The organism is Marinicella meishanensis, from assembly GCF_019931145.1.
GTDB classification, from domain to species: Bacteria; Pseudomonadota; Gammaproteobacteria; order Xanthomonadales; family Marinicellaceae; genus Marinicella; species Marinicella meishanensis.
The window spans coordinates 173,015-230,008 of the sequence record NZ_JAIOUV010000008.1 but is presented as its reverse complement, the minus strand read 5'-3'; the positions used below and the strand labels follow the sequence as shown (position 1 = coordinate 230,008).

At 50.4% G+C, this 56,994-nt stretch carries 62 protein-coding genes and 4 tRNA genes (2 of these 66 only partly in view); 57 read left to right on the top strand and 9 right to left on the bottom strand.

The window, feature by feature from the left end; translation table 11 throughout:
• Positions 1-720, bottom strand: the 5' end (the start) of a protein-coding gene (locus K7G70_RS14555; RefSeq protein ID WP_223789383.1) for an AmpG family muropeptide MFS transporter. It extends 822 nt beyond the left edge of the window; 720 of the gene's 1,542 nt are visible here — the first part of the coding sequence; its start codon is at positions 718-720; its stop codon lies beyond the left edge, outside the window.
• A 194-nt stretch (positions 721-914) separates the two neighbouring features.
• On the opposite strand from K7G70_RS14555, the gene K7G70_RS14550 reads away from it, so the two are divergent.
• From K7G70_RS14550 to K7G70_RS14530, 5 genes are all read left to right on the top strand, one after another.
• Positions 915-1,958 (top strand): cyclic nucleotide-binding domain-containing protein, encoded by a 1,044-nt coding sequence (locus tag K7G70_RS14550; RefSeq protein ID WP_223789382.1) that lies wholly within the window; start codon positions 915-917, stop codon positions 1,956-1,958.
• A 285-nt stretch (positions 1,959-2,243) separates the two neighbouring features.
• Complete coding sequence (gene prpB, locus K7G70_RS14545) at positions 2,244-3,143, top strand: methylisocitrate lyase (protein ID WP_223789381.1); 900 nt, start codon at positions 2,244-2,246, stop codon at positions 3,141-3,143.
• Between the two features lie 4 nt (positions 3,144-3,147).
• Positions 3,148-4,278 (top strand): bifunctional 2-methylcitrate synthase/citrate synthase, encoded by a 1,131-nt coding sequence (gene prpC, locus K7G70_RS14540; protein ID WP_223789380.1) that lies wholly within the window; start codon positions 3,148-3,150, stop codon positions 4,276-4,278.
• Positions 4,279-4,460: 182 nt separating this feature from the next.
• Entirely contained in the window at positions 4,461-5,450 is a 990-nt protein-coding gene (locus K7G70_RS14535) for a DUF2157 domain-containing protein (RefSeq protein ID WP_223789379.1), read from the top strand.
• Positions 5,447-7,069 carry a GDYXXLXY domain-containing protein gene (locus K7G70_RS14530; protein ID WP_223789378.1) on the top strand — a complete coding sequence of 541 codons (1,623 nt, stop codon included), beginning with the start codon at positions 5,447-5,449 and terminating at the stop codon, positions 7,067-7,069. Before K7G70_RS14535 ends, K7G70_RS14530 begins: the two co-directional genes overlap by 4 nt.
• Here the strand turns inward: K7G70_RS14530 and K7G70_RS14525 are convergent.
• Entirely contained in the window at positions 7,066-7,896 is an 831-nt protein-coding gene (locus K7G70_RS14525; protein ID WP_223789377.1) for a helical backbone metal receptor, read from the bottom strand. The genes K7G70_RS14530 and K7G70_RS14525 overlap by 4 nt on opposite strands.
• 256 nt (positions 7,897-8,152) lie before the next feature.
• Between K7G70_RS14525 and K7G70_RS14520 the strand changes: the two genes are divergently transcribed.
• From K7G70_RS14520 to purU, 49 genes are all read left to right on the top strand, one after another.
• Positions 8,153-8,237 (top strand) — tRNA-Tyr (locus K7G70_RS14520).
• Positions 8,238-8,278: 41 nt separating this feature from the next.
• Positions 8,279-8,352, top strand: a tRNA-Gly gene (locus K7G70_RS14515).
• Positions 8,353-8,360: 8 nt separating this feature from the next.
• Positions 8,361-8,436 (top strand) — tRNA-Thr (locus K7G70_RS14510).
• 44 nt (positions 8,437-8,480) lie between these two features.
• Complete coding sequence (gene tuf / locus K7G70_RS14505; protein ID WP_223789365.1) at positions 8,481-9,671, top strand: elongation factor Tu; 1,191 nt, start codon at positions 8,481-8,483, stop codon at positions 9,669-9,671.
• Positions 9,672-9,736: 65 nt separating this feature from the next.
• Positions 9,737-9,812, top strand: a tRNA-Trp gene (locus K7G70_RS14500).
• Positions 9,783-10,232: a preprotein translocase subunit SecE gene (gene secE / locus K7G70_RS14495; RefSeq protein WP_223789376.1), complete on the top strand. Its 450-nt coding sequence runs from the start codon at positions 9,783-9,785 to the stop codon at positions 10,230-10,232. Before K7G70_RS14500 ends, secE begins: the two co-directional genes overlap by 30 nt.
• 23 nt (positions 10,233-10,255) lie before the next feature.
• The gene (nusG, locus tag K7G70_RS14490; RefSeq protein WP_223789375.1) at positions 10,256-10,789 is read left to right on the top strand and encodes a transcription termination/antitermination protein NusG; all 534 of its coding nucleotides are present in this window, start codon (positions 10,256-10,258) and stop codon (positions 10,787-10,789) included.
• A 56-nt stretch (positions 10,790-10,845) separates the two neighbouring features.
• On the top strand, positions 10,846-11,280 hold the full coding sequence (gene rplK, locus K7G70_RS14485) for a 50S ribosomal protein L11 (RefSeq protein WP_223789374.1): 435 nt from the start codon (positions 10,846-10,848) through the stop codon (positions 11,278-11,280).
• Positions 11,277-11,969: a 50S ribosomal protein L1 gene (rplA, locus tag K7G70_RS14480; protein ID WP_488801387.1), complete on the top strand. Its 693-nt coding sequence runs from the start codon at positions 11,277-11,279 to the stop codon at positions 11,967-11,969. Before rplK ends, rplA begins: the two co-directional genes overlap by 4 nt.
• A gap of 231 nt (positions 11,970-12,200) precedes the next feature.
• On the top strand, positions 12,201-12,725 hold the full coding sequence (gene rplJ, locus K7G70_RS14475; protein ID WP_223789372.1) for a 50S ribosomal protein L10: 525 nt from the start codon (positions 12,201-12,203) through the stop codon (positions 12,723-12,725).
• Between the two features lie 31 nt (positions 12,726-12,756).
• Positions 12,757-13,134 carry a 50S ribosomal protein L7/L12 gene (rplL, locus tag K7G70_RS14470; protein WP_223789371.1) on the top strand — a complete coding sequence of 126 codons (378 nt, stop codon included), beginning with the start codon at positions 12,757-12,759 and terminating at the stop codon, positions 13,132-13,134.
• Positions 13,135-13,295: 161 nt separating this feature from the next.
• Positions 13,296-17,363, top strand: a complete 4,068-nt coding sequence (gene rpoB, locus K7G70_RS14465; protein ID WP_223789370.1) for a DNA-directed RNA polymerase subunit beta — start codon at positions 13,296-13,298, stop codon at positions 17,361-17,363.
• A 16-nt stretch (positions 17,364-17,379) separates the two neighbouring features.
• Positions 17,380-21,630 carry a DNA-directed RNA polymerase subunit beta' gene (rpoC, locus tag K7G70_RS14460; RefSeq protein ID WP_223789369.1) on the top strand — a complete coding sequence of 1,417 codons (4,251 nt, stop codon included), beginning with the start codon at positions 17,380-17,382 and terminating at the stop codon, positions 21,628-21,630.
• 153 nt (positions 21,631-21,783) lie between these two features.
• Complete coding sequence (rpsL, locus tag K7G70_RS14455) at positions 21,784-22,155, top strand: 30S ribosomal protein S12 (RefSeq protein WP_223789368.1); 372 nt, start codon at positions 21,784-21,786, stop codon at positions 22,153-22,155.
• Between the two features lie 21 nt (positions 22,156-22,176).
• The gene (gene rpsG, locus K7G70_RS14450) at positions 22,177-22,647 is read left to right on the top strand and encodes a 30S ribosomal protein S7 (RefSeq protein ID WP_223789367.1); all 471 of its coding nucleotides are present in this window, start codon (positions 22,177-22,179) and stop codon (positions 22,645-22,647) included.
• 27 nt (positions 22,648-22,674) lie between these two features.
• Positions 22,675-24,768 carry an elongation factor G gene (fusA, locus tag K7G70_RS14445; protein WP_223789366.1) on the top strand — a complete coding sequence of 698 codons (2,094 nt, stop codon included), beginning with the start codon at positions 22,675-22,677 and terminating at the stop codon, positions 24,766-24,768.
• 24 nt (positions 24,769-24,792) lie between these two features.
• Positions 24,793-25,983, top strand: coding sequence for an elongation factor Tu (gene tuf, locus K7G70_RS14440; RefSeq protein WP_223789365.1), 1,191 nt, complete (start codon positions 24,793-24,795; stop codon positions 25,981-25,983).
• A 58-nt stretch (positions 25,984-26,041) separates the two neighbouring features.
• Positions 26,042-26,353 (top strand): 30S ribosomal protein S10, encoded by a 312-nt coding sequence (gene rpsJ / locus K7G70_RS14435; protein WP_077413089.1) that lies wholly within the window; start codon positions 26,042-26,044, stop codon positions 26,351-26,353.
• Between the two features lie 11 nt (positions 26,354-26,364).
• The gene (rplC, locus tag K7G70_RS14430) at positions 26,365-26,985 is read left to right on the top strand and encodes a 50S ribosomal protein L3 (protein WP_223789364.1); all 621 of its coding nucleotides are present in this window, start codon (positions 26,365-26,367) and stop codon (positions 26,983-26,985) included.
• Between the two features lie 20 nt (positions 26,986-27,005).
• The gene (gene rplD / locus K7G70_RS14425; protein WP_223789363.1) at positions 27,006-27,611 is read left to right on the top strand and encodes a 50S ribosomal protein L4; all 606 of its coding nucleotides are present in this window, start codon (positions 27,006-27,008) and stop codon (positions 27,609-27,611) included.
• Entirely contained in the window at positions 27,608-27,907 is a 300-nt protein-coding gene (rplW, locus tag K7G70_RS14420) for a 50S ribosomal protein L23 (RefSeq protein ID WP_223789362.1), read from the top strand. The genes rplD and rplW overlap by 4 nt, the downstream gene beginning before the upstream one ends.
• A gap of 14 nt (positions 27,908-27,921) precedes the next feature.
• Positions 27,922-28,749 carry a 50S ribosomal protein L2 gene (rplB, locus tag K7G70_RS14415; protein WP_223789361.1) on the top strand — a complete coding sequence of 276 codons (828 nt, stop codon included), beginning with the start codon at positions 27,922-27,924 and terminating at the stop codon, positions 28,747-28,749.
• 9 nt (positions 28,750-28,758) lie between these two features.
• Positions 28,759-29,037 carry a 30S ribosomal protein S19 gene (rpsS, locus tag K7G70_RS14410; RefSeq protein WP_223789360.1) on the top strand — a complete coding sequence of 93 codons (279 nt, stop codon included), beginning with the start codon at positions 28,759-28,761 and terminating at the stop codon, positions 29,035-29,037.
• Between the two features lie 2 nt (positions 29,038-29,039).
• The gene (gene rplV, locus K7G70_RS14405; protein ID WP_223789359.1) at positions 29,040-29,375 is read left to right on the top strand and encodes a 50S ribosomal protein L22; all 336 of its coding nucleotides are present in this window, start codon (positions 29,040-29,042) and stop codon (positions 29,373-29,375) included.
• Positions 29,376-29,385: 10 nt separating this feature from the next.
• Positions 29,386-30,075, top strand: a complete 690-nt coding sequence (gene rpsC / locus K7G70_RS14400) for a 30S ribosomal protein S3 (RefSeq protein ID WP_223789358.1) — start codon at positions 29,386-29,388, stop codon at positions 30,073-30,075.
• Positions 30,075-30,488, top strand: a complete 414-nt coding sequence (rplP, locus tag K7G70_RS14395; RefSeq protein ID WP_223789357.1) for a 50S ribosomal protein L16 — start codon at positions 30,075-30,077, stop codon at positions 30,486-30,488. Before rpsC ends, rplP begins: the two co-directional genes overlap by 1 nt.
• Positions 30,488-30,676, top strand: a complete 189-nt coding sequence (rpmC, locus tag K7G70_RS14390) for a 50S ribosomal protein L29 (RefSeq protein ID WP_223789356.1) — start codon at positions 30,488-30,490, stop codon at positions 30,674-30,676. Before rplP ends, rpmC begins: the two co-directional genes overlap by 1 nt.
• 5 nt (positions 30,677-30,681) lie before the next feature.
• The gene (rpsQ, locus tag K7G70_RS14385) at positions 30,682-30,942 is read left to right on the top strand and encodes a 30S ribosomal protein S17 (protein WP_223789355.1); all 261 of its coding nucleotides are present in this window, start codon (positions 30,682-30,684) and stop codon (positions 30,940-30,942) included.
• 12 nt (positions 30,943-30,954) lie between these two features.
• A complete protein-coding gene (gene rplN, locus K7G70_RS14380) occupies positions 30,955-31,323 on the top strand; it encodes a 50S ribosomal protein L14 (protein ID WP_223789354.1) in 369 nt (122 codons plus the stop codon).
• A 10-nt stretch (positions 31,324-31,333) separates the two neighbouring features.
• Positions 31,334-31,651: a 50S ribosomal protein L24 gene (gene rplX / locus K7G70_RS14375; protein ID WP_223789353.1), complete on the top strand. Its 318-nt coding sequence runs from the start codon at positions 31,334-31,336 to the stop codon at positions 31,649-31,651.
• 10 nt (positions 31,652-31,661) lie between these two features.
• Positions 31,662-32,204, top strand: a complete 543-nt coding sequence (gene rplE / locus K7G70_RS14370) for a 50S ribosomal protein L5 (RefSeq protein ID WP_223789352.1) — start codon at positions 31,662-31,664, stop codon at positions 32,202-32,204.
• Between the two features lie 5 nt (positions 32,205-32,209).
• Positions 32,210-32,515: a 30S ribosomal protein S14 gene (gene rpsN / locus K7G70_RS14365; protein ID WP_223789351.1), complete on the top strand. Its 306-nt coding sequence runs from the start codon at positions 32,210-32,212 to the stop codon at positions 32,513-32,515.
• Positions 32,516-32,528: 13 nt separating this feature from the next.
• On the top strand, positions 32,529-32,924 hold the full coding sequence (gene rpsH, locus K7G70_RS14360) for a 30S ribosomal protein S8 (protein WP_223789350.1): 396 nt from the start codon (positions 32,529-32,531) through the stop codon (positions 32,922-32,924).
• 14 nt (positions 32,925-32,938) lie between these two features.
• Positions 32,939-33,466: a 50S ribosomal protein L6 gene (rplF, locus tag K7G70_RS14355; protein WP_223789349.1), complete on the top strand. Its 528-nt coding sequence runs from the start codon at positions 32,939-32,941 to the stop codon at positions 33,464-33,466.
• Positions 33,467-33,484: 18 nt separating this feature from the next.
• A complete protein-coding gene (rplR, locus tag K7G70_RS14350; RefSeq protein WP_223789348.1) occupies positions 33,485-33,841 on the top strand; it encodes a 50S ribosomal protein L18 in 357 nt (118 codons plus the stop codon).
• Positions 33,841-34,368, top strand: a complete 528-nt coding sequence (rpsE, locus tag K7G70_RS14345) for a 30S ribosomal protein S5 (protein ID WP_488801386.1) — start codon at positions 33,841-33,843, stop codon at positions 34,366-34,368. The genes rplR and rpsE overlap by 1 nt, the downstream gene beginning before the upstream one ends.
• Positions 34,361-34,561, top strand: a complete 201-nt coding sequence (gene rpmD / locus K7G70_RS14340; RefSeq protein ID WP_077413071.1) for a 50S ribosomal protein L30 — start codon at positions 34,361-34,363, stop codon at positions 34,559-34,561. Before rpsE ends, rpmD begins: the two co-directional genes overlap by 8 nt.
• Positions 34,562-34,578: 17 nt before the next feature.
• Entirely contained in the window at positions 34,579-35,010 is a 432-nt protein-coding gene (gene rplO / locus K7G70_RS14335) for a 50S ribosomal protein L15 (RefSeq protein WP_223789346.1), read from the top strand.
• Between the two features lie 2 nt (positions 35,011-35,012).
• A complete protein-coding gene (gene secY, locus K7G70_RS14330; RefSeq protein ID WP_223789345.1) occupies positions 35,013-36,371 on the top strand; it encodes a preprotein translocase subunit SecY in 1,359 nt (452 codons plus the stop codon).
• 231 nt (positions 36,372-36,602) lie between these two features.
• The gene (gene rpsM / locus K7G70_RS14325; RefSeq protein WP_223789344.1) at positions 36,603-36,959 is read left to right on the top strand and encodes a 30S ribosomal protein S13; all 357 of its coding nucleotides are present in this window, start codon (positions 36,603-36,605) and stop codon (positions 36,957-36,959) included.
• Between the two features lie 45 nt (positions 36,960-37,004).
• On the top strand, positions 37,005-37,391 hold the full coding sequence (rpsK, locus tag K7G70_RS14320; RefSeq protein ID WP_077413067.1) for a 30S ribosomal protein S11: 387 nt from the start codon (positions 37,005-37,007) through the stop codon (positions 37,389-37,391).
• Between the two features lie 11 nt (positions 37,392-37,402).
• Complete coding sequence (gene rpsD, locus K7G70_RS14315) at positions 37,403-38,032, top strand: 30S ribosomal protein S4 (protein ID WP_223789343.1); 630 nt, start codon at positions 37,403-37,405, stop codon at positions 38,030-38,032.
• Positions 38,033-38,056: 24 nt separating this feature from the next.
• Complete coding sequence (locus K7G70_RS14310; RefSeq protein ID WP_223789342.1) at positions 38,057-39,052, top strand: DNA-directed RNA polymerase subunit alpha; 996 nt, start codon at positions 38,057-38,059, stop codon at positions 39,050-39,052.
• A gap of 11 nt (positions 39,053-39,063) precedes the next feature.
• Positions 39,064-39,462: a 50S ribosomal protein L17 gene (rplQ, locus tag K7G70_RS14305; protein WP_223789341.1), complete on the top strand. Its 399-nt coding sequence runs from the start codon at positions 39,064-39,066 to the stop codon at positions 39,460-39,462.
• A gap of 173 nt (positions 39,463-39,635) precedes the next feature.
• Entirely contained in the window at positions 39,636-40,154 is a 519-nt protein-coding gene (locus tag K7G70_RS14300; RefSeq protein WP_223789340.1) for a disulfide bond formation protein B, read from the top strand.
• Complete coding sequence (locus tag K7G70_RS14295; RefSeq protein WP_223789339.1) at positions 40,151-41,512, top strand: class II 3-deoxy-7-phosphoheptulonate synthase; 1,362 nt, start codon at positions 40,151-40,153, stop codon at positions 41,510-41,512. Before K7G70_RS14300 ends, K7G70_RS14295 begins: the two co-directional genes overlap by 4 nt.
• 64 nt (positions 41,513-41,576) lie before the next feature.
• Positions 41,577-43,142 carry a tetratricopeptide repeat protein gene (locus K7G70_RS14290; RefSeq protein WP_223789338.1) on the top strand — a complete coding sequence of 522 codons (1,566 nt, stop codon included), beginning with the start codon at positions 41,577-41,579 and terminating at the stop codon, positions 43,140-43,142.
• Between the two features lie 8 nt (positions 43,143-43,150).
• The gene (locus tag K7G70_RS14285) at positions 43,151-43,660 is read left to right on the top strand and encodes a hypothetical protein (RefSeq protein ID WP_223789337.1); all 510 of its coding nucleotides are present in this window, start codon (positions 43,151-43,153) and stop codon (positions 43,658-43,660) included.
• Between the two features lie 368 nt (positions 43,661-44,028).
• Positions 44,029-44,889, top strand: a complete 861-nt coding sequence (purU, locus tag K7G70_RS14280) for a formyltetrahydrofolate deformylase (protein WP_223789336.1) — start codon at positions 44,029-44,031, stop codon at positions 44,887-44,889.
• A 298-nt stretch (positions 44,890-45,187) separates the two neighbouring features.
• Here purU and K7G70_RS14275 read toward each other — a convergent pair whose 3' ends face one another.
• The 5 genes from K7G70_RS14275 to nagZ all read right to left on the bottom strand — a co-directional run bounded on the left by K7G70_RS14275 (position 45,188) and on the right by nagZ (position 50,378).
• A complete protein-coding gene (locus K7G70_RS14275; RefSeq protein ID WP_223789335.1) occupies positions 45,188-45,487 on the bottom strand; it encodes a DUF1244 domain-containing protein in 300 nt (99 codons plus the stop codon).
• 54 nt (positions 45,488-45,541) lie between these two features.
• Entirely contained in the window at positions 45,542-46,819 is a 1,278-nt protein-coding gene (locus tag K7G70_RS14270) for a TLD domain-containing protein (protein ID WP_223789334.1), read from the bottom strand.
• A 13-nt stretch (positions 46,820-46,832) separates the two neighbouring features.
• Complete coding sequence (locus K7G70_RS14265; protein ID WP_223789333.1) at positions 46,833-47,072, bottom strand: hypothetical protein; 240 nt, start codon at positions 47,070-47,072, stop codon at positions 46,833-46,835.
• Between the two features lie 232 nt (positions 47,073-47,304).
• Positions 47,305-49,314 carry an NADPH-dependent 2,4-dienoyl-CoA reductase gene (locus K7G70_RS14260; RefSeq protein WP_223789332.1) on the bottom strand — a complete coding sequence of 670 codons (2,010 nt, stop codon included), beginning with the start codon at positions 49,312-49,314 and terminating at the stop codon, positions 47,305-47,307.
• 8 nt (positions 49,315-49,322) lie between these two features.
• Positions 49,323-50,378, bottom strand: coding sequence for a beta-N-acetylhexosaminidase (nagZ, locus tag K7G70_RS14255; RefSeq protein ID WP_223789331.1), 1,056 nt, complete (start codon positions 50,376-50,378; stop codon positions 49,323-49,325).
• A 248-nt stretch (positions 50,379-50,626) separates the two neighbouring features.
• On the opposite strand from nagZ, the gene K7G70_RS14250 reads away from it, so the two are divergent.
• Complete coding sequence (locus K7G70_RS14250; RefSeq protein WP_223789330.1) at positions 50,627-52,843, top strand: S8 family serine peptidase; 2,217 nt, start codon at positions 50,627-50,629, stop codon at positions 52,841-52,843.
• A 33-nt stretch (positions 52,844-52,876) separates the two neighbouring features.
• On the opposite strand, the gene K7G70_RS14245 is transcribed toward K7G70_RS14250, so the two are convergent.
• Positions 52,877-53,125: a hypothetical protein gene (locus tag K7G70_RS14245; protein WP_223789329.1), complete on the bottom strand. Its 249-nt coding sequence runs from the start codon at positions 53,123-53,125 to the stop codon at positions 52,877-52,879.
• Here K7G70_RS14245 and K7G70_RS14240 point away from each other — a divergent pair.
• Positions 53,060-54,730 carry a M23 family metallopeptidase gene (locus tag K7G70_RS14240; protein WP_348525087.1) on the top strand — a complete coding sequence of 557 codons (1,671 nt, stop codon included), beginning with the start codon at positions 53,060-53,062 and terminating at the stop codon, positions 54,728-54,730. The genes K7G70_RS14245 and K7G70_RS14240 overlap by 66 nt on opposite strands.
• Before the next feature lie 95 nt (positions 54,731-54,825).
• On the opposite strand, the gene K7G70_RS14235 is transcribed toward K7G70_RS14240, so the two are convergent.
• A complete protein-coding gene (locus tag K7G70_RS14235) occupies positions 54,826-56,442 on the bottom strand; it encodes a tetratricopeptide repeat protein (RefSeq protein WP_223789327.1) in 1,617 nt (538 codons plus the stop codon).
• Between the two features lie 372 nt (positions 56,443-56,814).
• On the opposite strand from K7G70_RS14235, the gene K7G70_RS14230 reads away from it, so the two are divergent.
• Positions 56,815-56,994, top strand: the start of a protein-coding gene (locus K7G70_RS14230; RefSeq protein WP_223789326.1) for an MBL fold metallo-hydrolase. It continues 1,092 nt past the right edge of the window; only the first 180 of its 1,272 coding nucleotides appear in the window; it begins with the start codon at positions 56,815-56,817; the stop codon falls past the right edge of the window.

Sequence of the window (56,994 nt, the reverse complement as noted above, 5' to 3'; positions counted from 1 at the left end):
AATCAAGACCCCAATGCTGATCACAAACACCGCCACCACCGCCAAGTAGTCTTTGGTTTCATGCACCAAAGCATCGGCTTTCTTGGGTTCCTTGATCCACAGGGTGGTGCCGATGCCAAGCAGCATGGTGCAGGCCATGGTCAGATAAGAAATTTTCCAGGCACTGTACTGATAGGTTTCCATGCTGGTGCCAAAGTAAGCGGCGATGTACAAAGCACCGGCACCGGAAGTGAGCATGCCCAAGCGGTAACCCACGGTATACACCGAGGACAGCATGGCGATGTCTTTTTCGGTGGAGGCTTCAATTCGCCAAGCATCGATTAAGATGTCCTGGGTGGCCGCTGAAAATCCCAGCAATGTGACGGCCAAAGCCATTTGAATCAGGGCGTTTTCGCTGGCAGCAGGATCGGTCAAGCCCATCAAAGCAATGGCCAACATGACCAGCAATTGGATGCACAGCAGCCAGGCCCGGCGTTGTCCCATGTGGGCACTGAGGTAGGGGATGGGCAGGCGATCCACCAACGGCGACCACAAATACTTGAATGAATAACCCAAAGCGGCCCAACTGAAATAGGTGATGGCCGATTTTTCCACCCCCACTTGGTCCAGCCACAGAGACAAAGAGGAAAAAATTAAAAAGTACGGGATGCCAGCAGAGATTCCAAACAAGGTCATGTGCAGGAACTTGGGGTGCAACAGGTGTTTGAGGGTTTCTGACATCGGGCTGGGGGACAAAAATGGGCAGTTTAGCACGGATCCTGGCTTGGCAGACTGGATGGCCGCTGCGGAACGGCCTTTGTCCGGCTTTTGGACCGGTAAAAGTCTTTAAGATCAACCCATTACAGATAATATTTTGAGTTACCTCAGCAAATCGGTTAAGATTTAATCAAAATATGGGATCAGCGGAAGGGTTAATGATCAAAGCCGAAGACTTAAAAGAATATTATCCATTCAATCAAATCGATGTGAAGTTTTATCCACTGTTGGTGAATGAGTTTGAATATTTTGAAAAGCAAAAAGGAGACAAGCTCTACGAAATCAATCGCCGGGCTGAAAACACCAAGTATTTAACCAAAGGCGTGGTGCAAATCACCACCGACAAAGGCCGCGAAAAAACCCTCAAATCAACCCAGTTATCGGCCAAATACCCGATTGGCGATGCCAACAAGTCCAACACCATGGACGCGGTGGTGACGTCCAAGACCATGACCGGTTTTCAGATCAGTTCCAACCTGGTGGACCATTTACAGGTCTGGAACAGCGTCTACACCAAAGCCGCCCCGGACAGCCCCTTGCGCGGACACCAAAGCTATGAGTGGGTGGTGGGTTTGCTGAAAAGCCGTTCAGTGCAAATGCTGCCGCAAGGCAACATCGGTGAATTGTTCAATGAATTGGAAACCCAAGAAGTGCAGGCCGGTGAAGAAGTGATTTCTGAAGGTGATCCTGGTGATTTCTGTTACATCATTGCCGAAGGGGTGGCCGATGTGTATCAGGTGGTGGCCGAAGGCGAAAAAAAGGTGGCTGAATTGGACAAGGGCACCTTGTTTGGCGAATCGGCCCTGGTCAGCAGCGAACCGCGCAACGCCTCGGTGCGGATGCAAACCGACGGTTTGTTGATGCGTTTGGCCGGTGCCACATTTTCCAAACTGCTCAAAGCCCACGTGGTGCGTTGGATCACCGCCCAATCGGCCTTGGAGATGTTGGCAGCAGGTGCCACTTTGATCGATGTGCGTGAACCGGAAGAATTTGCCCGCCAATCAATCCAGGGTTGTTTCAACATCCCGGTGACCAAGATCCGCAAAAATGTCCACAAGTTGAATCTGAACTCGACCATCATCACCTGCAGCAACCTGGGCTCCCGCTGTGCCTCTGCGGCTTTTACCCTGGCCACCCTGGGTTATGATGTTTATGCCTTACAAGGCGGCATCAATGGCCTGATTCGATCACTGCAAAGCTGAATTCCCACGCCCCCAAGCACCATTTGTTACAGACCGTTGATCTGGTCATTGCGGGTGGATTCTGTTATAATGCGCCGGCTTTATTTCAGTGGGTCGTCAGCGGTCATGGTTGATCGCCATCGGGTCACTGGCAAACAATCGGGACATGCATGCATCGACCTCACTGGGGGACTGATTTGACATCAGTCCAACGATGATGAACCCACTTTCAACCACCATGGTACCTGACTGAATTGTGTGCAGCACACCATCCAAGTCAGGGCTTGAACGCGACAACAAACATTTATGACCAACAACAATGACAGTGCGGGTTTGCGATTCCGCCAGGCAGTGGCCAACAACCAACCGCTGAAAGTGGTTGGCGCCATCAATGCCTTTGCCGCCAGAATGGCCAAAAACGTGGGCCACCAAGCCATTTACCTGTCCGGCGGCGGTGTGGCTGCCAATTCGCTGGGCATGCCTGACCTGGGCATTTCATCCCTGGAAGACGTGTTGACTGATGTCAGGCGCATCACCGATGTGTGCGACTTGCCGCTGTTGATTGATGTGGACACGGGATGGGGCGGGGCCTTCAACATTGCCAGAACCACGCGCTCGGTGATCAAAGCCGGTGCCGCTGCCATGCACATTGAAGACCAGGTGGCACAAAAACGATGTGGTCACCGACCCAACAAGGAAGTGGTCAGCCAGCAGGAAATGGTGGATCGCATCAAAGCCGCGGTGGATGCCAGAACCGATGAAAATTTTGTCATCATGGCCCGCACCGATGCCTTGGCCATTGAGGGCGAGGCTGCCGCCATTGAACGGGCCGTGGCTTGTGTTGAAGCCGGCGCCGACATGATTTTTCCCGAAGCGATGAAAACCTTGGATCAGTACCAACGCTTCAAAGACGCTGTGGGCGTGCCCATTTTGGCCAACATCACCGAATTCGGGCACACCCCTTTGTTCACCAGCGAAGAACTGGGCCAGCATGGGGTCGACATCGTGTTGTATTGTTGCAGTGCTTATCGGGCCATGAACAAAGCGGCCGAGACGGTTTATCGGTCGATCCTGACCCAGGGTCACCAAAAAGATGTGTTGGACATCATGCAAACCAGAGAAGAGTTGTACAATCATTTGGATTACCACAGCTACGAACAAAAATTAGACGAACTTTTTTCACAAGAAAAAACAACAGAGGAATAACGACATGGGAAATGCAAAGAAAGCAGGTGGTGCTGGTCTCCGTGGCCAAAGCGCCGGTGAAACCAAATTATGCACCGTCGGTAAGATTGGCGCTGGCCTCACTTACCGTGGTTATGATGTGGATGATTTGGCTGCCAACGCCTCATTTTATGAAACCGCTTACTTGATTCTGCATGGCAAACTGCCCAATCAAGCTGAGTTGGATGCCTACAAAAAGAAAATCAATGCCCTGCGTGAATTGCCCGAAGCGGTGAAGAAGACCTTGGAATTGATCCCGGCCGATGCCCACCCGATGGATGTGATGCGCACCGGTTGTTCGATTCTGGGTAATGTGGAAGGCGAAACCGATTTTGCCCAACAATTGGACAAAGCCGATCGCCTGGTGGCGATTTTCCCGTCGATCATTTGTTACTGGTATCGTTTCGTCACCGACGGTGTGCGCATTGAAACTGCCTCAGACATCGATGGAGTGGGGGCGCACTTCTTGGAGTTGTTGCACGGCAAACGACCCAGCGAGCTGCACGCCCGGGTGATGGATGTGTCGTTGATTTTGTATGCCGAGCATGAATTCAATGCCTCCACCTTCACCGGTCGGGTGGTGGCCTCCACCTTGTCTGATATCCATTCATGCGTCACGGCATCCATTGGCGCTTTGCGCGGTCCTTTGCATGGTGGTGCCAACGAAGCGGCCATGGCCTTGTTGCAGAAATTCGGCAGCGTCGAAGAAGCCGAAGCCGGCATCGATGAAATGCTCAGAACCAAGCAATTGATTATGGGCTTTGGTCATGCGGTGTACACCGAAGTGGATCCGCGCAATGCCATCATCAAAAAATGGTCAGAAAAACTGGCTGAAGAAGCCGGTGACACCGTGCTGTACCCAGTAAGCTGTGCGGTGGAGAAGAAAATGTGGGATGAAAAAAGGCTGTTCCCGAATGCCGATTTCTTCCACGCTTCGGCCTATCACTTCATGGGCATCCCCACCGAGCTGTTCACCCCGATCTTCGTGATGTCACGGGTCACCGGTTGGACCGCTCACGTGATGGAGCAGCGCGAAAACAACCGCATCATCCGCCCCAACGCCGATTACACCGGGCCAGACACCCGCAAAGTGGGCCCGATTGCCGAGCGCGATTGAAGCACGCTTTGAAACTGTGATCGAAAAGCCCGATGCCGTCGGGCTTTTTTGTGCCCAGCGATGGGTCGGCGGTGTCTTATGTTGCTACTTTCGACAAGCCTTGTTGCACCCGCTTTCGATTGGGTTTATAAAATGCGCCAAAAGATTTATGATGAAATGGCTTTTGTGGGAGCCCAAACATCATGAATGAATCAATCTATCAATGGATCAAAGCGGGGCTGATCGGCCCCGAACACCAGGCATCGGCTTTGGCGGTGGCGGGTGAGCGACCGAGCCGGGCCGGCTGGTTGTTGTTTGTGCGGCGCCTGTTGGTGTTGCTCGGCCTGTTATCAATGGCCTTTGGGGTGGTGTTTTTCTTTGCTTACAATTGGAATGACTTGGGCCGGCAGTTCAAGTTCATCGCTTTGCAAGGTTTGATGGTTGGCAGTTTTCTGTTGTACCTGTTCAAAGCCAAATCACCCTGGACCGCGCAAGCGTTGTTGTTATCTGCGGTGTTGGTACTGGGTGCGCTGCTGGCTTTGTTCGGCCAAACCTACCAAACCGGGGCCGATCCCTGGCAATTGTTTGCCACCTGGGCGATGTTGATCACGCCCTTGGTCCTGTTCAGCCGGGCAGAGGTGTTGTGGCTGGTGTTGGTGTTGTTGCTCAACACCGCTTTGAGTTTGTATCTCCAGGTCAACCGCTCCTTGCTTGGCTGGGCGCTGTGGGGACATCACATGACTTGGGTGCTGTTTCTATTGAACGGGGCCTTTTTGTTGCTGACTGAATGGTTGGCCAGTGGTCGGGCCCAACGATGGGTGCATGTGGCCTTGTCACACCGCTGGGCCGCTCAGGTTCTGGGTGTGGTGGTGATTTATTTGTTGGGCATCATGGGGCTGGAGGCGATTTGGGGTCGGGTCGACTACCGGGCCATCAATGCCTTGTTGTTCCTGGGCTTCATGGGTTTGTTGTGTTATGTGTACCGTTACCGTTGTCGCGATTTGTTGTTGCTGACGGCCTGGATGTTGGCTGTCATTGTCTTCATCATGTCGCTGTTGGCCAATGCGGTGTTGGATCAATTCGATGCCGGCGGCTTGTTGTTGATGGCGGTGGCTTTGATCACGCTGTCGACCTTGGCGGTGCGGTGGTTGAAAAAGACCCACCTGAGCTTCAAACAGGAGGTGAACGCATGAGCAGTACCCAGTTATGGCAACTATTGCAACAAGCCGGTTTCGTCAAAGGCGATGAGCCGGCCAACGAAACCAAGACCGAACAAACTTTTTGGTACATCCGGGCTTTGCAAGGCTTTGCCGGTTGGTTGGCGGCCATCTTTCTGTTGGGTTTCTTGGGTTTTGGGATTGCTGGCTTGTTTGATCAGGGCGGGGTGTTGATCACCCTGGGTTTGTTCATCAATGCGGGCACCTATGCCTATTTCAAAGCCCAGCCTGACAATGACTTTTTTGATCAGATGGTGTTGGCCTTCAGTTTGACTGGCCAATTCTTGTTGGCCTTTGGGCTGTTTGAACTGTTTGATTTCAGAAGCCGTCAGTGGTTGGTGTTGGTGGCATTGTACCAAGTGGTGCTGGCCTTAGTGATGCGCAACTATTTACATCGGTTCTTGAGCACCTGGTTTGCCGTCATTGCCCTGTTTTGGGGCTTTGACTGGTTGATTTTTTCGGGCCTCGGTGCCGCTGCCGTGGCGGCCTTGATGGTCTGGATATGGCTGCAGAAAACCGGCTGGGAAGCACAGCGGGAATTTTATGAACCGGTGGGCTATGCCTTGGCCTTTGCGCTGGTGACTTTACATGCCCAGAATCATATTTGGTTGTATGGCTGGATGCACTCCAGACAGTCAGCGGGTTGGTTGTTGCAGAATGCGAGTTGGATCTCGGCGTTGTTGAATTCAGCGGTGTTGTTGTACCTGGTGCGACAGATCGCCATTGAACAAGGCGTCCAATGGGGCAGCAAAACCGGTCGGCTGATCCTGTTGGCGGCGGTGCTGTTGTTGTTTTCGGCCTTGCCGGTGATCGGATTGAGCAGTGCCCTGTTGGTGTTGTTGGTGGGCTATGCCAGACAAAACAAGTTGTTGATGGTGCTCGGTGGGCTGGCCTTGTTGGGCTTTGTCAGTTGGTACTACTATGCCTTGAACACCACCTTATTGAACAAGTCATTGATCCTGATGGCGATGGGCGCGGTCATGTTGTTGGCTTATGCTGGCTTGAAGTGGTGGTTGGCTGATCCGGCCGATAACCAAGGCCCTGCTGTGACCGACCCGCCCCAGCGGGCCCTCAGTGGGGCCGCGCAACTGGCTGCGTGGGTGACTTTGGGCTTGGCCTTGGTCGGCGTCAACCAAGCCATCTGGCAAAAAGAACGGTTGTTGGCCACTGGGCAATCGGTGTTTTTGGAATTGGCACCGGTGGATCCCCGCTCCATCATGCAAGGCGATTACATGCGCTTGCGCTTTGCTTTGGCCAATGACATCCGCAGCGCCATGAGCCAAGCCGACCCAGCAGCGCAGGAATCAGCGCAAGATGGTTTGGTGTTTGTGCATTTGGATGAACGTGGGGTGGGCCGGTTTCATGGTCTTAAGGCTGCCCCTGATGCGGCTGAACCCTTGATCGGCATGCAATACCGTTGGCGTCACAATCGCGTGCAATTTGCCACCAATGCGTTTTTCTTTCAAGAAGGGGATGCGCAGTTGTTTGATGCCGCCCGCTTCGGTGAATTCAAGGTGGCCGGGGATGGCGAGCTGCTGCTCAAAGCCATGTACGATGCCGAGCTGAAACTGCTGGGTCAGAATCGGTTGGATTAATTGACCCGTTCGTAAGCGGCCACTTGCTGGCACAAATGTTCAATGGCCAACAACAAACGCAACGTGGGCCGGGTGAAATGGTCGGCTTCCAACACCGCAATGCGTTGGTTTTTGATGGCCGGAATTTCAGCCCATTGCGCCACCGGGCTGTGTTCATTCATGGCTTGGGTGCGAACAATGACCTCGGGTTTTTTCAACACCACCGACTCCAAGGTCACCGCAGCAGACTTGGTGGCCAAATCGGCAAACACATTGTTCAAGCCGCATACCGCAATGGCCTCACTCATCCAATGGTCGCCATTGACGGTGTAGATCGGTTGGTCAGATATTTGAATCAAGGCCGATTGTTTGGACCAAGTTTGGTTTTGCAGGGCTTGCAGCCGGGTGGCAAAATGTTCCAAATCAGCAGTGGGTTGGGTGCCCAAGGTGTCGGCGATGTCTTGGATGGCTCGAGCAATGTCGTGTAGTTCGTTGATGGTCACCGCATGAACATTGAGCTGCATGGACTTGAGTTTCTCCACGGTTTGTTGCGGCGTGCCACCGGCCCAATAAAACACCACTTCGGGCTGCAGTTGGGCCAACAATTCAGTGTTCAAATGAAAGGCGTCGCCAATCACGGTTTTGTCCGCCACCGAGGCGGGGTAGTCACTGTAGGCACTGACCCCCAACAAACCATCCTGGCCACCGGCCGAATAGACCAATTCGGTGATGTGTGGTGACAACGACACGCTGGTTTTGATGGTGGCTGAAGCAAACGTCGGTTCCGTGTCGGCTGAGGCGGTCCAGCTGAGTAGCCAAAAGGCGATCAAAAATAAGGATTTTGGCATGGTTTGTTGCGGTCAAAAAGGGCTTCAGTATACGCCAATCTCGGCCCCGAATTGGGGGAAATTTTCAGTCGTTTGGTCGGGGGTCAAACGGGGTGCTTGATTTAATCCAAAAAAGTCGTTGTTTTTTACTGCAAATTGCCTATAATTCGCAGCCTGCTCGGAGACGAGAGAGTCGGCCCTGACGGGGCATGAAATTACTGTGATTTTATATTGACTTTCTTGGCGTATTCTACGAAAATGCCGTGCTTTGCTCGTTGGAGGGATACCCAAGCGGCCAACGGGGGCAGACTGTAAATCTGCTGTTTTTAACTTCGGAGGTTCGAATCCTCCTCCCTCCACCAAACATTAAAAGGCCTGAATAAGTGGTTCAGGTTGGGGCTGAGCGGGTGTAGTTCAATGGTAGAACATTAGCCTTCCAAGCTAAATACGTGGGTTCGATTCCCATCACCCGCTCCAAATGTAATGCCCATATAGCTCAGTCGGTAGAGCACTTTCTTGGTAGGGAAGAGGTCACTGGTTCGACTCCAGTTATGGGCACCACCACTTGAATAATATTAACTGCTTAGCTTTTTGGAGTAGCAACAATGTCAAAAGAAAAATTTGAACGCACGAAGCCCCATGTGAACGTGGGCACAATTGGTCACGTTGACCATGGTAAGACCACCTTGACTGCAGCGATCACAAAAGTGGCTGCTGAAAAGCAAGGCGGTGATTTCAAGGATTACGATCAAATTGATAACGCGCCAGAAGAAAGAGAGCGCGGTATCACCATTTCTACGGCTCACGTAGAATATGAAACCGAAGATCGTCACTACGCGCACGTTGACTGTCCAGGTCACGCGGACTACGTGAAAAACATGATCACCGGTGCGGCCCAAATGGACGGCGCGATTTTGGTTGTGTCAGCCGCTGATGGTCCGATGCCACAAACCCGTGAGCACATTTTGTTGGCTCGTCAGGTTGGTGTCCCTTACATTGTTGTGTTCTTAAACAAATGCGACCAAGTTGACGACGAAGAGTTGTTGGAGTTGGTTGAGATGGAAGTTCGTGAGTTGTTGAACGACTACGAGTTTCCTGGTGATGACACCCCATTGGTGATGGGTTCTGCCCTGAAAGCATTGGAAGGCGACGAATCAGACATTGGTGTTCCAGCGGTACAAAAGTTGTTGGATGAGATGGATGCCTACTTCCCGACTCCAGAGCGTGAAACCGACAAACCATTCTTGATGCCGATTGAGGACATTTTCTCGATTTCAGGTCGTGGTACTGTTGTGACGGGTCGTATTGAGACCGGTGTTGTGAACGTTGGCGAAGAGATTGAGATCGTTGGTATTCGTGACACGGCCACCACCACCTGTACGGGTGTTGAGATGTTCCGCAAGTTGTTGGATCGCGGTGAAGCCGGTGACAACGTGGGTATTTTGTTGCGTGGCACGAAAAGAGATGAAGTTGAGCGTGGACAAGTACTGGCAAAACCGGGTACAATCACGCCCCACACAAAATTTGAGGCTGAAGTTTACGTGTTGAGTAAGGATGAAGGTGGTCGTCACACGCCATTCTTCAAAGGTTACCGACCCCAGTTTTACTTCAGAACAACTGACGTGACTGGCGCATGTGAGTTGCCTGATGGCGTAGAAATGGTTATGCCTGGTGACAACGTCAAGATGAAAGTTGAATTGATTTCACCGATTGCGATGGACGAAGGCTTGCGCTTTGCGATTCGTGAAGGTGGTCGCACCGTGGGTGCGGGCGTGGTCGCTAAAATCATCGAGTGATCAAGTAACTTGTGACACAAAAGCCAACAGTTTGACTGTTGGCTTTTGCTGTCTTTACAGTTTTTAGGCCAGTAGCTCAATTGGCAGAGCAGCGGTCTCCAAAACCGCAGGTTGGGGGTTCGATTCCCTCCTGGCCTGCCATTGTTTTCTCCATCGGATGGGGGCAATGGCTTATTTGGATTAAAACAAGATATGAGTAGTGTTGAGACAGTTCCAGGAGCTGGTGATAAATTAAGGTGGTGGCTGGCCATTGCAATCATCATTGCAGGCGTTGCCGCCAATCTGTATTTTGTGGATACCTACCCCACCATCATCCGCGTGTTGATGGTTCTGGGCGGTGTGCTGGTTGGTGGTTTTGTTGGCTACACAACCCACAAAGGCAAGGAGTTTGCCAAGTTTGTCAAAAACGCCAACATCGAGCGGCAGAAAATTGTCTGGCCGACCAAAAATGAAACCGTACAAACCACCATCATGGTCCTGATCCTGGTGGTCATCATTGGTTTCTTCTTGTTTCTGGTTGATTGGGGCTTCAGTAGCCTCATCGAATATTTGTTCGATTAATTTAAGGACAGGAGTACAGTTTCATGGCACACAGATGGTATGTGGTACACGCGTATTCAGGATTTGAACAACAAGTTTGTAAGTCGCTGGAAGAGCGCATTGAAAGATACCAAATGCAGGACTTGTTTGGTGAAGTGCTGGTGCCCAAAGAAACTGTCGTGGAAATGAAAAAAGGTCAGAAGCGTCGCAGTGAGCGTAAATTCTTTCCTGGTTATGTCTTGGTGCAAATGGAAATGAATGACGAGACCTGGCACCTGGTGAAAAGTGTGCCCAAAGTGTTGGGCTTCATTGGTGGTACAGCGGAGAAGCCAGCACCCATCACCGAGCGGGAGGCCAATGCCATCCTGCAACGCATTGAAGACGGCGAGAACAAGCCGCAACCCAAAACATTGTTCGATGTCGGCGAAGTGGTTCGCGTCATCGACGGCCCTTTTGCCGATTTCAATGGCGAAGTGGAAGAAGTCAATTATGAAAAGAGCCGCATGCGTGTGGCTGTTTCCATTTTTGGTCGGTCAACGCCGGTTGAACTTGAGTTCGGCCAAGTTGAAAAAGTTTAATTGATTAACAATGGGGAGCCGGCTTAAGTGCCCGGCGTTTGCACCCGGAGAGAAAAATGGCTAAGAAAGTACAGTCGTACATCAAACTGCAAGTGCCTGCTGGTCAGGCCAATCCCTCACCTCCGGTGGGCCCGGCTTTGGGTCAACACGGGGTGAACATCATGGAGTTTTGTAAAGCCTTCAACGCCCAAACGGGTGACGTTGAACAAGGGTTACCCATCCCAGTGGTGATCACAGTCTACAATGACCGAAGCTTTACCTTCGTTACCAAAACCCCACCGGCTGCCGTGTTGTTGTTGAAAGCAGCGGGCATTCCCAAAGGCAGTGGTACCCCCAACACCGACAAGGTGGCAAAAATCGGTCGTGAGCAATTGGAAGAAATTGCCAAAATGAAAGAGCCTGATTTGACGGCTGCCGATATGGATGCCGCGGTCAGAACCATAGCCGGTACTGCACGCAGCATGGGCATTGAAACTGAAGGAGTGAAATGATGGCTGGCAAAAGAATCAAAGCGTTGAAAGCGCAAATCGACCAAATGAAGAAATACCCCATCGAAGAAGCTTTGGAATTCGTTCGTTCGAATGCCTCTAAAAACTTCGATGAAACCGTTGATGTGGCCATCCAGCTGGGTGTGGATGCCAGAAAATCTGACCAAGCCGTGCGTGGTGCAACCGTGTTGCCCAATGGCACCGGTAAATCGGTCAAAGTGGCAGTCTTCGCCCAAGGCGAAAAGGCTGAAGAAGCCAAAGCCGCCGGCGCTGACTTGGTCGGTTTTGACGACCTCGCTGCTGAAGTCAAGAAAGGCAACATCGATTTTGATGTGGTGATTGCTTCCCCAGACGCCATGCGCGTGGTGGGTCAATTGGGTACCATCTTGGGTCCCAAAGGCTTGATGCCAAACCCCAAAGTGGGTACCGTGACTCCCGACGTGGCTGGTGCGGTTAGAAACAACAAATCCGGTCAAGCCATGTACCGCATTGACAAAGCGGGCATCATCCACACGGTGTTGGGTAAAGCCTCTTTCTCAGCCGATGCGTTGCGTGAGAATTTGACGGTGTTGTTGGCCGAGCTGAACAAGAAGAAGCCACCCACATCAAAAGGTAAATTCATCAGAAAAATCAGCATCTCGTCCACCATGGGCGCCGGTGTTGAAATCGATCCGGTTACTGTCGGTCAGTAATCCGCGATCCCCGAAATTTTGAGGGTTGTTGAACTCGCAAGGGTTCAGCAGTCATCAAAGACCGTAGGTGTGCAGCAGGCGTTTACGTCGGTTCACTTAATTTCCTACGCAGATGGTGCCCCCAGACAGAATTCTGTTAGGTCACCAAAAAGGTGCCGCTTGCAGCCCTCGTGGTCAAGCGGTGTATGAGTCGTACTGCAGCATATGCTGCATGAGCCTTTGGAGGTTATCATGGCGCTCAATTTAGAGCAGAAAAAAGCTGTAGTCAGTGAAATTGCCAACGTAGCTCAAGATGCCCACTCTTTGGTGGCAGCTGAGTACCGTGGTTCATCGGTTGATCTGATGACCGCGATGCGTTCAGATGCCCGCAAAACCGGTGTGTATCTGAGGGTGGCAAAAAATACTTTGGTCAAAAGAGCCGTACAAGGTACCGAATACGAGTGCATCGCCGATGCCTTGGTCGGTCCTTTGTTGTATGCATTCAGTCAGGAAGATCCTGGTTGTGCCGCGCGTTTGATCAAAGACCACGCCAAAGACAATGATCACTTGGAAGTTAAATTTGTTTCCATCGGTGGTTCATTGTTGGCGGCATCGGAGCTGGCCCGTCTGGCTTCATTGCCGACCAAAGACCAAGCCATTTCTCAACTGATGTCGGTGATGAAAGCACCGATCGAGAAGTTGGCCAGAACTTTGGCCGAGCCACACGCAAAACTGACACGTACAATCGCAGCAATCAAAGATTCAAAAGCTGCATAAGTAACAAACTTTACATTTTTGGAGAAATAAAATGGCCGTATCAAAAGATGATATTTTAGAAGCAATTTCAGCAATGAGCGTGATGGACGTTGTTGAGTTAATCGAAGCGATGGAAGAGAAATTTGGTGTCTCAGCTGCTGCCGCAGTTGCTGCCGCTCCTGTGGCTGCCGCTGCTGCTGGTGAAGCCGCTGCTGAGCAATCTGAATTCGACGTCATCCTGGCTGGTTTCGGCGACAAGAAAGTCGGCGTGATCAAAGCCGTTCGTGGCATCACTGGCTTGGGCTTGAAAGAAGCCAAAGAGTTGGTTGAAGGCGCACCAGCACCAATCAAAGAAGGTGTTGACAAAGCCGAAGCCGAAGAAGTCAAAAAACAACTCGAAGAAGCAGGTGCAACTGTCGAGTTGAAATAATTACACAACGTAATTAAGCAAAATCTAAAGGCTGACATTTTATGTCGGCCTTTAGTCGCTTAAAAAATCACCGATTCAAAACGGCGATCAAAAGCGTAAAAAAATACATATATCAATAGCGAAATACCCCATTTCGCGAGCATGGTGAAGGTGACAAATCGATGGGTTATACATTTACTGAGAAGAAGAGAATCAGAAAAGACTTTGGCAGTTCTTCAGCGGTTCTGGATGTGCCGTACTTACTGGACACTCAAGTCAAATCATATCAGGCATTTTTGGGTGAAAACGACAAAAACCTCAATGGACTGAATGATGCCTTAAACTCAATTTTTCCAATTGAAAGCTACTCTGGTTTTGCTCGATTGGAATACATCAGTGTCGGCGTAGAAGATCCAGAGTTTGATGTGCTGGAATGTAAACTGCGTGGCATGACCTATGCGGCCTCCATCCGTGCCCAAATTCAATTGGTGATCTACGACAAAGAAAAGAGCACCAAGAAAAAGAAAAAAGTCAAATACATCAAAGAGCAAAACGTTTATCTGGGTGATTTACCACTGATGACCCCGACCGGTACCTTTGTGATCAATGGCACCGAGCGGGTCATCGTGAATCAATTGCACCGTTCACCTGGTGTGTTCTTCGATCACGACAAAGGCAAAACCCACTCATCCGGTAAAATTCTGTATTCAGCCCGGGTGATTCCTTACCGCGGTTCTTGGTTGGACATGGAGTTCGATGCCAAAGACAGCGTGTATGTGCGGATCGATCGCCGCCGTAAATTGCCGGCTTCGATCTTGTTGCGCGCCTTGGAATACAACAACGAACAGATTTTGGACCTGTTTTTTGAAAAAACCACCATCACCCTGAACAAAACCAACGCCAAAATGAAGTTGGTGCCAGAAAATCTGAAAGGGGAAACATTTGGCTTTGACATCAAAGATGGCAAAGAAGTGATTGTGGAAGCCGGTAAACGCATCACCGCGCGCCATGAACGCAAACTGAAAAAGTCTAAGTTGACCGCGTTGACTCTGGAAGACAGTTACTTGATCGAAAAAGTGTTGGGTCACAACGTCATTGACAAAGAAACCGGTGAAGTGCTGATGCCAGCCAACACCACCATCACCGAAGAGGTGCTGGAGAAATTCCGCGATGCCGGCGTCAAATCATTTGACATTCTGTTGGTCAATGATTTGGACCGCGGTGCTTACATGTCGAACACCTTGAACATCGATCCAACCACCACCGCCGAAGAAGCGTTGATTGAAATCTATCGCATGATGCGTCCGGGCGAGCCACCAACTGAGGAAGCAGCGCGCTCCTTGTTTGACGGTTTGTTCTTTGCCAAAGAGCGTTATGACCTGTCGGCCGTGGGTCGCATGAAATTCAACATGCGTTTGGGTCGTGAGAACATCGAGGGTGAAGGCACCCTGAGTAAAGAAGACATCGTCGATGTGATGAAAGAATTGGTCAGCATCCGCAACGGTGTGGGTCAAGTCGATGACATCGACCACTTGGGCAACCGGCGCGTGCGTTCGGTGGGTGAAATGGCGGAAAACGTGTTCCGCGTCGGCCTGGTTCGGGTCCAACGCGCCGTTAAAGAGCGACTGACAGTGGCCGAGTCTGAAGGCTTGACCCCACAAGACCTGATCAACGCCAAACCCATCTCAGCGGCGATCAAAGAGTTCTTTGGCTCCAACCAATTGTCCCAATTCATGGACCAAAACAACCCCTTGTCGGAAATCACCCACAAGCGCCGCGTGTCGGCCTTGGGGCCGGGTGGTTTGACCCGTGAGCGTGCTGGCTTTGAAGTGCGCGACGTGCATCCGACGCACTACGGTCGTTTGTGTCCGATTGAAACCCCTGAGGGACCAAACATTGGTTTGATCAACTCGATGGCGGTGTATTCCAGAACCAACGATTATGGTTTCTTGGAAACCCCTTACCGCAAAGTCGCCAACGGCAAAGTGACCGATGAAATTGTTTACCTGTCAGCGATTCAGGATTCGGACAACCCCATCGCCCAAAACAGTGCCAAGTTGGACAAAAACGGCAAATTCGTCGATGAGTTCATCATTTGTCGTCACAAAGGCGAAGTGGTGCTGAAGAAAGCCGAAGAGATTTCTTACATGGACGTCTCTGAGAAACAAATTGTGTCGGTGGCCGCGGCTTTGATTCCGTTCCTGGAACACGATGACGCCAACCGGGCTTTGATGGGATCGAACATGCAACGCCAAGCCGTGCCCACATTGAAAGCCGACAAGCCATTGGTGGGTACCGGTATGGAACGCATCGTGTCGCGTGATTCCGGGGTAACCGTGATCGCCAAGCGCGGCGGAACGGTGGAAATTTCTGACGCTGGCCGCATCGTGGTGCGGGTTGACCAGTCTGAAATCGGTGAAAAAGACCCCGGTGTCGACATTTACAACCTGATCAAATACATGCGTTCGAATCAGAACACCTGTGTCAACCAACGTCCGATTGTGAAAGTGGGTGACCGCATTGAAGCCGGTGACGTGTTGGCCGATGGTCCATCCACTGATTTGGGTGAATTGGCCTTGGGTCAAAACATGCTGGTGGCCTTCATGCCATGGAATGGTTACAATTTCGAGGACTCCATCCTGATTTCTGAGCGGGTGGTGAAAGAAGACCGCCTGACCACCATCCACATCGAAGAGTTGACCTGTATTGCTCGGGACACCAAATTGGGTGCCGAGGAAATCACTGCGGACATCCCCAACATTTCTGAAGGCACGTTGACCAAGTTGGATGATTCAGGGATTGTCTACGTCGGTGCCGAAGTGGGTCCCGGTGACATTTTGGTCGGTAAAGTGACCCCCAAAGGCGAAACCCAACTGACCCCCGAAGAGAAATTGTTGCGCGCCATCTTTGGTGAAAAAGCTTTGGACGTGAAAGACTCGTCTTTGCGTGTCAAGTCAGGCACCAGCGGTACCGTGATTGATGTGCAGGTCTACACCCGCGAAGGCATCGAAAAGGGTTCACGTGCTGAGCGCATTGAACAAGAAGAAATCGAAAAAGTGCGCAAGGACCTGAATGACCAGTTCCGCATCATGCGCACCGTGATCCACCAGCGCATTCGTGAATTGTTGGTGGGCGCCAAAGTGGCCAAAGCCCCTGGCTTGAAAAAAGGCGCGGTGATCGAAGAGTCTTACTTCGACACCTTGGAGTTGGATCAATGGTTTGACATCAAGCCCCAAGACAACGACCTGGCTGCACAAATGGATGACTTCGCTGAGCAGATTGCTGAGCAGCGCGACATTTTCGACAAACGTTTTGAAGAGAAGAAAGCCAAGATCGCCAAAGGCGATGATCTGGCGCCTGGCGTGTTGAAAATGGTCAAAGTGTACCTGGCAGTGAAACGCCGCATCCAACCCGGCGACAAAATGGCCGGACGCCACGGAAACAAAGGTGTGATCTCCATGATCGTGCCAGAAGAAGACATGCCGTTTGATGAAAACGGCCGTCCGGTGGACATCTGCTTGAACCCATTGGGGGTACCGTCGCGGATGAACATTGGGCAGATTCTGGAAGTGCATTTGGGCATGGCCGCCCGTGGTTTGGGTTACCAAATCGAAAAAATGCTGGAAGAAAAAGCCACCGTGGCCAAGCTGAAAGAATTCTTGGGTGAGATCTACAACATCGACGGCGAAGGCAAAGTGAGCTTCTCCAGCTTCAGCAAAGAAGAAGTGATGGAGTTGGCCAACAACCTCAAAGGCGGTGTGCCAATGGCCACGCCCGTGTTTGATGGTGCCAAAGAAGAACACATCAGAAAACTGTTGCAATTGGCTGGTTTGTCCGAAGACGGTCAAGCCACCTTGTTCGATGGTCGCACCGGTAAGAAATTTGACCGCAAAGTCACCGTTGGTTACATGTACATGTTGAAACTGAACCACTTGATCGATGACAAGATGCATGCCCGTTCAACCGGTCCATACTCGTTGGTGACCCAACAACCGCTGGGTGGTAAAGCCCAGTTCGGTGGTCAGCGATTCGGTGAGATGGAAGTGTGGGCGCTGGAAGCCTACGGTGCCGCTTACACCTTGCAAGAAATGCTGACGGTCAAGTCAGATGACGTGCAAGGTCGTAACGCCACCTACAAAAACATCGTTGATGGTAACCACAACACGGTTTCAGGCATTCCTGAGTCGTTCAATGTACTGGTCAAAGAGGTCCGCGCATTGGGCTTGAACATGGAACTGGAAAACGAGTGAGTCTGGGAGAAAATACATGAAAGATCTGATTAAATTATTCAATCCAAAAAAAGAAATCCAAGACTTTAACTCGATTAAAGTCTCACTGGCACCACCCGAGTTGATTCGGTCGTGGTCTTATGGTGAGGTGAAAAAGCCAGAAACCATCAACTACCGGACCTTCAAACCTGAGCGCGACGGTTTGTTCTGTGCGGCTGTGTTTGGTCCGATCAAAGATTACGAGTGCTTGTGTGGTAAATACAAACGCATGAAGCACCGCGGTGTGGTCTGTGAGAAATGTGGTACCGAAGTGACCTTGACCAAAGTCCGCCGTGAGCGCATGGGTCACATCGAACTGGCCAGCCCCGTGGCCCACATCTGGTTTTTGAAATCATTGCCTTCACGCATTGGTTTGATGCTGGACATGACCTTGCGTGAGATTGAGCGAATTCTGTACTTTGAGTCATTCGTGGTGACCGATCCAGGCATGACTGACCTGGAAAAGGGCGCCTTGTTGACCGACGAACAATACGCCCAGGCCATCGAGCATTGGGGTGATGAGTTCAAGGCCTTGATGGGTGCCGAAGCGATTTATGCTTTGTTGGAAGAAATTGACATCAATGCCGAATTGGTGAAATTGCACGAAGACATCGAGTCTACTAAGTCAGCCACCAAGATCAAGCGTTTGTCCAAGCGCATTGCCTTGTACGATGCCTTCAACAAATCTGGCAACAAGCCAGAGCACATGATTTTGACCGTGCTGCCTATCCTGCCACCTGACTTGCGTCCGTTGGTGCCCTTGGATGGCGGTCGGTTCGCGACTTCAGATTTGAACGATTTGTACCGCCGTGTGATCAACCGCAACAACCGGTTGAAGCGTTTGTTGGATCTGCACGCGCCGGACATCATTGTGCGCAACGAAAAGCGCATGCTGCAAGAGTCGGTTGACGCCTTGTTGGACAACGGCCGTCGTGGCCGTGCAGTGACTGGTTCCAATCGCCGACCCTTGAAATCTTTGGCCGACATGATCAAAGGTAAACAAGGTCGCTTCCGTCAAAACCTGTTGGGTAAACGGGTGGACTACTCCGGTCGTTCGGTGATCGTGGTGGGCCCAACCTTGCGTTTGCACCAATGTGGTCTGCCCAAAAAAATGGCCTTGGAACTGTTCAAGCCATTCATTTTGGGCCGCTTGCTGAAAGACGGCTATGTCTCCACCATCAAAGCCGCCAAACGTTCGGTTGATGCCGAGACCCCTGAAGTTTGGGACATCTTGGAGCAAGTGATTCGTGAGCACCCGATTCTGTTGAACCGGGCGCCAACCCTGCACAGATTGGGTATCCAGGCATTTGAGCCGGTGTTGATTGAAGGCAAAGCGATTCAATTGCACCCCTTGGTTTGTACCGCGTTCAACGCGGACTTCGATGGTGACCAAATGGCGGTTCACGTGCCTTTGTCGATTGAAGCCCAATTGGAAGCCCGTACTTTGATGATGTCCACCAACAACATCTTGTCGCCGGCTTCGGGTGAGCCGATCATCGTCCCTTCACAAGACGTGGTCTTGGGTCTGTATTACATGACCCGTGAATTGATCAATGAGCGCGGCGAAGGCATGATTTTCTCTGACATGAGCGAAGTCAATCGCGCCTATCAAAATGGCCACGTGTCATTACAAGCCAAAGTGCAGGTGCGTTTAACCACCACCGATGAAGCCAGTGGTGAAGAGTCCACCAACTTGGTTGAAACCACCGTTGGTCGCGCCATTTTGGCCGACATTTTGCCCAAAGGTTTGGATTTCAAATACATGAACCAAACTTTGAACAAGAAAGCCATCTCCAACTTGTTGAATGAGTGTTACCACCAGTTGGGTACCAAAGCCACGGTGATTTTTGCCGACCAATTGATGTACACCGGTTTCCGCTATTCAACCATTGCCGGGATCTCCATTGGGGTGACCGATTTAACCATTCCAGATGCCAAAAAAGACATCCTGGAAGAGGCCGATGCCGAAGTGCTGAAGATTCAAGAGCAGTACACTTCTGGTCTGGTGACCGCTGGTGAGCGTTACAACAAAGTGGTCGACATCTGGTCCAAAGCCAACGAAGATGTGGCCAATGCCATGATGGCGGTGTTGGGTACCGACGAAGTCGAAGACAAAGAAGGCAAAAAAGTAACCCAGGATTCGATGAACTCCGTGTTCATCATGGCCGACTCCGGCGCCCGGGGTTCGCAAGCCCAAATGCGTCAGCTTTCGGGCATGCGTGGTTTGATGGCCAAACCCGATGGTTCGATCATTGAAACCCCTATCAAAGCCAACTTCCGTGAAGGTTTGGACGTGATGCAGTACTTCTCATCGACCCACGGTGCGCGGAAAGGTTTGGCCGATACCGCATTGAAAACCGCCAACTCGGGTTATTTGACCCGTCGTTTGGTTGACGTGGCCCAAGATGTGGTGATCACCGAAACCGATTGTGGCACCACCGAAGGTTTGGTCATGCAACCCATCGTTGATGGTGGTGAAGTGATCGAGACCCTGGCCGAGCGGGTTCTGGGTCGGGTGGTTGCGGTTGATGTGACCAATGCCAATGACGAAGTGGTGATTGAGTCTGGCACCTTGATTGGTGAAGAAAGCCTGGAAATCATTGAGTCCTATGGTTTGGACCGCATTGTGGTGCGTTCACCGATCAGCTGTGAATCTGAATTCGGTATCTGTGCCCAATGTTATGGTCGAGACCTGTCTCGTGGTCACCGGGTGAACATTGGTGAAGCGGTCGGCGTGATGGCGGCCCAATCCATTGGTGAGCCAGGTACGCAGCTGACCATGCGGACTTTCCACATCGGTGGTGCGGCGTCTAAATCGGCGGCTTCTGACCACGTGCAAGTGAAGTCAGACGGCTCGATCAGAATGCACAACATCAAACACGTGACCAACGCCGATAAAAAATTGGTATCGATTTCTCGTTCGGGCGAAATCTCAGTGATTGCCAGCTCAGGTAAAGAGAAAGAGCGTTACAAAGTGCCTTACGGTGCGGTGATCAACGTCAAGGACAACGAAGAAGTGAAAGCCGGTGACGTGATCGTAAACTGGGATCCACACACCCACCCCATCGTGTCTGAAGTGGCCGGTCGGGTGGCTTTGAGTGACTTCAAAGACGGCGTCACCGTGGAAGAAAAATTGGATGAATTGACTGGTTTGACCAGCTTCATCATCACCGATCCGAAACAACGCGGCAGTGCCGGTAAAGACCTGCGTCCGATGGTTCGATTGGAAGACAAAAAAGGCAACCCCATCATGTTGCCTGGTTCTGAAGTGCCGGCGCAATACTTCTTGCCCCCCGGCGCGGTGATTAACATCCAAAACGGCCAAGACGTGCAAGTGGGTGACTTCTTGGCGCGGATTCCGCAAGCCTCTTCGAAGACCCGTGACATCACCGGTGGTTTGCCACGGGTGGCGGATTTGTTCGAAGCCCGTAAGCCCAAAGACCCAGCCATCCAGGCTGAGACCTCAGGTATCGTGAGTTTTGGTAAAGACACCAAAGGCAAAAACCGCTTGGTGATCACCCAATCCAATGGCGAAAAACTGGAAACACTGATTCCAAAATGGCGTCAGATTGTGGTGTTTGAGGGTGAGCACGTGGACAAAGGTGACGTGGTGGTTGAGGGTGAGCCGAATCCACACGACATTTTGCGCTTGCAAGGCGTGATTGCATTGGCCTCTTACTTGGTCAATGAAATCCAAGACGTGTACCGTTTGCAAGGGGTGAAAATCAATGACAAACACATTGAATGCATCATCCGTCAAATGTTGCGCAAGGTTGAAATCGTTGAGCCGGGTGATTCTGATTACCTGAAAACCACCCAACTGACTTACAAAGAAGTGACGCAAACCAACCGCGAGATCCTCAAGCAAGATGGCATTCCTGCCACCTTCGAGGTGATGTTGTTGGGCATCACCAAAGCGTCATTGGCCACCGACTCCTTCATTTCTGCGGCCTCGTTTCAAGAGACCACCCGCGTGTTGACCGAAGCGTCGGTCAAAGGCACCAAAGACCACTTGCGTGGTTTGAAGGAAAACGTCATTGTGGGTCGTTTGATTCCGGCCGGTACGGGCCTGTCCTACCACCAGGATCAAATGCAGTCCAAAGAAGCTGAATTGCAGTCCGAATTGCAAGCCATGGTCAATGAAGTCAGCGACCAAGGCGGCGGTGGCGGCGTTGATTCAGAGCAGGCTTTGATGGATCAATTGAGTCAACTGGATGATGGTGACGCCTCTGGTGAAGAAAAAGAGTGATTTGATCGCTTGAGTCAGACCGATTGGGGTGCCCAAAAAACTTCAATCTGCACTTGACTATTTTGGGGTAAAAAACTAAAATCCCCGTTCCCATTTTCGGCAGGCCGGTGAAAACTGGCCTGTCGTTCGTTTTAAATAAGGTAAATTTTGCATATGGCAACAGTAAATCAATTGGTTCGTAAACCAAGAAAAGACAAAGTCTATAAAACAAACGTACCTGCTTTGGAAGCATGTCCGCAGCGTCGTGGCGTGTGTTCGCGTGTTTACACAACAACACCCAAAAAGCCCAACTCTGCCCTGCGAAAAGTGGCACGTGTCAGATTAACTAATGGCTATGAAGTAACCAGTTACATCGGTGGTGAAGGACACAATTTACAAGAGCACTCTATCGTATTGATCAGGGGTGGTCGTGTGAAGGACTTGCCAGGTGTGCGTTATCACATCGTTCGTGGTGCACTGGATACAGCTGGCGTGAATGACCGCAAACAAGGTCGTTCTAAGTACGGTACCAAGCGACCCAAATAATCAGATAATAGGTTTTTAGAGATGTCTCGAAAGAAAAGTAATTTTAAGCGCGATGTGTTGCCTGATCCAAAGTACGGATCAGAGCTGATCAGTAAATACATCAACATGGTCATGAAAAGTGGCAAGAAGTCAGTGGCGGAAAAAATCGTCTACGGCGCCATGGATAAAATGACTGAGAAAGAATCCGGTGATGCGGTTGAGTTGACCCAACAGGCTTTGGAGAAAGTGAAGCCAATGGTTGAGGTGAAGTCGCGTCGTGTGGGTGGTGCCACCTACCAAGTGCCGGTTGAAGTGCGTCCTCGCCGTCAAATGGCGTTGGCCATGCGTTGGTTGATCGATGCCGCTCGTAAGCGCGGTGAGGCTGACATGCCCAGCAAATTGGCTGGTGAGATGTTGGATGCCTTGCACGACCGTGGTGCGGCCATGAAACGTCGTGAAGAAGTGCACAAAATGGCCGAAGCCAACCGAGCCTTTGCGCACTACCGCTGGTAAACAACCAAGCAAGGAAAGGAATTTGAAGTGGGCCGGAAAACACCGATTGAGCGATACCGAAACATTGGCATCATGGCCCACATTGATGCCGGTAAAACGACCACCACAGAGCGGGTGCTGTTTTACACCGGTATCTCTCACAAAATAGGTGAAGTCCATGATGGCAATGCCACCATGGACTGGATGGAACAAGAACAAGAGCGTGGCATCACGATCACATCGGCTGCCACCACTTGTTTCTGGCAAGGCATGGATCGCCAGTTTGATGAACATCGCATCAACATCATAGACACGCCAGGCCACGTTGACTTCACCATTGAGGTGGAGCGTTCGTTGCGCGTGTTGGATGGTGCTGTGGCGGTGTTTTGTGCGGTTGGCGGGGTTGAGCCTCAGTCAGAGACTGTGTGGCGCCAGGCCAACAAATACCATGTGCCCAGATTGGCCTTCGTCAACAAGATGGATCGGGCCGGTGCTGATTTTGAGCGCGTGGTGGCACAGATCAAAAGCCGTTTGGGAGCCAATCCGGTGCCCGTACAGGTGGCGATCGGCGCCGAAGATGCGTTCAAAGGCGTGGTAGATTTGCTGCGCATGAAAGCCATCTATTGGAATGAAGATGACATGGGGTCAACTTATCAGTTGGAAGACATTCCGGCTGAGCTACAAGAACAATGTGAAGCAGCCAGGGAATTCATGATTGAAGCGGCTGCCGAAACCAGCGAAGAGCTGATGGACCAATACCTGGAAACGGGTGAGTTGTCCCGCGAAGAAATCATCGCTGGTTTGCGAAAAGGAACCATCAACAATGAAATCGTGTGTTGCCTGTGCGGTTCGGCCTTTAAGAACAAAGGTGTGCAAGCCGTATTGGACATGGTGGTTGAGTTGTTGCCTTCACCTACTGAGGTGCCCGCCATCACTGGCGTGGAACCCGGTAATGAAGACCAAGAAGTCAGCAGAGCGGCCAATGATGATGAGCCGTTTGCGGCGTTGGCATTCAAAATTGCCACCGACCCCTTTGTGGGGACTTTGACGTTTTTCCGGGTTTACTCCGGCGTGGTGAAAAGTGGCGACAGCATTTACAATCCCAGAAAAGATGCCAAAGAGCGCCTGGGGCGCTTGCTGCAAATGCACTCCAACTCACGTGAAGAGATTCAAGAAGTGCGGGCTGGCGACATCGCCGCCGCGGTGGGTTTGAAAGACCTGGTCACTGGCGACACGTTGTGTGATGTGAGCCATGTCATCACCCTTGAAAAAATGGAGTTTCCAGAACCGGTTATTTCGGTGGCGGTGGAGCCGAAAACCACCGGCGACCAAGAGAAAATGGCCACGGCCCTGCAAAAACTGGCTCAGGAAGACCCTTCATTCAGGGTGGCGACCGATGAAGATTCGGGTCAAACCATCATCTCCGGTATGGGTGAGTTGCATTTGGACATCATTGTTGATCGCATGCGACGCGAATTCAAAGTGGACGCCAATGTGGGTAACCCCCAAGTGGCCTACCGAGAAACCATCACCCAAGCGGTCGAACAGGAAGGTAAGTTCGTCAAACAATCGGGTGGTAAAGGCCAATATGGCCATGTGAAGATCAAACTGGAGCCATTGGAACAAGGCGCCGGGTATGAATTTGTCAATGAAATCTCCGGCGGGGTGATTCCCAAGGAATACATCGGACCGGTGGACAAAGGCATACAAGAACAAATGGAAAGTGGCGTGTTGGCCGGGTATCCCATGGTCGACTGTCGCGTCACTTTATATGATGGCTCATTTCACGAGGTGGATTCCAGTGAAATGGCTTTCAAGGTGGCAGGATCCATGGCCTTCAGAGAGGGCGCCAAAGCGGCATCACCGGTGTTGCTTGAGCCAATCATGAAGGTGGAGATTGTGACCCCAGAAGATTACATGGGTGATGTGGTGGGCGATGTGAATCGCCGTCGCGGCACCTTGGACGGGATTGATGAGTCGCCTTCAGGCAAGGTGATCAAATGTCAAATCCCACTGTCTGAGATGTTTGGCTATGCCACCGCACTCAGATCTGCCACGCAGGGCAGGGCCAGTTATTCGATGGAATTTGACCATTACAACGAGGCCCCAGCAGAGGTGTTGGCAGACATGCTTGGATATTAATGTACGTAGTTAGAGAGACTGACAATGTCAAAAGAAAAATTTGAACGCACGAAGCCCCATGTGAACGTGGGCACAATTGGTCACGTTGACCATGGTAAGACCACCTTGACTGCAGCGATCACAAAAGTGGCTGCTGAAAAGCAAGGCGGTGATTTCAAGGATTACGATCAAATTGATAACGCGCCAGAAGAAAGAGAGCGCGGTATCACCATTTCTACGGCTCACGTAGAATATGAAACCGAAGATCGTCACTACGCGCACGTTGACTGTCCAGGTCACGCGGACTACGTGAAAAACATGATCACCGGTGCGGCCCAAATGGACGGCGCGATTTTGGTTGTGTCAGCCGCTGATGGTCCGATGCCACAAACCCGTGAGCACATTTTGTTGGCTCGTCAGGTTGGTGTCCCTTACATTGTTGTGTTCTTAAACAAATGCGACCAAGTTGACGACGAAGAGTTGTTGGAGTTGGTTGAGATGGAAGTTCGTGAGTTGTTGAACGACTACGAGTTTCCTGGTGATGACACCCCATTGGTGATGGGTTCTGCCCTGAAAGCATTGGAAGGCGACGAATCAGACATTGGTGTTCCAGCGGTACAAAAGTTGTTGGATGAGATGGATGCCTACTTCCCGACTCCAGAGCGTGAAACCGACAAACCATTCTTGATGCCGATTGAGGACATTTTCTCGATTTCAGGTCGTGGTACTGTTGTGACGGGTCGTATTGAGACCGGTGTTGTGAACGTTGGCGAAGAGATTGAGATCGTTGGTATTCGTGACACGGCCACCACCACCTGTACGGGTGTTGAGATGTTCCGCAAGTTGTTGGATCGCGGTGAAGCCGGTGACAACGTGGGTATTTTGTTGCGTGGCACGAAAAGAGATGAAGTTGAGCGTGGACAAGTACTGGCAAAACCGGGTACAATCACGCCCCACACAAAATTTGAGGCTGAAGTTTACGTGTTGAGTAAGGATGAAGGTGGTCGTCACACGCCATTCTTCAAAGGTTACCGACCCCAGTTTTACTTCAGAACAACTGACGTGACTGGCGCATGTGAGTTGCCTGATGGCGTAGAAATGGTTATGCCTGGTGACAACGTCAAGATGAAGGTTGAATTGATTTCACCGATTGCGATGGACGAAGGCTTGCGCTTCGCGATTCGTGAAGGTGGCCGCACCGTGGGTGCGGGCGTGGTAGCAAAAATTATTGAATAATTAATTTTTTACGGGCGGTGGCGAAAAGCCACCGCCTTTAATTCAGAGGCAAATTAACATGGCTGGTCAAAAAATCAGAATAAGACTTAAGGCGTTTGATCATAAACTCATTGATCAATCAGCAGGAAGAATCGTCGATACAGCGAAAAGAACTGGCGCGCAAGTGCGTGGCCCCATACCTTTACCAACCAAAAAGGAACGTTTCACTGTATTGATTTCTCCACACGTGAATAAAGACGCCCGTGATCAATATGAGATTCGCACTCATAAAAGATTGGTGGATATTGTGGACCCAAACGACAAAACAGTGGATGCATTGATGAAACTGGACCTGTCTGCTGGCGTGGATGTTCAAATTCAATTGAACTGAGGAGTTGAAAGATGTCATTAGGTATTATTGGAAAAAAAGTAGGCATGACACGCGTTTTCAACGACAAAGGCGAGTCTGTACCAGTCACTGTTATCAACGTTGAGCCCAACATCGTGGCTCAAGTCAAAACAACCGAAACCGACGGCTACAACGCGGTGCAAATCACCACCGGTGGACGCAAAGCGTCTAAGGTGAGTGCGCCTGCGGCCGGTCATTTCAAGAAAGCTGGTGTTGAAGCCGGCGCCATCACCCGTGAATTCAGAACCGATCAAGAATTCAACGCCGGTGACACGCTTGAATTGTCGATGTTTGAAGACGGACAAAAAGTTCGTGTGACAGGCACTTCCAAAGGTAAAGGTTTTCAAGGCGTGATCAAACGCTACAACTTCCACATGCAAGATGCCACCCATGGTAACTCATTGTCGCACCGGGCCCCAGGTTCGATCGGACAGTGTCAAACCCCGGGTCGTGTGTTCAAAGGCAAAAAAATGTCTGGTCACATGGGTGCTGAGCGAGTAACCACCAAAAACTTGGAAGTGGTGCGGGTTGATCAAGAGAACAATCTGTTGCTGATCAAAGGTGCCGTACCCGGTGCCAAAACCAGTACAGTCATCGTCAGACCCCTGGTCTGAACGGAAAGTGGAGAATTATTGTGGAATTGACAGTATCAGGTAAAAAACAAAAAGTCGAAGTCTCTGACGCCGTTTTCGGTCGAGACTATTCAGAGGCTTTGGTTCACCAAGTGGTCACCTCATATTTGGCCACCGGTCGGGCTGGCACAAAAGCCCAGAAAAACCGTTCAGCGGTCAGTGGTGGTGGCGCCAAACCTTGGAAACAAAAAGGCACAGGTCGCGCCCGTGCGGGTACCTCCAGAAGCCCAATTTGGGTTGGTGGTGGTAAGACATTTGCGGCCCAACCTCGTGACTTCACCAAGAAAGTCAACACCAAAATGTACCGCGCGGCGATGAAATCAATTCTGTCTGAATTGAATCGCACCGAGCGCTTGGTGGTGGTGGCCGATTTGGACACCAAAAATGGCAAAACCAAAGAAGCGATTGCCATGTTGGATAAACATGGATTCAGCACCGGCTGTTTGGTGGCCGCTGAAGTTTCTGACAATTTATTGCGTTCTACCAACAACTTGCCTCACGTCATCGTGACCAACGCCCTCGGATTGGATCCGTATTCGTTGGTAAACGCTGACAAGGTGGTGATGACTGTGGACGCCGTTAAACAAGTTGAGGAGTGGTTGTCATGAGTTTGAACAATTTATACACAACTATTTTGGCCCCGGTGATTTCTGAGAAATCCAACCGCGTTGGTGAGTTGGCCAATCAATACGTATTCAAAGTGGCTAAGTCCGCCAACAAAGCAGACATCAAAACAGCCGTTGAGAAATTATTCAAAGTGTCGGTTGAAGACGTCACTGTGATGAATGTGAAAGGCAAAACCAAAAGCTTCCGCATGAAGCCAGGTAAAAGACCTGACTGGAAAAAAGCCTATGTGCGCATTCAAGCTGACCAGATGATCGATTTTGGCACCAAAGCTGAGTAAGTAGGAGAACCGTCATGGCATTAACAGTACATAAACCAACTTCACCAGGTAACCGCGGTAAAGTCACGGTCAAAAGAACCGGTCTTTACAAAGGTCGACCTGAAGCCAGCTTAACCGAAAAGAAATCGAAAACTGGCGGCAGAAACAATTACGGTCGCATCACCACGCGTCATCGCGGTGGTGGGCACAAACAAAAGTACCGAATCATTGATTTTAAACGCAACAAAGATGACATCGTGGCCAAAGTTGAGCGCATCGAATACGATCCCAACCGCAGTGCCTACATTGCTTTGTTGCAATACAGCGATGGTGAAAAACGTTACATCATTGCACCCAAAGATTTAGAGCCTGGCATGGAAATCGTTTCCGGCAATTCAGTCAGCATCAAAGTGGGCAACGCCTTGCCGCTGGACAACATCCCAGTGGGTACCGTGGTTCACAATGTTGAAATGAAGCCTGGAAAAGGCGGCCAAATCGCCCGTGCCGCAGGTACCTCTGCTCGTCTGGTGGCCAAAGAAGGCGTTTACGCCACTTTGCGTCTGCGTTCAGGCGAAATGAGAAAAGTGCCGGCCAAATGTCGTGCGACATTGGGTACGGTCTCTAAAAGTGAGCACAACCTGGAAAAAATCGGTAAAGCCGGTGCCACCCGTTGGCGCGGTATTCGTCCGACGGTTCGGGGTGTTGCCATGAATCCAGTTGATCACCCTCATGGGGGTGGTGAAGGAAGGACCTCTGGTGGTCGTCATCCCGTGTCTCCATGGGGAATGCCTACCAAAGGACATAAAACGCGTAAGAACAAACGAACCGATAAGTTCATTGTTCGTCGCAGAGACAAGAAATAAGGTAGTTTTATGCCAAGATCACTTAAAAAAGGCCCGTTCGTTGACCTCAGCCTGATGAAGGCTGTTGAGAAGGCCGTACAAGAGAACAGCAAACGACCGATCAAAACCTGGTCCAGAAGATCCATGATCTTGCCAGACATGGTTGGTCTGACATTGGCTGTACACAATGGTAAACAACATGTTCCAGTTCTGATTTCTGAAGAAATGGTCGGACACAAGTTGGGCGAGTTTTCTCCCACCCGCACCTTCAGATCACACATTGCTGACAAGAAAGCGAAAGGAAGGTAATGATGGAAATTGTAGCGAAATTAAGAAGAGCCAACATTTCGGCCCAAAAAGTCAGACTGGTTGCTGACCAAATCCGGGGCATGAATGTTGAGCAAGCTGAGCAGTTGTTGACCTTCAGCCCCAAGAAAGCCGCGCACATCGTGAAGAAAGCGCTGATGTCAGCCGTGGCCAACGCCGAGCACAACAATGGCATGGATGTGGACGAGTTGTTCGTCAGCTCCATCTATGTTGATGAAGGCCCCACCTTGAAACGAGGCCGGGCCAGAGCCAAAGGCAGAGGCACACGAATTTTAAAAAGAACCAGCCACATCACTGTGAAAGTGGCTGAAGCATCATAAAGGCAAGATTATGGGTCAAAAAGTACATCCAATTGGTATCAGACTGGGAATTTCTAAACAACACAATTCCAAGTGGTACGCAGAAAAAGGTCAATTTGCTGATCAACTGGTGAAGGACATCAAAGTCCGTGAATACCTGCATGACAAATTGAAGCATGCATCGATCAGTAAGATTGAAATTGAAAGACCGGCTAAGAACGCCCGCATCACCATCCACACGGCCAGACCCGGTATCGTGATTGGTAAAAAAGGTGAGGACATTGAGCAGTTGAAAAACACCTTGTCCAAAATGATGGGTTTGCCGACTCACGTCAATGTGAACGAGATCAGAAAACCAGAACTGGACGCGCGTTTGGTGGCTGAAGGCATCGCCTCACAGCTGGAACGTCGCATCATGTTCCGCCGCGCCATGAAGCGTGCCGTAGGCAGTGCTTTGCGCTTGGGCGCCTTGGGCATCCGAGTGGCGGTGGCCGGTCGTTTGAATGGGGCTGAGATTGCCCGCACTGAGTGGTACCGTGAAGGCCAGGTGCCTTTGCACACTTTGCGTGCTGACATTGACTACGCCACAGCCAAAGCGTACACCACGTACGGCGTGATCGGAATCAAAGTTTGGATTTATAAAGGTGAAGTTTTCGATCTGGAAAATCACAACAGTGAGTCAGAAAAGAAAGCCAGCAAGAAAAGTCGGGGTAAAAAATAATGTTACAGCCGAAAAGAACTAAATACAGAAAACAGCAAAAAGGCCGGAACCGCGGTTTAGCCCATGGTGGCAACAAGGTGAGTTTTGGTGATTTTGGTCTGAAAGCAACCTCTCGTGGCTTGCTGACAGCGCGTCAAATTGAAGCGGGTCGTCGTGCCATCACCCGACACGTGAAACGTGGCGGTAAATTGTGGATTCGTGTGTTCCCAGACAAAGCCGTGACCGCCAAACCAATCGAGGTGCGGATGGGTAAAGGTAAAGGTAACATCGAGTATTGGGCAGCTGCCATCAAACCCGGTCGTGTGATCTATGAAATCCAAGGGGTTTCAGAAGAAATGGCCCGTGCAGCTTTTGCAAAAGCAGGTGCTAAATTTCCTGTGCAAACAACATTCGTTAAACGTGTGGTGATGTGATGCAAGCGAAAGAATTAAGAAGTAAAGATCTTGCAGAGTTGCAGGAAGAATTAAATAAGTTGTTACAAAAGCAATTCGATTTGCGAATGGCTCGTGGTAATGGTCAATTAACAAAAGTTCATCTGATGCGTGAAGTCCGCCGTGACATCGCCCGCGTCAGAACGGTTATGAACCAAGCGAAAGGGTGAATGTCATGACTACAGAAACCAAAGTACAAAGAACCAAAAGTGGCGTGGTCACCAGTGACAAAATGAATCAAACCGTGACGGTGATGATTGAACGCAAAATCAAGCATCCCTTGTATGGCAAGTACATCAAGAAGTCGACCAAGATTCATGCCCATGATCCTGATAACAAATGTCAACAAGGCGACGTTGTCAAAATCGCTGAATGTCGACCCATCTCCAAGACCAAGTCTTGGCAAGTGGTCGAAATTGTTGAATCAAACAATTAAGAGGTACTGACCATGATACAAATGCAAAGTAGATTATCAGCTGCTGACAATTCAGGTGCCAAGGAAGTCCAATGCATCAAAGTGTTGGGTGGCTCCAAGCGTCGTTATGCCGGTATCGGAGACATCATCAAAGTTTCCGTGAAACAAGCCATTCCTCGTGGCAAAGTGAAAAAAGGCGAAGTTTATAACGCAGTGATCGTAAGAACCAAAAAAGGCGTGCGCCGCTCAGACGGCTCATTGATTCGTTTCGATGGCAATGCCGTGGTGATGTTGAACTCCAAGTTGGAGCCCATCGGCACCCGTATTTTTGGCCCTGTAACTCGTGAACTGAGATCTGGTAAATTCATGAAGATCATTTCATTGGCGCCAGAAGTATTATAAGGAAACGACTATGCAAAGAATTAAACAAGGTGACGAAGTAATCGTTATTGCTGGACGCAGTAAAGGCCAACGCGGCAACGTACTCAAAGTGATGAGTGATGGTCGTTTGTTGGTGAACAATGTGAACACAGTGAAGAAGCACGTGAAACCCAATCCTCAAATCGAGGAAAAAGGTGGCATCAAAACCCAGGAAGCGCCCATTGACGCCTCCAATGTGATGCTGTTCAACCCAGCCTCAGGCAAGGGTGAGCGTGTTGGTTTTAAAGTGTTGGAAAACGGCCGAAAAGTTCGGGTATTCAAATCCAATGGTGAGGCGGTAGACGCTTAAGAGAATAGTTATGGCCAGATTAGAAAAATATTACAAAGAAGAAGTGGTTCCCAAACTGATGGAAACCGGCAAATTCGACAATGTGATGCAGGTGCCTAAAATCACCAAAATCACGTTGAACATGGGTGTCGGTGAAGCAGTGGGTAACAAAAAAGTGTTGCAGAATGCAGCGGGTGACATGGCACAGATCGCCGGCCAAAAACCAGTGATCACCCATGCCAAAAAATCTGTGGCGGGTTTCAAAATCCGTGAAGATTGGCCCATCGGCTGTAAAGTGACCCTCAGACGTCAAAAAATGTACGAGTTCCTGGATCGACTGGTGAATGTTTCGTTGCCTCGGGTGCGTGACTTCCGCGGTTTGAATCCCAAATCATTCGACGGTCGTGGTAATTATTCCATGGGCGTGAAGGAGCAAATCATTTTTCCTGAAATTGAGTACGACAAAATTGATGAGTTGCGTGGCTTGGACATTTGTATCACCACCAACGCCAGAAACGACGAGGAAGCTCGCATGTTGCTGGATCATTTTGATTTTCCATTCAAAGGTAGGTAACAGACATGGCTAAGAAATCAATGGTCGAACGCGACCTGAAAAGAAAAAGAATCGTGGCAAAGTATGCCGAGAAACGTGCTGCCTTGAAAAAAATCATTGCTGATCCCAACACCACATTTGAAGAAATGATGGCGGCCCAAGAAGCGTTACAGAAAATGCCAAGAAATGCATCGCCTTCACGCATGCGTAACCGCTGTCAGATTTCTGGCAGACCTCGCGGTTACTACAACAAGTTTGGTTTGAGCAAAACCAAATTCCGTGAAGCGGCCATGCGTGGTGACATTCCTGGTTTGAAGAAAGCCAGCTGGTAAAGAGAGTACAGATATGAGTTTAAGTGATCCAATTTCAGACATGATTTGCAGCATCAAGAATGCGCAAGCAGTCAACAAAGACAGCACCGTGACCCCGGCTTCCAAAGTGAAGAAGGGCATTTTGTCTGTGCTGCAACAGGAAGGCTACATCAGATCTTTTGAGTTGATTGAAAAGGACAACCACCCTTTCATCAAAATCAACATCAAGTATTACAGGAACCGTCCTGTGATCGAGATGATCAAAAGAGTCAGTAAGCCTGGTTTAAGACAATACCGCGGTAAAGACGAGTTGCCTCGTGTGGATGCCGGTTTCGGCACCGCGATTGTTTCAACATCCAAAGGCATCATGACCGACCAATCAGCCCGCGCTGAACAAATTGGCGGTGAAGTGCTTTGCGTGGTTAAGTAAGCGGGAGATAGAGCATGTCAAGAATTGCAAAAAAACCCATTCCAGTGGCCGCCAATGTCGACTTCAATGTCAAAGACCAAGTGGTGACCGTTAAGGGTCCCAAAGGTCAATTGACCATGGACTTGCATGAAGCCGTGACTGTTGAGCAAAAAGACGGTGAATTGCACGTGTCTGCCACCAGTGACGACATGGTTTATATGGCTGGTACCATGCGCTCTTTGATCAACAACATGATCGAAGGCGTGACCAATGGTTTCGTGAAGAAACTGCAATTGGTCGGCGTTGGTTACCGGGCTGCCATGAAAGGCAAAGACTTGGATTTGAATCTGGGCTTTTCTCACCCCGTTGTGTATCCAGCGCGTGAAGGCATCACCTTTGAGACCCCTTCACAAACTGAGATCGTGGTCAACGGTGTGGACAAGCAACAAGTCGGTCAAGTGGCGGCAGAAATCAGGGCCATCAGACCACCTGAGCCATACAAAGGCAAAGGTGTGAAGTATGCTGATGAAAGACTGTACAGAAAAGAGGCCAAGAAAGCGTAAAGCTTGGTGGACAGAACTATGCATAAAAAGAACACACAACGAATTAAGAAAGCGACCAGAACCCGAGCCAAATTGCGCGAACTGGGTGTGCCCTCATTGTCAGTGCACAAAACCGGCCAGCACCTGTATGCGCAAATTTTCTCTGGCGACGGCAAAACAACATTGGCTGCAGTTTCGACCCAGCAAAAAGGTTTGCTCGCTGACGGTGCCTCTCGCACCAACATCGAAGCGGCCAAAGCCGTGGGCAAAGCAATCGCTGAGAAAGCCAAAGAAGCAGGTGTTGAATCTGTTGGGTTTGATAGATCAGGTTTTATCTATCATGGCAAAATCAAGGCATTGGCCGAAGCAGCACGAGAAGCGGGGTTGAAATTCTGATGAACGATAAAAGAAAAAATATGGCAGACAAAGATCAAGGCGACAATTTGTTGGAGCGCTTGGTTGCGGTCAACCGCGTGGCCAAAGTGGTCAAAGGTGGTCGACAATTCGGCTTCGCTGCATTGACTGTGGTGGGTGATGGCAAAGGCAAAATTGGTTTTGGTTATGGCAAAGCCAAAGAGGTGCCTGTGGCCATTCAAAAAGCCATGGATCAAGCCCGACGCAACACCACTGAAGTGAGCCTGAAAGGCAACACCTTGTGGCATGCCACCAAAGCCAAGCATTCTGGCTCACGGGTTTACATGCAGCCTGCATCGGAAGGTACCGGTGTGATTGCCGGTGGTGCGATGCGCGCCGTGTTTGACGTGGTTGGCGTGGAAAACGTATTGGCCAAATCACAAGGTTCAAACAATCCCATCAACTTGGTCAGAGCCACCATCAAAGGTTTGCAGCAAATGACTTCACCTGAAGACATCGCCGCAAAACGTGGTAAGACTCCTGAGGAGGTAATGGAAAATCATGGCTAAAGCAAAGAAAGTTGGTCAAGTCAAAGTGACACAAATCAAAAGCACCAACAAATCATTGGCTAATCACAAAGCCTGTGTCAGAGGGCTCGGTATCAGAAAGATGCACCAATCACGTGTGGTTGATGCAACCCCTGAGAACCTGGGAATGATTAACGCAGCGATTCACTTGTTGAAAGTGGAAGAAGTTAAATAAGCGTGGGTGAGAAAACTATGAAACTCAATTCAATCAAACCTGCAGCAGGTGCCACCAAAGCCGGTAAACGCGTCGGCCGAGGCATTGGTTCTGGTTCAGGAAAAACTTGTGGCCGCGGTCACAAAGGACAAAAATCACGTTCTGGTGGTTTCCACAAAGTGGGCTTTGAGGGCGGTCAATTGCCGATCCACAAACGTTTGCCCAAGTACGGTTTTACGTCACAAATGGCCGATACCCGTGCCGAGCTGTGTTTGTATCACTTGAATGCCATCGATGCCAGTGACATCGATGTGGCTTTCTTGATCGACAACGGTTACGTGAAACGTGGCGTGACCAAAGTCAAAGTGATCAACACGGGCAGCATTGAAAAGGCTGTGAATCTGAAAGGTTTGCAAGTGACCAAAGGGGCACAAGCAGCCATTGAAAAAGCCGGTGGAAAAGTAGAATAATTATGTCCAGCAGACAAGAACAAGTAGAAAAGTTACTCGGCAATAAGAAAGGCTTGAGCGAGCTCAAAAGCCGCATATTGTTCGTAATAGGTGCCTTGATAATCTATCGAATGGGTACCTTTTTACCTGTTCCTGGTGTGAACCCAGCAGCCATGGCTGAATTGCTGAAACAAAATTCAGGCGGCCTGATCGACATGTTCAACATGTTTTCAGGTGGTGCGCTGGGACGGTATTCGATTTTTGCCTTGGGGGTGATGCCTTACATCACAGCCTCGATCATCATGCAAATTTTGAGCCACACCGTACCGGCACTGAGGGAACTGAAAAAGGAAGGTGAGACAGGGCGTCGCAAGACCACCCAGTACACCCGGTACTTCACCATTGCGTTGGCCATTGTGCAATCATTCAGCATCACCTCGGCGCTGCAAAACTTTGATGCAGCCGGTGGATTGCCAGTGGTGCCACAACCGGGCTTTGGCTTTTTGTTCACCGCCACCGTGTCTTTGACTGGCGGCACCATGTTTTTGATGTGGTTGGGTGAGCAAATCACCGAGCGCGGCATCGGTAACGGCATTTCCTTGATCATCTTCGCGGGCATCGTGGTTGGCCTACCAGGCGCCATTGTGTCGGTGTTTGAATTGGTCAGCCAAGGACAGCTGAATGCCCTGTGGGCCGTGTTGTTGATGGTCGTGGCCTTGGCTTTGACGGCTTTCATCGTGTTCGTGGAGCGCGGACAGCGTCGCATCACCATGCAATTTGCCCGTCGTGGTGGCCGCCAAGGCACCCAGTCGCAGACTTCATACTTGCCGTTGAAAGTGAACATGTCTGGTGTGATACCGGTGATTTTCGCCTCATCATTGGTGTTGTTCCCCAGCACCATCGCCAGTTTTGTGGGACAGAGCAAAGGCTTTGAGTGGTTGACCGACCTGTCACAGCAGCTGTCGCCAGGCAACACCCTGTACATGATTTTCTTTGGGGTGTTGATTGTGGGTTTTGCGTTTTTCTACACGGCGTTGACGTTCAATGCCGATGAAACGGCCGACAACCTGAAACGCCAAAGTGCGGTGATCCCAGGCATTCGACCCGGTAAACAAACCTCCACTTACCTGGATGGGGTGTTGACCCGAGTCACTTTCTGGGGTGCTTTGTATCTGTTGGGCGTGAGCTTGCTGCCAGACTTTGTCAATCAATTCATCACCGTGCCGTTCGCTTTGGGCGGAACCGGCTTGTTGATTGTGGTGGTTGTGGCGATGGATTTCATGGCCCAATTGCAAAACCATTTGGTGTCTCAACAATACGATTCAGTGTTGAAGAAAACCAACATCAAAAATTACCGCCGTTCGGGCAAGATTCGACGGTAAGAAAACGACATCGACACGCATTGCCATTGTTTGAAAAAATGATGGCAATGCTTTTTGTGTTGATATATAATTTGCGCCCTTTCGTGAAGATACCCTTCAATCAGCGCTGATTGAAAGGCGTCAACGGGGCAAAGAGGAAAGGTGTCAAAACCTTTTTTTGGTAATAAGAAAAGCAAACACGGGGTTGCGAAGATCCGGTGCGCGCTTTTTTTGAGGAATCAGGAGTAAATAATGGCTCGTATTGCGGGTGTAAACATACCAGTGCATAAGCATGCTTGGATTGGCCTGACCAGTATTTATGGTATTGGCCGAACCAGGGCATACGAAATATGCGACAACGCAGGCGTTGATCCTGCCCACAAAATTGGGCAGTTGGATGAAGACGCTTTGGATAAGCTTCGTGCAGAAGTGGCTAAGTTTGATGTGGAAGGTGACCTCCGTCGGGAAGTGGCCATGGACATCAAACGATTGATGGATTTGGGTTGTTATCGTGGTTTGCGTCACCGCCGGGGTTTGCCGGTGCGTGGTCAAAAAACCAAAAACAATGCCAGGACCCGCAAAGGTCCCAAGAAACCTATCAAACGTTAATTGAATCATTGAATATCCCAAGCGATATCAGATCAGAGAAATGTAATGGCTAGACCACAAAAAACTAAGAAGAAAATTAAAAGAACTGTTGTTGACGGCATCGCGCACGTACACGCGTCTTTCAACAATACCATCATCACGATCACTGACAGACAAGGCAATGGTTTGTCGTGGGCAACGGCTGGTGGGTCTGGATTTAGAGGTTCAAGAAAAAGTACCCCATTTGCTGCACAGGTGGCTGCTGACAGAGCAGGCCAAGTGGCTAAGGAATACGGTATGAAAAACATTGAAGTTCGAATTAAAGGTCCAGGTCCAGGCAGAGAATCATCTGTTCGCGCATTGAACGCCCTCGGTTTTCGTGTAACCAACATCATTGATATTACACCGATTCCTCACAATGGTTGCAGACCACCCAAACGTCGCAGGGTGTAAGGAGATATAAAATGGCAAGATATTTAGGTCCTAAATGTAAATTGGCACGTCGCGAAGGCGTCGATTTGATGACTAAAAGCCCGGCCCGAGCCATGGAGACCAAGTGTAAACTTGACGTGGCTCCTGGCCAACACGGTCTGGCTGGTAAAAGAAACAAGCCCTCTGACTACGCCTTACAGCTGCGTGAAAAGCAAAAAGTTCGCAGAACCTATGGTGTGTTGGAAAAGCAATTCGTTAACTACTACAAAAAAGCCGCCAAGCAAAAAGGCGCGACCGGTGAAAACCTGTTGAAACTGCTGGAATCTCGTTTGGACAACGTGGTTTACCGCATGGGTTTTGCTGTGACCCGCAATGAAGCGCGTCAATTGGTCAGCCACAAATCCATCTTGGTTAACGGCAGTGTTTGTAACATCCCTTCATACCAGGTGAAAGCCGGTGACGAAGTGGAAGTGCGTGAAAAATCGAAAAAACAATTGCGCATCAAACAAGCTTTGGAATTGTGGGGCGAAATGAATTTATTCGCTGATTGGGTAACGGTCGATGCAGGCAAAATGGTTGGACAATTCAAAGCGGTACCAAACCGCGATGATTTACCTGCCGACATCAACGAAAACTTGATTGTTGAGCTTTACTCGAAATAACAACCCCCAACAGAGAGATTTATTATGTCTGACATATTGGCAAAATTACTTCGCCCCCGAGTGGTCGAAGTGGATGAACGCTCTGATTACAGCGCTAAAATAATCATTGAACCTCTGGAGCGGGGTTTTGGACATACCTTGGGTAATGCGTTTCGCAGAATTTTGCTGTCGTCGATCCCTGGGTGTGCCATCACTGAAGTGAGCATCGATGGTGTGCAACACGAATTCTCAACCCTGGAAGGGGTGCGTGAAGACGTGGTGGAAATTTTGTTGAACCTGAAAACCCTGTCTTTCATCATGCCTGACCGTGATGATGCAGAGATTTCAATCAACGCCACCGGCGGTACCGTGACGGCGGCTGACATTCAATTGCCCGAAGGTGTTGAAGTGGCCAATCCAGAACAAGTGATTTGTCACTTGGACAAAAATGCTTCCATCACCATGCGCATGACGGTGGAAAAAGGGGTGGGTTATGAACCTTCTACCAACCGCATTCACGCCGAAGAGTCACGACCCATTGGTCAGTTGGTGTTGGACGCCAGCTTCTGCCCAGTGAAACGCGTGGCTTACGATGTGGAAAACGCCCGTTTGCACCAAAAAACCAACCTGGACAAGCTGATCCTGGACATCGACACCGATGGTTCGATTTCAGCCGAAGACGCGGTTCGCACTGCAGCCAGAATTTTGGTTGAGCAAATGGCCATCTTCATTGACTTCAAGATCGAAACCACGGTCGAAGAGAAAGAAGAGAAAGAAAAATTAAATCCTATTTTGTTGAAACCAATCGATGAATTGGAATTGACCGTGCGTTCAGCCAACTGTCTGAAAGCGGAAAACATTCAATACATAGGTGATTTGATTCAAAGAACCGAAGTGGAGTTGTTGAAGACCCCTAACTTGGGTAAAAAATCATTGAACGAAATCAAAGGTGTACTTTCAGAGATGGGTCTCACTCTGGGTGTGCGTTTAGAAAATTGGCCTCCAGCAGCGATCAGGACTGCTGAGCGTCTTATCGGATAAGGGGCAATATCATGCGTCACAGAAAATCAGGTAGAAAATTAAACAGAACCTCATCTCACAGAAAAGCCATGTTCAAAAACATGGCCACTTCATTGTTCGAGCATGAGTTAATCAAAACCACTGTGCCCAAAGCCAAAGAGTTGCGTCGGGTGGCAGAAAAATTGATCACACTGGCCAAAGTCGATTCAGTGGCCAACAGAAGGCTGGCGTTTTCACGCTTGCGCAGCAAGGAAATCGTCAACAAATTGTTCACCGAATTGGGCCCTCGTTACCAAGAGCGTCCTGGCGGATACTTGCGCATTCTGAAATGCGGTTTCCGTGCCGGTGACAACGCGCCCATGGCCTATGTCGAATTGGTAGACCGTCCATTGAAAACCGCTGCTGTCGAAGTGGCTGATGACAGTGAATGATCTGACCTGACATGAATCATCAAAAAAACCCAGCTTTGGTTGGGTTTTTTTGTGCCTGTGTATTTTTTCAAAAAATTCAATCAAATTATTGAATAAAGGGTGTTTTGCCCGGTCTATATTTGCTAACCTACGCTTCTACCCATAGAAAAAACATAACCAATTCGAATCAAACCATGATGAGTGTGACCAAAAATCAATTCAGACTACTGACTTTACTGCCGTTTTTGACCTGTGCCGGCTTACTGGCTTATGCTTTGTATGTTGAGCATGTGATGTTTTTGATGCCTTGTAATTTGTGCATCTTGCAGCGGGTGGTGTTCATCGTGATCGGCGTGCTGTTCCTGTTGGGCAGCTTCAAACCCGTACAACACTGGGGCCGCAAAGGTTTGGGCGTGTTGATACTCATCAGCAGTGCTGCGGGCATCGGCCTTGCTGGCCGCCATGTCTGGATGCAAGGCCTGCCACCAGAACTGGTTCCAGACTGTGGACCCAGTTTGCAAATGATGATGGAAAACTCATCCATTTGGGATGCCGTTTCATCGGTGCTCAGTGCCTCGGGCAACTGTGCCGACATTCAGTGGGAATTCCTTGGCATGAGCATGCCCACCTGGACTTTGATTTGTTTCATTGGTCTGTTTATCTACACCATCCTGTGGATGTTCATTAAAATTAAAAATACCCAAGAACCATGAAAACCGTAACAAACAATACCCCCGTAGACACTTGGAGTCTGGACAGCTGGAAAAACAAAGCCATCAGACAACAAGCCATTTACCCTGATCAAGCGCACTTGGATCAGGCCTTGACCAAACTGTCATCGCTACCGCCTTTGGTGACCTCCTGGGAAATCAAGCGCTTGAAACAGTATTTGGCCGAAGTGTCCCGTGGTGAACGGTTTTTGGTACAAGGTGGCGATTGTGCCGAAAGCTTTGCTGACTGCAATTCTTCGATCATCTCAAACCGCCTGAAGGTGCTGATCCAAATGAGTCTGGTGTTGATCCATGGCTGCCAAATTCCGGTGGTCCGGGTTGGCCGTTTTGCCGGTCAATACGCCAAACCCCGTTCGGCAGATCTGGAAACCCGTGATGGTGTCAGTTTGCCTTCGTTCCGCGGTGACATCGTCAACCAAAATGAATTCACCGAAGCGGCACGGATACCCAATCCCGACAAAATGTTGGAAGCGTATCACCATTCGGCCATGACCATGAATTTCATTCGGGCCTTGGTTGATGGTGGTTTTGCCGACATTCGGCACCCCGAGTACTGGGACTTGGCCTGGGTCAAGCATTCGAAAAATGCCGAAAAGTTTCATCAACTGGTGGGCGAGATCAAAGATTCCATTCAGTTTGCTGAAGTGTTGGTGGGTCGCAAAGTCAACAACCTGTCCAGCGTCGAGTTCTTCTCAGCCCACGAAGCTTTGCACCTGCATTATGAGCAGGCGCTGACCCGCACCGTGCCGCGACAAGAGGGTTATTTCAATCTCAGTGCCCACTTCCCATGGATCGGTCTTCGAACCAACCAAGTGGACAGCGCTCATGTGGAGTTGCTGCGTGGTGTGGAAAACCCCATTGGGGTCAAAATTGGTACCGAAACCGATGACGATCATTTGATCGACTTGTGTCGCACCTTGAATCCCAAGAATGAAGCCGGCAAGCTGACCTTGATCCACCGTTTTGGCGCGAAAAACATCGAAGCCAACTTACCGCGCTTGATCAACACCGCGAAAAAAGCCAAGCTGGATGTGATCTGGTGCGCCGACCCCATGCACGGCAACACCGAAGCCACATCCAATGGTTACAAAACCAGACGCTTTGAAAACATCAGCAAAGAAGTCGAATTGGCCTTCAAAATTCACAAAGCCAACGGCTCACACCTGGGCGGTGTGCATCTGGAACTCACCGGTGAGAACGTCACCGAGTGTCTCGGCGGCGCCAGGGCCTTGCAAGAGGCCGATCTGGGCAAAGCCTATACCACCCAAGTCGACCCCCGTTTAAACTACGAACAAGCTCTTGAGTTGGCTTTTTCGATCAAGGATTTTTATCGTCAATAAGACTTGAGCGTTGCCAGACACCCACCGGTCAGCCGCGGTGTCTGGTACAGCAACAGGAACCAGGATGGCCAGCAGACACACCCACAGGAACGCATTAAGCCTAAATTGGCTGAGCTGGCTGCTGCTGGCTGGTTGGCTGCCTTGGGCGGTGGCCGCAGCGGGCCGCAAAGACGATGTCTATCATGCCCAATTACAACTCACATTGGCCGATGGCAGCGCGCTGTCTGAGGCCGTTGAATACAAATACCCGGCGCACGAAGAAGTGCATTGCATCGAAGAAACGGTGCTAGTGGTGTTCCATTGGGACGAGACCGAACTGCAGGTGGATGATGAACAATCACAATTCGTCGATGACCAGCTCTACTGGCGGGCTCAAGACGTCTTGGCTGACACCCTCAAACAACTGAATATCACCGAAGCAGGCCAGGCCAGCTTGGCTTTTTCCATTTTTAATGACGCTGCCAACCGCCAACAATTCACCCAGGCCCAGGCCGCTTATGAAAGCGCAGATTATCAGCAAACCTTGACCATGCTGGGTGCCATCACAGCAGTCGATGCCAATCAAGTTTGTGTGTTGAGCCACCAAGCCATGGCCCATTCTGAATTGGGCGCTTATCACACCGCCATTGCCTATTATGACCGGGCCATTGCCATCTCGCCCCAAAACGATCGTCTGTATTATTCCAGGGGGTGGCGATACAAACAGCTGGGTGATTACGATCAGGCTTTGCAAGACATGCACACCGCACGCCAATTCATTGATTTCTTTTGGGAAACATATTACCAGCTGAGTCACATCTCCACCTTGATGGACCGGCCATTGGATGCCATCAACTACGCCACTTTGGGCTTGCAGCATGGCAACAAGGGGGTGATGTTGGAGCGCCGCGGTTGGGCGTATATCAATGACGATTCTCCGCAGATGGCATTGCATGATTTCACCTTAGCCATTGCCGAAGACCCCAGTGACGGTGACTATTACGAAGGGCAAGCCAAAGCCTGGTATGACATGGAATCGTATGAGGCTGCCCTCAAGGCCATCAACCAGGCCATCGAGCTGAATCAGCCACAACGCTACAACATGTTCCTCAAGGCCACCATTTTGGATGAGCTGGGACAGCTGGATGCGGCGGAAACCTTGTTTCAAGAGATTTTGGACAGCAAAGACCCGGATCGGGCGACTTATAACAACTACGGCTTCAATTTAATCAAGTCAAACAAAATGCAACGAGCCAGTGAAGTTTTCCAAATGGCTTTGGATCGGGGCTTTGATTCGGTGTTGTTGCGCAACAATTTGGCCACGGCCTGGTATCAATTGGGGGACTACGAGCAGGCGCAACAGACGGTCGAAGCGGCCATGGCATTTTCTGATAACACGGATCTGGCCTATGAGTGGACCATGCTGGCTCGCATCCACATCCAACAAGGGCAATATGAGGCGGCATTTGAGTTGCTGAAAAAAGCGCAGCAAACTGACCTGGATTTTCTGGATGCCTATTATGCTTACATCAAAGGCGAGGATGGCAACTTTTTTGCCAGTGCATTGGCCGATTTGGTGCGCTTCACTGAGGACTCAGAAACCCATGAAATTGTCCACATCAAAGCCAAGTTGCTGCAGGAGAAGTTATGAGGTTGGGCATGCTCATGGTGTGGGTCTTGTTGTTGACAGGGTGTCAGTTTGAAGCACCAGAGGCGGTACCGACTGAGCAATACGATGCGGTCATTGCTCAAAAATTGTCTCCCAGTAATTATGAAGAGTTCTTTTTTGAGGCCAAATATTTGGCTGGGTTGAACCTTGATTTCTCCATCAAACCGGTGATTGAATCCAGCGATGAAGACGATGAACCGCGCTTGGCTGTGGTCTTGAAGGACCTGAAGCGAGACCATTACTTAACCATAGAATATGGCACCCAGCCTGGCCCCACGATAGACCTGATGGTGGTGTCAGGGGAAGACGTTTGGTTTGAGTCCATGATCGAGTTGGGCGAAAGCATCAGCCAATTGAGTGTGCGATTTGATGATGGCAACGTCCACATCAAAGCCGGAGACTTTGCCCATGCCATGGGCGTGCCATTCGATATGGAGTGGGTTTCGATTCAACACATTTCGGCCGAAATCACCAACCACATTGATTTCATTTATCAGTAGTTACGCACAGGAACAGCCGCGTTGTTTGGTGCCGAATAATCAAGTGTGGTGAAATATCCAAAGTTCCAGTTTCAATTGATGTGAAGTCAATGTTCTCCTGAATGTTTAACCAGTGGATCCACGGTTCACGATCTCCGATCCTGTCTCGATTCAAGGACTTAGGTCCATGTAAGCCAAGCCCGAGGATGATGGTTTTGGAAGTTAAAGTCAACATTATCCTTGACGATTTACCGGCGAAGAGCCTGCCCCCAGTGAAAACGGGTGCCGGTACCCAGAGTCTTTCTTTTTGCATTGTAGCTCTGGTGGCTATTGATGAATGTTGGTGTGGTTTGTAATATACGCCTTTTAAGGATGGAACAAGCGTGCACATGGCCCAACAACAAATCATCTTAAAACTCAGCTGTCCGGACCAAATTGGCGTGGTGGCGGCGGTGGCCAACCATTTCGCTGACCAGCAATTCAACATCATCGAGTCATCGCAGCATGAAGACCCGCACACCAATTTGTTTTTCATGCGCACCGTGTTGGAGAATGCCGGTACTGAACAGACTTTGAGCACGATCCGTCAGGCCTTTGCACCAGTGGCTGAGCGCATGCGCATGCGCTGGCAAATGCACGACCGATATCACCGGCCCAAGGTGTTGATCGCGGTGTCCAACTGGGGGCATTGCTTGAATGCCATGCTCAATGCCTGGCGCAACCAAAGCTTACCCATTGAGGTGGTGGGGGTGGTGTCGAACCATCGGATCATGGAAAAAATGGCCGAGTGGTACGGTCTGACTTACCATTATCTGCCGATCGAAAAGGACCAGAAAGCCGAGCAAGAGGCCAAGCTGCTCATGGTGTATCAAGACAGTGGCGCGGATTTGTTGGTGCTGGCCCGCTATATGCAAATCTTGTCTCCCGGGCTGTGTGAACTACTGGCCGGTCGCATCATCAACATCCATCACTCCTTTTTACCGGGTTTTGTTGGCGCCAGGCCGTATCATCAGGCATTCCATCGCGGGGTCAAACAAATTGGCGCCACCGCCCATTATGTCACCGCTGATCTGGACGAAGGACCCATCATTGAGCAGGCGGTGGAACGGGTTTCCCACGCCAATTCACCCGAAGAGTTGACCAACATCGGCCGTGACATCGAAGCCATGGTGCTGAACCGCGCGGTCAAGTGGCATGCCGAACACCGGGTGCTGATTAACGGGGTCAGAACGGTGGTGTTCAATCGGTGAAAAAGGTTCCAATGAAGAATCCTATTCAGATTATTCATTACCACAAACTGTGTCATTCTGTGGCTTGACCACAGAATCCAGGTGGTTTGAATGTCGGCTGTTAGATGACCTGTAGAGGCTGCAAGTATTACCTGCCTGGATCCTGCGGTCAAGCCGCAGGATGACAACCGATAGGGACTCGACAGGCACGGTGCGCTTATTTGGGGTGGGCAAAGCCCACCCCACAGAGCGTAGGTTGGGCTTCGCCCATCATCATGGTTGGTGACGCCTTATGCGGTTCGGAGATCGGCAGAATTGATTATTTTTGGGATTGTTGGAATTGGGCCAGCTGTTCGGGGGTGGCTTCGGTCTGGTGTTTGGCTTTCCACTCGGCGTAATCCATTTTGTAGACGCTGCGGCGGGCGTCTTCAATGCCCAGGGTTTCACCCAAAGCTTCGGCTTCGGCGACCATCCATTTGGACAGGCAGTTGCGGCAGAATTTGGCCAGGATCATCAGGTCGATATTTTGCACTTCTTTGTGCTGGTCCAGGTGATCGATCAGGCGATCCAGTACACGGGCTTTGATCAGGGGTAAGTTGTCGAGGGTGGTTGGGTTCATGGGTGTTGTCATCAAAAAAGACTTATCTTAACACCCACAGCAGCCTGTTGGCTGTCATTCCTGCATGATCCACACTTCCAGTTCGGTCAAAGTTTCATTCACAGTAACGCCAGCATTGAGGCCACACAGTCGTTGGGAGCAAGCGTTGTTGGGAGAAGCCCCGCTGACCCCGTCGCATGAATAGGTATAGGGGAAGTTACAGTAAGCCAGTTGCATAGAAGTATTGATGTAAATGTCATGACCGTTGCCAAATGTGGTGCCGTAATTGATGTGGCTGTAAGTGCTGCGATCATAGTAATAGCCCGAGGGAAAACGTTCAGTGGTGGGGTTCAAGACAAACAGAAAAGCCGGGTCATGGCCTCGGTATCCGAAGGAGCCTGACCAGGAATTTTGGGTGTAACCCCCAAATAAGTGACCGTCGGACTTTTGCATGATTGAGATCGACGGTCCACGGTTGTCACACTGGCTATGAAAAGTGGCTGAACTGGCGCCATCAACCGTTAACTGGTAACACCGTTGCCACAATTGATTTTCATTACCGGCCCAGCGGTTGAGCTGTTGTTGTTGGGTTGGTGACAACAACACACTGCCAGCCATGGGTTCGGCCGGCGGCTCGGCTGAGCCACACACCACACTGCCGTCTGGGTTGATGCTTTGGATGAAGCTGCCGACCGAACATGTGTTGGCAACCCGCAGCTGCACTTCGGATGGCATGACTTGATCGGCGCCCACTGCATCATCGGCCAATTTGCTTTGGGTGATGGCGGCGTCGGCTATTTTGACTGTGGTCACGGCGGCATTTTCCAGCTTGCTGGTGCCCACCGCGGCATTGGCCAGTTGGTTGGCTGCAACCGCGCTGTCTGCCAACAGCGGGGTGGTGATGCTTTGGTTGGCAATGTCGCTTGTACCGATGCTGCCATCGACAATTTGCAGGCTGCCCACGGCATCATCAGCAATGAATTGGGACTGGATGGCGTAGGGTGAGGCATTGAGTTTTTGGCGTGGCAGCATTTGTTGGAATCCACCGACACTGCCACCGTCTCGCACCCCAATTTCTAACCACAGTTGTTCGCCCATGAATGGGGCATCGCCAAAATCCAACTCAGTGGTGAAAATGGAATTGTTGACAGCCAAGTCTTCGACAATGACCAGGCCCAAAGACTGGCCAGACTGCGCCGCGTCATGCAATTCAAAACTGAAGTCGTAGACCCCGGTGGTGGTGGCCCCGTTGATGGTCAATTGACCTTGGTAGGTAAATCCTGTGCCGACTGGATCGGCATGAACAGGTTGCAGCAACAACCAACAGAATAACCCACGGATAACATGTTTCATTTTCATCCCCGCTTCATGGCCCGAAGCCAGTTTTAAATATCACGTCACTGATCATGTGTTCAGACCAAAACCCACCTTGTAAAGCATAGGGGCCTGCGGTGCTCAGTTGATTGGCAGCTGGTTGTGCGATGGTGCCGGTCACGGCCACAGAGCCACCAGCAGACTGGCCTCCGCCATTGGCGATCACATGCCGTTCAATCTTGGCCGTGCCATTGACTTGAGCTTGCCCCAATGACAAGCCCGCAGCAATCAAAATGGTAATAAAAATCTGTTTGATCAGTACACACCTTTGTTCTCGTGTGATTATTGTAGCACAAAGCCGATGGGGGCTTGGGTTTCGCCCATCACAATGGGTTGATCTTGGGCTTGAGCACAGGATGAAGAGCCCAAAAAAGGATGGCAATCCAGAGATGGGATTGGCCCATCATTGACAAGGTATGGCTGCACGATTTCATTGTGGTGGGCGGAGTCCACCCAACCATGGGTTAAAGTTTCAAGCCCAATTCGGTGCCTTGTTTGATGGCACGCTTGGCGTCCAATTCGGCGGCCACATCGGCACCGCCGATGATGTGAAAATGGTCGTCGGTTTGGTACAGGTCTTTGTTCGACAACTGACCGGCACAGATGACCACGTGATCCACGTCAAGCACCTGGGGCTGTTCTTTGACGGTGATGTGCAAGCCTTGGTCATCGATTTTGTGGTATTGAACACCAGTGAGGGTTTTGATCCCCTTCTTTTTCAAGCTCAGTCGATGGATCCAGCCGGTGGTCTTGCCCAGGCCTTTGCCGGGTTTGCTGGTTTTGCGTTGCAACATGGTGATTTCACGGGCTGATTTTTCATCGTGGGCCTTGACCAAGCCGCCCGGGGCTTGGATCGATTGGTCGATGCCCCATTCGGCACAAAATTCATCAATGGTTTGCGCTTGATCCGGGTTTTCAACCGACAGGTACTCGGACACATCAAATCCGATGCCACCGGCCCCAATGACCGCCACTTTATGACCGGCCTTTTTGCGGCCGCTGAGCAGGTCGTGATATAAAATGACTTTGTCATGGTCGATGCCTTCGATGCCTGGCACCCGTGGCACCACGCCCGAAGCGATCACCACCTCATCAAAACCGTCCAGATCGCTTGCGGTGGCGGGGTGGTTCAACTTCAAGGTCACGCCATGCTTGTCCAACAAATGACTGAAGTAGTTGATGGTGTGGACGAATTCTTCTTTGCCGGGAATGGCTGCGGCCAGATTGAATTGGCCGCCGATTTTGTCAGATGCTTCAAACAAGGTCACTTGGTGACCACGTTCAGCCAAGGTGGTGGCACAAGACAAACCGGCCATACCGGCGCCCACCACGGCAATGTTTTTGGATTTTTGGGTGGGTTGTTTTTCGAATTCGGTCTCGTGGCATGCGGCCGGGTTGACCAGACAACTGGCCATTTGGTTTTTGAACACATGATCCAGGCAGGCTTGGTTACAGCCAATGCAGATGTTGATGTCTTGTGCTTGGCCTAAGCGGGACTTTTTCACCAGCTCAGGATCGGCCAAGAAAGGGCGCGCCATGGATACCATGTCGGCTTTGCCGGAAGCAATGATGTCCTCGGCCACTTGTGGGTGGTTGATGCGGTTGGTGGTCACCAGCGGCACGCTGACGGCTTGTTTGATCAACTCGGTGACCCAGGCAAAACCGGCACGGGGCACCATGGTGGCGATGGTCGGCACCCGGGCTTCGTGCCAGCCGATGCCGGTGTTGATGATGCTGACCCCGGCTTGCTCCAAATCTTGGGCGAGACGAATCACTTCATCGATGGAAGAACCGTTGTTGACCAGCTCCAACATCGACAAGCGAAAAATGATGATGAAGTCCTCACCCACCGCAGCGCGGGTTTGCTTAACGATCTCCAAGGCAAAGCGGGTGCGGTTTTCATATGAGCCACCCCAGTCGTCATCGCGGTCATTGGTGCGCGGTGAAATGAACTGGTTGATCAGGTAACCTTCAGAACCCATGATCTCCACGCCATCGTAGTGGGCTTTTTGTGCCAAGCGTGCGCAATTGACGAAATCCTTGATCTGTTTGTGGATTTTTTTGTCGCTCAGTTTTTTCGGTTTGAATGGGGTGATGGGTGATTGTTTGTCGGTGGCCGACACATTGAACGGGTGGTAGCCATAGCGTCCGGAGTGCAAAATCTGCATGCAGATCAAACCACCCACGCTGTGGACTGCTTCGGTCACCAAGCGGTGTCGTTTGACCTGAAAACCATATTTCAAAAAACCAGAAAACGGGCCAACCCAGCCGGCGATGTTGGGGGCGATGCCGCCGGTGACGATGATGCCGGCTTCACCAGCAGCCCGTTGTTTGAAATACTCGGCCAGTTTGGGGTAGTTTTTCGGCCGGTCTTCCAGGCCGGTGTGCATGGAGCCCATCAACACGCGGTTGTTGATGGTTTTGTTGCCCACTTTCAGGGGTTGGAAAAGGTGCGGGTAGTGCTGGTTTGTCATGGGTCGGTTTATGTCTGTGTTTTGTGTGTTGCCGAAATCTGGGCCAATAAGGTCACCAAGGCTTTGCGGGCTTGTTGCCAACGCATTTGTTCCCAAAAGGGACGCCCGGTGTCCAAGGTGGAGTGGCCTTGTAAGCGCATTATTTTAAGCAATTTTTGCTTGTTGTTGGGCAAATATTTCAAACGATTGTTTGAATACAATTCGGTGCACAATTCTGCTTCGCAAACCAAGGTCAAGTCGATGTCGGCGGAGACACAAGCCTGGTACCTTTGGTGAATGTCGCCCACGCATTCGGCGGCTTTCATGCCCAAATCATCGCTGATCGAAACCCCCTTGAACTGTTGTTGCTGACGCAAAATCTGTTGTTGCCACACGGCTGAGTAACCAGCCGGCAATTCACACACCTGGTTGTAAATCACATGCGACAACATCATGGCATCGATGCAGCCAGTCGGAATCAGGCGACTGAACGGCAGCATGTCGTGTTCAAACAGCGCTTCACGGGGGCGGTCATCCTGCGGCAATGCAAAATGCGAATCGGCTTTGACGGTGCCATGACCCGGGTAGTGTTTGGCGGTGGTTTTCATGCCCGCAGCTTGCATGCCCGCACAATAGATGCCACCCAGCTCAGTGACCAGATCGGGTTCGGTGGCAAACGCACGATCCCCAATCACATCGCTGCCGTTGTCCAGATCCAGCACCGGGGCAAAACTCAAGTCCACCCCGACGCTGAGCAATTCGCTGGCCATCAACCAGGCATGCAGGTGGGTCAGGGTTTTGGCCCAGTCACGGTCCTGGGCATAGGTTTTGCCCAGCAAACCCAAGGGCGGCAGTTGCGTGAAGGGCAAGCCAAAACGGACCACCCGTCCCCCTTCTTGATCCACCGCCAGCAGGAACTGTTGGCCTTTCAACGCACGGATCTGGCGGATCAATGCCGTCAGTTGCGGGTGACTGTGGAAATTGCGCTTGAACAGGATCACCCCACAAGTCAGTGGGTGGTTGAGGTTGTGCAGGTCTTGCTTGGTGAGTTCGAATCCTTCGATTCCGGTCATGATGTATGTCATGTCGCAGATTATATATCAAACAGCGACTGCAGCGGATGCGGCCGATGGTGGACGCCATCAAATCCTGGTGTGATTCAAAAAATCAATCGTTCAAAGCCAAAGTAGTCATTGGATTGAATATCTTGTGAATTCCTTCACATTTTTAACGGGATTGACATGACAGCATGGTTGCTCGGATTAAAGCAGGCCCTGCTTGGCCTACAATCCGATGCATAATTACAACCAAAAAAAGAGGAGTACATTTCATCATGTTTCAAAAACAACAGGTGACCAAACCGGTCCTGCTTTCCTTGTGTGCGGCAATCAGCACCCAACTCATGGCTCAGGATGACCCTGATTATTTATCACACCCAAGTCTGACGCCGATGACGGTGCAAGGCAGCACGTTGCATGCTTTTGGCGCGGAGGCCCATCCCCTGGCTAGCAACATCATTGTTAAGTACAAAGCCAGTGAAAAATCAGCCTCAGCAGCGGAGGCCACAAACAAAACCGCACAACTGAGTAAAGCGCTGGGCGTGCCCCTGTCGTTCAAACGCATGATGTCGGGTGATGCCGAGGTGTTAACGGTGCACTTGAAACAACAAGCCACCACGGCTGATTTACAAAAGGTGGTGGATGAGATCAGCCAACGCGACGATGTGGAATACGCCGAAATCGATGCTTGGATGGTCGCTTACCGCACCCCCAATGATTCGCGCTACAACGAACAGTGGCACTATTCCAATTCGGTCGGTGGCATGAAATTGCCTGGTGCTTGGGACGAAACCACCGGTTCGACCGCGGTCACTGTGGCGGTGTTGGACACCGGCTATCGCCCGCATCCTGACTTGGTCGGTAATGTGGTTGGAGAATACGACATGATTTCGTCCACTTCGGTGGCCAATGATGGCAATGGCCGTGACAGCAACGCCCAGGACCCGGGTGATTGGGTCACCGAAAACCAATGTGGTGACAATCCCGCCCAGGATTCATCTTGGCATGGGACACACGTGGCTGGTACCGTGGCTGCGGTTTCGGACAACAACAGTGGGGTCGCCGGTGTGGCTTGGAATGTCAACCTGGTGCCCGTGCGGGTGTTGGGAACCTGTGGTGGTTCGCTGTCTGACATCGCCGATGGCGTGCGCTGGGCGGCCGGTCTGTCAGTCAGCGGCGTGCCCAACAACCCCAACCCAGCCGATGTGATCAACATGAGTTTGGGTTCAACGGTGCCATCACCGTGCTCCAGCACCTATGCCAGTGCCATCAATGCCGCGGTCAGTGCCGGGGCCACCGTGGTGGTGGCCGCGGGTAACGACAATTCCAGTGACGGTTACCCACCGGGCAACTGTGCCAATGTGATTTCGGTGGCGGCCGGAGCCCGCGATGGTTCTCGGGCGTATTATTCCAACTTTGGTTCGGCGATTGACATCACCGCGCCCGGCGGCGATTTGTGTGACCCCATCACCGATGCGGCGCCCACTTCAGCCAGTGACTGTCGTGGTGGCACCGTGCGCACCACCGACATGATCCTGTCGACCTATAATACGGGCACCACCAGTCCTGGCAGCAACAGCTATGATTGGTCACAGGGCACCTCGATGGCCGCCCCCCATGTGGCCGGTTTGGCCGCCTTGATCAAATCGGTTGATGGCACCCTGACCCCAGCCGAAGTGGAACAGGTGATCAAAGACACGGCCGACTCATTCGCCAATGTGTCAGACCACCAATGCACCACCTCGATTTGTGGCGCGGGCTATGCCAATGCCGCTGCGGCAATTGCTTCACTGGACACCGATCCACCCCCACCGGGTGACACCGAGTTGACCAACGGCGTGGCCGTGACCGGTTTGTCCGGTGCTGATGGCAGCGAACGCCGTTTCACTTTGGCAGTGCCTGCTGGAGCGACTGATTTGAGTTTCAGCATCAGCGGTGGCTCAGGCGATGCCGATCTGTATGTGCGTTATGGGGCCGAGCCGACCTTGTCGGTGCGTGATTGTCGCCCCTGGTTGACCGGTAACAACGAAACCTGTGACATCACCAATGTGCAAGCCGGTACCTATCATGTGATGATCCATGGCTATGATCCGTACTCGGGCGTCAGCTTGGTGGGCAGTTACACCGCCGGGTCGTCTGAGCAAGACTTCTTCCAAAACACCAGCAACGTCAACATTCCGGACAACAACGCCACCGGCATCACCAGTTCGATCAACGTCAACCGTTCGGGCAATGCCGGCACCGTCGAAGTGTCGTTTGCCATTGTGCACACCTGGCGTGGTGACTTGGAAGTGGATTTGATTGCGCCCAATGGCGCCACCGCCACCTTGCACAGCCGCACCAACAGCAACGACAGTGCGGACAACTTGAGCAAGACCACCACCATCAACGCGGCCAGCGTCAGCGCGTCGGGAGAATGGCGCCTCCGGGTCAAAGACCGCGCCGCCCAAGACACCGGCTACATCGATTCCTGGAGCATCGAATTCCAGTGATGAGAAAACCATTAGGAAGGATCAAAAGGGCACTCAGGTGCCCTTTTTTTGTTCCAATCTTTGGTCACTTCTGAGCACAAAACCAATCAGTTGGCTACAAATTGGGTGGTTATGCCGCTGATTCACACACAAACAACACCCTTCTTCCAAGTTTTCAACAAAGGAATTTGCCTGACTGATCGTAAGATCGAAGTGATTAATACGTTTCAGGCTCACATGTTCAACAAACTCAACCCCATGATCATTTTTTTCGCCTTGGCATCCAGTTCTGTTTTGGCTCAAGGACCCTTGGTTTGGCCTTTAAACCATGAAATCCACAACAAAACCTATATTTCAAATTACATGGATCAAAACCCAACAAGCAATTTTTTCCGTGACCACAGTTGTGGAACCACACATGGGTATGATGGCCATCATGGCACTGACATGGCGGTCAACTCCTTTCGGGATTCAGACCAAGAGGTTGGGGTGGTTGCGGCCCAGTCAGGGGTCGTGACATCAGCAACCAGCAACCAACCGGACCGCAATTTTTGGCCACCTTACGATGGCACAGGCAATGGTGTCTGGATTCGGCATGATGACGGACAATATGCTTTGTATTGGCACATGCGCAAAGACTCCATCACAGTGCAAGTGGGTGATCGGGTTGAGCAAGGCCAACTATTGGGTTATGTCGCCAGTTCAGGCAATACACCCATACCTCACCTCCACTTTCAAGTTAACAATTCTCAGAACTTCAGTGACGCGGTGGACCCGTTTGCCGGCAATTGTAATCCCCATGAAGGGTTGTGGGAAAATCAAATTGACTATGTATCGGATGATCCTTTGCGGGTCCTGGATGCCGGAGTGACTTTAGAAATGGGGTTCCAGGGTGTGTATCAATTTGGCCCCTTGGTGCCTTTGAAAGAACGATTGATACAGCCTGTTGGTATCGCTTCAGACGAAGCGATGATAGCCATTTGGGCTCAATTCCAAGGCAATGTGGGAGATCAGTTGACAATGATTGTATTGGATCCAAGTGGCGACAGATTCTACACCAGCAATTACACCTTGAGCACCAAGCGTCGATATGGGTGGTATGTGGACGCTGTGCCATTCATGGTCAATGAGGAGGCGGCCAAAGGTGTTTGGACACTGCTGATTGAAAATGACCAAGGCAGCCAATATCAGCAACATTTTGTGGTGCAAGAAACCACCCAATATGCACCCCGGTTTTACCCCGTGTCTGGTAAATCTTTCGTCATCAATGGTGCGGCACAAACCCATCAGTTGGTTGAATTGGGGCTGAGTGGAAACCTGAGGTATCAACTCATAGGCGCCCCATCTGAATTCAAATTGAACGGACAAGTACTGACTGTTCCCCCGGTCTCAAGCCAGCAATACCGCAATTTAAATTTCAGCATTGCCGCGATCGATGAAGAAGGGTACATCGATTACTTCAAAGTGCATGTGGTTGATTATGACAAACCAAACAATGATTTCATCATCACCGATGCCATCAATGGCAATTGGTTCAACCCCATTTCCGGTGGTCGAGGATTTAACATTGAAGTGTCGCACTTGTTTTTCATGACTTGGTTCACTTTTCAATCCAAACAAACCGGATCATCGGCAGCGATCAACAACACAGTTGGTCATACGGACCAAAGGTGGTTGGCAGCCAGTGGTGATTTTTCAGGAAACAAAGCCAGGTTGGATATTTTAAACGTCAAAAGTGGCTTTTTTGATCAGGCCAATCAGGTGGAGGTTTCAGAGCCCGCTTCCTATGGAACCATTGAAATCGAGTTCTACGATTGTAATTTTGGCTTGGTCAAATACGACATCTTCGCAGAAAACTTATCGGGTTCAATTCCCATTCAAAAAATCGTTGGCAAGCCTTGTGAATGAAACCAGGCTGTGATTTGTGCCAATGCACAACAGGCGCACATCTACTTTTACAAGCTTGATGGTGAGCACAGACCAGGTGGGCGTTACAAACCAGCTTAGGCAAAGCCAATGCCGATGCGGATGGCTTGTTCCTTTTCTTTCTTCAAGAGTTTCTCAATGCGCTGATATCTGGTCTTGATTTCTTTACTGGGGTCAGCGCCAAAAGGCTTTATTAATAACAAGTAATCCAGTTTCCTGAACCCCAAATCAATGGCTTGATCAAACCATTGTATGGCTTGTTCTTCTTGACCTGTGTGGTACTCGATGATGGCTAAATTGATGTAATACAAAGGCACATGGTGACCTGATTCAATCCTGCTTAAATACCGCGCTTTGAATCTGAAAACCAGTTGCAGTAAGGCTTCATATTCTGAGGTTTCTTTCATATTGGGCAGAAAGAGGTTGATCAACTCATGCAAAAAAACATTGTTTTGATAGTCTGCCAAAGTGATGGATTGGTAGAACTCTTGTGTGGCGATTGGGTCGTTTTCAGCAGCCAGTTTCAGCAAATGAAACAATTGTTTGTAGGGTAAGATCTCAGATTCTGAAAATTGACTTTGATTCAATTCTGTTGCAATCAAGTCAAATTTGCCCAGATACACATGATTCATGTAATAGTCCAACTTATCGATGACTTGACTGGGTTTCAAGTCCATGCCAATTTCATACCACTCATTGGCCACCCCATAAAAACCCAAATCACGGTAACAATTGGCAATGTGTAAATAGATGTATGGGTTGGATTGATCGACATCCAATTGTTCTTTATAGATGGCCAATGCCGCAGAAAAATTGCCTTGGATGGTTTCAATGTAAGCACGATTGAGGATGGCAGTGTAATAATTGGGGTTGAGTTGAATGGCTTTGAGGTATGCCGATTTGGCGTCATCCAATTGGCCATTCACCGCGTAAGCCAAACCCAGAGACTTCCAGGCCTCGGCAACGTTTGGGTTGATGGCAATGTTTTGGTTTGACAAATCCAAGGCCATTTCCACCCAGTCCTTGCTGAAGTCATTGAAACGATCCACCTGTTGTGAATAGGCATCGGACAGCAAACTCATTAATTGTGGGTCATGGGGCTCTGTTTCCAACAACTTCTCTAAGATGTCAATGGCATCCCTGTTACTGATTCGGGTGTATTGTTCATATAAGGTTTTCGCTCTGGACAGCTCTGAAGCAAAAGATGAATCAAAAATGACCGTTTCATGGTTGGATTTTGAGTAGACCAACAAACCCAACAAAACCAGGGTTAATGAGGTCATTGCCACAATGCGCAAAGGGTGTCTTGTTGTTGTTTTTTGTTGGTTTTCGGCCTCACCGAGTTTTTCGAATCCAGCAATGTCAATGGGTGATAATTTGACATTGATTTTGTATCCCTGTTTGGGGACTGTCACCATCAGATCGCCTTTTTGTTGTTCTTTCAAAGCAGCTCTGATGGTTCTGATGATGTCTGCCACTGCCGTATCAAGGATTTCTTGATTGGGCCAAACGGCATCGAGAATCTCAAATTTGCTGACTATTCTGGGACTGTTTTCACACAACAAGGCCAGCACCGCTGAAGCTTTTGGGCTGATGTGAACAAATTCTCCATCTCTGAATATACTGCCCAAGCTGGGGCAAAAACTGAATTGATTTGAGTGCCAAGCATCAGCTTTGTTTCGTTCGGTATTCATTGAATTGATTCACCCATGGTCATGCTAAAAATGGCATAAAAAAACAGGCCACTCAAAGAGATTGGCAACGCACATTCATGCCTATTATAGTTTTTTTTCGGCCAAAATTGCGGTGATGCCAAGGTGGAGCCTTAGGCGGTCTTTGTGTTCGGCCAGTACCTGACAGCAGAAAGCCTTGTAAGTGACTGTCAAACTGACCATTGAGGCGGTAGATTAACGAGACTCACATCAAAATCTCCACAAAACAAAGATGTTTTTGCCACATTTTTCAATTGAAAAGCACACCCAAAAGTCAGGTTCGAACGACATAATCGAGATCTCATTAATCAACAATCATGTCAGATGAATATGTCAAAAAATACCGTGATCTTAATGTTCTTATTGTTGCTGGGTGCTGCCCATGCAACTGGCTTTGGTCCAGAATTTAAGGGTGACCCCGCCAGCCGCACAGCAGCCAATCTATTCTCGCTTGATGCGGAAAACCAGATCCCCATTAACCCGGGTCTTGCTGGTGCTTGGGGGGTGTTGGGTGCCGACTCGCAAGGATTTTTA

Coding starts and splice junctions, on each gene's coding strand:
- rplN (WP_223789354.1), top strand. CDS start 30,955: ATGATACAAATGCAAAGTAGATTATCAGCTGCTGACAATTCAGGTGCC.
- rplK (WP_223789374.1), top strand. CDS start 10,846: ATGGCTAAGAAAGTACAGTCGTACATCAAACTGCAAGTGCCTGCTGGT.
- rpsN (WP_223789351.1), top strand. CDS start 32,210: ATGGCTAAGAAATCAATGGTCGAACGCGACCTGAAAAGAAAAAGAATC.
- rplB (WP_223789361.1), top strand. CDS start 27,922: ATGGCATTAACAGTACATAAACCAACTTCACCAGGTAACCGCGGTAAA.
- nusG (WP_223789375.1), top strand. CDS start 10,256: ATGGCACACAGATGGTATGTGGTACACGCGTATTCAGGATTTGAACAA.
- rpsJ (WP_077413089.1), top strand. CDS start 26,042: ATGGCTGGTCAAAAAATCAGAATAAGACTTAAGGCGTTTGATCATAAA.
- rpsL (WP_223789368.1), top strand. CDS start 21,784: ATGGCAACAGTAAATCAATTGGTTCGTAAACCAAGAAAAGACAAAGTC.
- rplQ (WP_223789341.1), top strand. CDS start 39,064: ATGCGTCACAGAAAATCAGGTAGAAAATTAAACAGAACCTCATCTCAC.
- rplP (WP_223789357.1), top strand. CDS start 30,075: ATGTTACAGCCGAAAAGAACTAAATACAGAAAACAGCAAAAAGGCCGG.
- K7G70_RS14240 (WP_348525087.1), top strand. CDS start 53,060: ATGTTCAACAAACTCAACCCCATGATCATTTTTTTCGCCTTGGCATCC.
- K7G70_RS14535 (WP_223789379.1), top strand. CDS start 4,461: ATGAATGAATCAATCTATCAATGGATCAAAGCGGGGCTGATCGGCCCC.
- rpsD (WP_223789343.1), top strand. CDS start 37,403: ATGGCAAGATATTTAGGTCCTAAATGTAAATTGGCACGTCGCGAAGGC.
- rplJ (WP_223789372.1), top strand. CDS start 12,201: ATGGCGCTCAATTTAGAGCAGAAAAAAGCTGTAGTCAGTGAAATTGCC.
- K7G70_RS14310 (WP_223789342.1), top strand. CDS start 38,057: ATGTCTGACATATTGGCAAAATTACTTCGCCCCCGAGTGGTCGAAGTG.
- rplV (WP_223789359.1), top strand. CDS start 29,040: ATGGAAATTGTAGCGAAATTAAGAAGAGCCAACATTTCGGCCCAAAAA.
- rpsK (WP_077413067.1), top strand. CDS start 37,005: ATGGCTAGACCACAAAAAACTAAGAAGAAAATTAAAAGAACTGTTGTT.
- purU (WP_223789336.1), top strand. CDS start 44,029: ATGGCCCAACAACAAATCATCTTAAAACTCAGCTGTCCGGACCAAATT.
- rplR (WP_223789348.1), top strand. CDS start 33,485: ATGCATAAAAAGAACACACAACGAATTAAGAAAGCGACCAGAACCCGA.
- K7G70_RS14530 (WP_223789378.1), top strand. CDS start 5,447: ATGAGCAGTACCCAGTTATGGCAACTATTGCAACAAGCCGGTTTCGTC.
- K7G70_RS14550 (WP_223789382.1), top strand. CDS start 915: ATGATCAAAGCCGAAGACTTAAAAGAATATTATCCATTCAATCAAATC.
- rplX (WP_223789353.1), top strand. CDS start 31,334: ATGCAAAGAATTAAACAAGGTGACGAAGTAATCGTTATTGCTGGACGC.
- rpoB (WP_223789370.1), top strand. CDS start 13,296: ATGGGTTATACATTTACTGAGAAGAAGAGAATCAGAAAAGACTTTGGC.
- nagZ (WP_223789331.1), bottom strand. CDS start 50,378: ATGACATACATCATGACCGGAATCGAAGGATTCGAACTCACCAAGCAA.
- secY (WP_223789345.1), top strand. CDS start 35,013: ATGTCCAGCAGACAAGAACAAGTAGAAAAGTTACTCGGCAATAAGAAA.
- rplO (WP_223789346.1), top strand. CDS start 34,579: ATGAAACTCAATTCAATCAAACCTGCAGCAGGTGCCACCAAAGCCGGT.
- K7G70_RS14250 (WP_223789330.1), top strand. CDS start 50,627: ATGTTTCAAAAACAACAGGTGACCAAACCGGTCCTGCTTTCCTTGTGT.
- rpmD (WP_077413071.1), top strand. CDS start 34,361: ATGGCTAAAGCAAAGAAAGTTGGTCAAGTCAAAGTGACACAAATCAAA.
- rpsH (WP_223789350.1), top strand. CDS start 32,529: ATGAGTTTAAGTGATCCAATTTCAGACATGATTTGCAGCATCAAGAAT.
- rpmC (WP_223789356.1), top strand. CDS start 30,488: ATGCAAGCGAAAGAATTAAGAAGTAAAGATCTTGCAGAGTTGCAGGAA.
- rpsC (WP_223789358.1), top strand. CDS start 29,386: ATGGGTCAAAAAGTACATCCAATTGGTATCAGACTGGGAATTTCTAAA.
- rpsE (WP_488801386.1), top strand. CDS start 33,841: ATGAACGATAAAAGAAAAAATATGGCAGACAAAGATCAAGGCGACAAT.
- K7G70_RS14525 (WP_223789377.1), bottom strand. CDS start 7,896: ATGCCAAAATCCTTATTTTTGATCGCCTTTTGGCTACTCAGCTGGACC.
- K7G70_RS14275 (WP_223789335.1), bottom strand. CDS start 45,487: ATGAACCCAACCACCCTCGACAACTTACCCCTGATCAAAGCCCGTGTA.
- rpsG (WP_223789367.1), top strand. CDS start 22,177: ATGTCTCGAAAGAAAAGTAATTTTAAGCGCGATGTGTTGCCTGATCCA.
- K7G70_RS14285 (WP_223789337.1), top strand. CDS start 43,151: ATGCTCATGGTGTGGGTCTTGTTGTTGACAGGGTGTCAGTTTGAAGCA.
- prpC (WP_223789380.1), top strand. CDS start 3,148: ATGGGAAATGCAAAGAAAGCAGGTGGTGCTGGTCTCCGTGGCCAAAGC.
- K7G70_RS14260 (WP_223789332.1), bottom strand. CDS start 49,314: ATGACAAACCAGCACTACCCGCACCTTTTCCAACCCCTGAAAGTGGGC.
- rplA (WP_488801387.1), top strand. CDS start 11,277: ATGATGGCTGGCAAAAGAATCAAAGCGTTGAAAGCGCAAATCGACCAA.
- K7G70_RS14270 (WP_223789334.1), bottom strand. CDS start 46,819: ATGAAACATGTTATCCGTGGGTTATTCTGTTGGTTGTTGCTGCAACCT.
- K7G70_RS14300 (WP_223789340.1), top strand. CDS start 39,636: ATGATGAGTGTGACCAAAAATCAATTCAGACTACTGACTTTACTGCCG.
- K7G70_RS14290 (WP_223789338.1), top strand. CDS start 41,577: ATGGCCAGCAGACACACCCACAGGAACGCATTAAGCCTAAATTGGCTG.
- K7G70_RS14235 (WP_223789327.1), bottom strand. CDS start 56,442: ATGAATACCGAACGAAACAAAGCTGATGCTTGGCACTCAAATCAATTC.
- rplL (WP_223789371.1), top strand. CDS start 12,757: ATGGCCGTATCAAAAGATGATATTTTAGAAGCAATTTCAGCAATGAGC.
- rplC (WP_223789364.1), top strand. CDS start 26,365: ATGTCATTAGGTATTATTGGAAAAAAAGTAGGCATGACACGCGTTTTC.
- rplE (WP_223789352.1), top strand. CDS start 31,662: ATGGCCAGATTAGAAAAATATTACAAAGAAGAAGTGGTTCCCAAACTG.
- K7G70_RS14295 (WP_223789339.1), top strand. CDS start 40,151: ATGAAAACCGTAACAAACAATACCCCCGTAGACACTTGGAGTCTGGAC.
- prpB (WP_223789381.1), top strand. CDS start 2,244: ATGACCAACAACAATGACAGTGCGGGTTTGCGATTCCGCCAGGCAGTG.
- rplW (WP_223789362.1), top strand. CDS start 27,608: ATGAGTTTGAACAATTTATACACAACTATTTTGGCCCCGGTGATTTCT.
- rpsS (WP_223789360.1), top strand. CDS start 28,759: ATGCCAAGATCACTTAAAAAAGGCCCGTTCGTTGACCTCAGCCTGATG.
- rpoC (WP_223789369.1), top strand. CDS start 17,380: ATGAAAGATCTGATTAAATTATTCAATCCAAAAAAAGAAATCCAAGAC.
- rpsQ (WP_223789355.1), top strand. CDS start 30,682: ATGACTACAGAAACCAAAGTACAAAGAACCAAAAGTGGCGTGGTCACC.
- rplF (WP_223789349.1), top strand. CDS start 32,939: ATGTCAAGAATTGCAAAAAAACCCATTCCAGTGGCCGCCAATGTCGAC.
- rpsM (WP_223789344.1), top strand. CDS start 36,603: ATGGCTCGTATTGCGGGTGTAAACATACCAGTGCATAAGCATGCTTGG.
- tuf (WP_223789365.1), top strand. CDS start 24,793: ATGTCAAAAGAAAAATTTGAACGCACGAAGCCCCATGTGAACGTGGGC.
- tuf (WP_223789365.1), top strand. CDS start 8,481: ATGTCAAAAGAAAAATTTGAACGCACGAAGCCCCATGTGAACGTGGGC.